The 54,252-nt window shown below is 71.1% G+C and carries 54 protein-coding genes and 1 riboswitch (1 of these 55 only partly in view); of the genes, 33 read left to right on the plus strand and 21 right to left on the minus strand.

Going from position 1 to position 54,252, the window contains the following annotated elements; genetic code table 11:
- The 7 genes from ABZ463_RS10675 to ABZ463_RS10705 all read left to right on the plus strand — a co-directional run.
- Positions 1 to 772, plus strand: partial view of a PspA/IM30 family protein gene (locus tag ABZ463_RS10675; protein ID WP_352008826.1) — the 3' portion only. 56 nt of this gene lie to the left of the window's left edge; the window shows 772 of its 828 coding nt (coding positions 57-828); its start codon lies off the left edge, out of view; it ends in the stop codon at positions 770 to 772.
- Positions 769 to 1,047 carry a hypothetical protein gene (locus ABZ463_RS10680; RefSeq protein WP_352008827.1) on the plus strand — a complete coding sequence of 93 codons (279 nt, stop codon included), beginning with the start codon at positions 769 to 771 and terminating at the stop codon, positions 1,045 to 1,047. The genes ABZ463_RS10675 and ABZ463_RS10680 overlap by 4 nt, the downstream gene beginning before the upstream one ends.
- 9 nt (positions 1,048 to 1,056) lie before the next feature.
- Positions 1,057 to 1,965, plus strand: coding sequence for a zinc metalloprotease HtpX (gene htpX / locus ABZ463_RS10685; protein ID WP_352008828.1), 909 nt, complete (start codon positions 1,057 to 1,059; stop codon positions 1,963 to 1,965).
- Positions 1,966 to 1,969: 4 nt separating this feature from the next.
- Entirely contained in the window at positions 1,970 to 2,548 is a 579-nt protein-coding gene (locus ABZ463_RS10690) for a hypothetical protein (RefSeq protein WP_362775279.1), read from the plus strand.
- A gap of 21 nt (positions 2,549 to 2,569) precedes the next feature.
- Positions 2,570 to 4,033: an alpha/beta fold hydrolase gene (locus tag ABZ463_RS10695; protein ID WP_362775282.1), complete on the plus strand. Its 1,464-nt coding sequence runs from the start codon at positions 2,570 to 2,572 to the stop codon at positions 4,031 to 4,033.
- 82 nt (positions 4,034 to 4,115) lie between these two features.
- Positions 4,116 to 6,371, plus strand: a complete 2,256-nt coding sequence (locus ABZ463_RS10700; protein WP_362775285.1) for a protein kinase — start codon at positions 4,116 to 4,118, stop codon at positions 6,369 to 6,371.
- 88 nt (positions 6,372 to 6,459) lie between these two features.
- A complete protein-coding gene (locus ABZ463_RS10705) occupies positions 6,460 to 7,209 on the plus strand; it encodes an SIMPL domain-containing protein (RefSeq protein WP_352008832.1) in 750 nt (249 codons plus the stop codon).
- A 52-nt stretch (positions 7,210 to 7,261) separates the two neighbouring features.
- Here the strand turns inward: ABZ463_RS10705 and nadA are convergent, their stop codons facing one another.
- Complete coding sequence (nadA, locus tag ABZ463_RS10710) at positions 7,262 to 8,416, minus strand: quinolinate synthase NadA (protein ID WP_352008833.1); 1,155 nt, start codon at positions 8,414 to 8,416, stop codon at positions 7,262 to 7,264.
- Between the two features lie 192 nt (positions 8,417 to 8,608).
- On the opposite strand from nadA, the gene erpA reads away from it, so the two are divergent.
- Complete coding sequence (gene erpA / locus ABZ463_RS10715; RefSeq protein WP_352008834.1) at positions 8,609 to 8,962, plus strand: iron-sulfur cluster insertion protein ErpA; 354 nt, start codon at positions 8,609 to 8,611, stop codon at positions 8,960 to 8,962.
- Positions 8,963 to 9,122: 160 nt separating this feature from the next.
- Entirely contained in the window at positions 9,123 to 10,109 is a 987-nt protein-coding gene (locus ABZ463_RS10720; protein WP_352008835.1) for a carbohydrate kinase family protein, read from the plus strand.
- A 39-nt stretch (positions 10,110 to 10,148) separates the two neighbouring features.
- On the opposite strand, the gene ABZ463_RS10725 is transcribed toward ABZ463_RS10720, so the two are convergent.
- Together ABZ463_RS10725 and ABZ463_RS10730 are read right to left on the minus strand one after the other, a co-directional pair.
- Entirely contained in the window at positions 10,149 to 10,418 is a 270-nt protein-coding gene (locus ABZ463_RS10725; RefSeq protein ID WP_352008836.1) for a sulfurtransferase TusA family protein, read from the minus strand.
- A gap of 25 nt (positions 10,419 to 10,443) precedes the next feature.
- Positions 10,444 to 11,580, minus strand: coding sequence for an aminotransferase class V-fold PLP-dependent enzyme (locus tag ABZ463_RS10730; RefSeq protein WP_362775290.1), 1,137 nt, complete (start codon positions 11,578 to 11,580; stop codon positions 10,444 to 10,446).
- A gap of 306 nt (positions 11,581 to 11,886) precedes the next feature.
- Here ABZ463_RS10730 and coxB point away from each other — a divergent pair, with 306 nt between their 5' ends.
- The 4 genes from coxB (at position 11,887) to ABZ463_RS10750 (ending at position 15,987) form a co-directional block, all read left to right on the plus strand.
- Positions 11,887 to 12,558 (plus strand): cytochrome c oxidase subunit II, encoded by a 672-nt coding sequence (gene coxB, locus ABZ463_RS10735; protein WP_352008838.1) that lies wholly within the window; start codon positions 11,887 to 11,889, stop codon positions 12,556 to 12,558.
- A gap of 68 nt (positions 12,559 to 12,626) precedes the next feature.
- Positions 12,627 to 14,219, plus strand: a complete 1,593-nt coding sequence (gene ctaD, locus ABZ463_RS10740; RefSeq protein WP_352009451.1) for a cytochrome c oxidase subunit I — start codon at positions 12,627 to 12,629, stop codon at positions 14,217 to 14,219.
- Positions 14,216 to 14,611: a cytochrome c oxidase subunit 4 gene (locus tag ABZ463_RS10745; RefSeq protein WP_352008839.1), complete on the plus strand. Its 396-nt coding sequence runs from the start codon at positions 14,216 to 14,218 to the stop codon at positions 14,609 to 14,611. The genes ctaD and ABZ463_RS10745 overlap by 4 nt, the downstream gene beginning before the upstream one ends.
- 179 nt (positions 14,612 to 14,790) lie before the next feature.
- On the plus strand, positions 14,791 to 15,987 hold the full coding sequence (locus tag ABZ463_RS10750; RefSeq protein WP_352008840.1) for an Ig-like domain-containing protein: 1,197 nt from the start codon (positions 14,791 to 14,793) through the stop codon (positions 15,985 to 15,987).
- Positions 15,988 to 16,188: 201 nt separating this feature from the next.
- Here ABZ463_RS10750 and ABZ463_RS10755 read toward each other — a convergent pair whose 3' ends face one another.
- The 4 genes from ABZ463_RS10755 to ABZ463_RS10770 are packed head-to-tail and all read right to left on the minus strand — an operon-like array spanning position 16,189 to position 20,384.
- Positions 16,189 to 17,835, minus strand: a complete 1,647-nt coding sequence (locus ABZ463_RS10755) for a ubiquinol-cytochrome c reductase cytochrome b subunit (RefSeq protein ID WP_362775293.1) — start codon at positions 17,833 to 17,835, stop codon at positions 16,189 to 16,191.
- Positions 17,832 to 18,941: a Rieske 2Fe-2S domain-containing protein gene (locus ABZ463_RS10760; protein ID WP_362775295.1), complete on the minus strand. Its 1,110-nt coding sequence runs from the start codon at positions 18,939 to 18,941 to the stop codon at positions 17,832 to 17,834. The genes ABZ463_RS10755 and ABZ463_RS10760 overlap by 4 nt, the downstream gene beginning before the upstream one ends.
- Positions 18,938 to 19,750: a c-type cytochrome gene (locus ABZ463_RS10765; protein WP_352008843.1), complete on the minus strand. Its 813-nt coding sequence runs from the start codon at positions 19,748 to 19,750 to the stop codon at positions 18,938 to 18,940. The genes ABZ463_RS10760 and ABZ463_RS10765 overlap by 4 nt, the downstream gene beginning before the upstream one ends.
- A 16-nt stretch (positions 19,751 to 19,766) precedes the next feature.
- Positions 19,767 to 20,384, minus strand: a complete 618-nt coding sequence (locus ABZ463_RS10770; RefSeq protein ID WP_352008844.1) for a heme-copper oxidase subunit III — start codon at positions 20,382 to 20,384, stop codon at positions 19,767 to 19,769.
- Positions 20,385 to 20,579: 195 nt separating this feature from the next.
- Here ABZ463_RS10770 and ABZ463_RS10775 point away from each other — a divergent pair, with 195 nt between their 5' ends.
- From ABZ463_RS10775 to ABZ463_RS10785, 3 genes are all read left to right on the plus strand, one after another.
- Positions 20,580 to 20,978, plus strand: a complete 399-nt coding sequence (locus tag ABZ463_RS10775) for a hypothetical protein (protein ID WP_362775341.1) — start codon at positions 20,580 to 20,582, stop codon at positions 20,976 to 20,978.
- A 24-nt stretch (positions 20,979 to 21,002) separates the two neighbouring features.
- Positions 21,003 to 22,049: an anthranilate phosphoribosyltransferase gene (gene trpD, locus ABZ463_RS10780; RefSeq protein WP_352008845.1), complete on the plus strand. Its 1,047-nt coding sequence runs from the start codon at positions 21,003 to 21,005 to the stop codon at positions 22,047 to 22,049.
- An 85-nt stretch (positions 22,050 to 22,134) separates the two neighbouring features.
- Complete coding sequence (locus tag ABZ463_RS10785) at positions 22,135 to 22,962, plus strand: histidine kinase (RefSeq protein WP_352008846.1); 828 nt, start codon at positions 22,135 to 22,137, stop codon at positions 22,960 to 22,962.
- An 8-nt stretch (positions 22,963 to 22,970) separates the two neighbouring features.
- On the opposite strand, the gene ABZ463_RS10790 is transcribed toward ABZ463_RS10785, so the two are convergent.
- The 3 genes from ABZ463_RS10790 to ABZ463_RS10800 all read right to left on the minus strand — a co-directional run bounded on the left by ABZ463_RS10790 (position 22,971) and on the right by ABZ463_RS10800 (position 25,380).
- Positions 22,971 to 23,258, minus strand: a complete 288-nt coding sequence (locus ABZ463_RS10790) for an Lrp/AsnC ligand binding domain-containing protein (protein WP_352007292.1) — start codon at positions 23,256 to 23,258, stop codon at positions 22,971 to 22,973.
- 39 nt (positions 23,259 to 23,297) lie between these two features.
- Positions 23,298 to 25,022: a DEDD exonuclease domain-containing protein gene (locus ABZ463_RS10795; RefSeq protein ID WP_352008847.1), complete on the minus strand. Its 1,725-nt coding sequence runs from the start codon at positions 25,020 to 25,022 to the stop codon at positions 23,298 to 23,300.
- 142 nt (positions 25,023 to 25,164) lie between these two features.
- Complete coding sequence (locus ABZ463_RS10800) at positions 25,165 to 25,380, minus strand: hypothetical protein (RefSeq protein ID WP_352008848.1); 216 nt, start codon at positions 25,378 to 25,380, stop codon at positions 25,165 to 25,167.
- 109 nt (positions 25,381 to 25,489) lie between these two features.
- Between ABZ463_RS10800 and ABZ463_RS10805 the strand changes: the two genes are divergently transcribed.
- The 8 genes from ABZ463_RS10805 (at position 25,490) to ABZ463_RS10840 (ending at position 34,616) form a co-directional block, all read left to right on the plus strand.
- Entirely contained in the window at positions 25,490 to 26,692 is a 1,203-nt protein-coding gene (locus ABZ463_RS10805) for a histidine kinase (protein WP_352008849.1), read from the plus strand.
- A 56-nt stretch (positions 26,693 to 26,748) separates the two neighbouring features.
- Entirely contained in the window at positions 26,749 to 27,426 is a 678-nt protein-coding gene (locus tag ABZ463_RS10810) for a response regulator transcription factor (RefSeq protein ID WP_352008850.1), read from the plus strand.
- 186 nt (positions 27,427 to 27,612) lie between these two features.
- On the plus strand, positions 27,613 to 28,935 hold the full coding sequence (locus ABZ463_RS10815) for an NYN domain-containing protein (protein ID WP_352008851.1): 1,323 nt from the start codon (positions 27,613 to 27,615) through the stop codon (positions 28,933 to 28,935).
- 185 nt (positions 28,936 to 29,120) lie between these two features.
- Entirely contained in the window at positions 29,121 to 30,068 is a 948-nt protein-coding gene (locus ABZ463_RS10820) for an NlpC/P60 family protein (protein WP_352008852.1), read from the plus strand.
- Positions 30,069 to 30,525: 457 nt separating this feature from the next.
- A riboswitch (cyclic di-AMP (ydaO/yuaA leader) is annotated at positions 30,526 to 30,684 on the plus strand.
- 268 nt (positions 30,685 to 30,952) lie between these two features.
- Entirely contained in the window at positions 30,953 to 31,336 is a 384-nt protein-coding gene (locus ABZ463_RS10825) for a C40 family peptidase (protein WP_362775301.1), read from the plus strand.
- A gap of 96 nt (positions 31,337 to 31,432) precedes the next feature.
- Entirely contained in the window at positions 31,433 to 32,215 is a 783-nt protein-coding gene (locus tag ABZ463_RS10830; protein ID WP_362775303.1) for a hypothetical protein, read from the plus strand.
- The gene (locus ABZ463_RS10835) at positions 32,212 to 33,501 is read left to right on the plus strand and encodes a M48 family metallopeptidase (protein WP_352008854.1); all 1,290 of its coding nucleotides are present in this window, start codon (positions 32,212 to 32,214) and stop codon (positions 33,499 to 33,501) included. The genes ABZ463_RS10830 and ABZ463_RS10835 overlap by 4 nt, the downstream gene beginning before the upstream one ends.
- Positions 33,498 to 34,616 (plus strand): glycosyltransferase family 4 protein, encoded by a 1,119-nt coding sequence (locus tag ABZ463_RS10840; protein ID WP_362775305.1) that lies wholly within the window; start codon positions 33,498 to 33,500, stop codon positions 34,614 to 34,616. Before ABZ463_RS10835 ends, ABZ463_RS10840 begins: the two co-directional genes overlap by 4 nt.
- A gap of 9 nt (positions 34,617 to 34,625) precedes the next feature.
- On the opposite strand, the gene ABZ463_RS10845 is transcribed toward ABZ463_RS10840, so the two are convergent.
- The 5 genes from ABZ463_RS10845 to ABZ463_RS10865 all read right to left on the minus strand — a co-directional run bounded on the left by ABZ463_RS10845 (position 34,626) and on the right by ABZ463_RS10865 (position 39,676).
- On the minus strand, positions 34,626 to 35,666 hold the full coding sequence (locus ABZ463_RS10845) for an ABC transporter ATP-binding protein (RefSeq protein ID WP_362775343.1): 1,041 nt from the start codon (positions 35,664 to 35,666) through the stop codon (positions 34,626 to 34,628).
- A 29-nt stretch (positions 35,667 to 35,695) separates the two neighbouring features.
- Positions 35,696 to 36,508: an ABC transporter permease gene (locus tag ABZ463_RS10850; RefSeq protein ID WP_352008856.1), complete on the minus strand. Its 813-nt coding sequence runs from the start codon at positions 36,506 to 36,508 to the stop codon at positions 35,696 to 35,698.
- A gap of 4 nt (positions 36,509 to 36,512) precedes the next feature.
- Positions 36,513 to 37,280 (minus strand): molybdate ABC transporter substrate-binding protein, encoded by a 768-nt coding sequence (modA, locus tag ABZ463_RS10855; protein WP_362775308.1) that lies wholly within the window; start codon positions 37,278 to 37,280, stop codon positions 36,513 to 36,515.
- A gap of 16 nt (positions 37,281 to 37,296) precedes the next feature.
- Positions 37,297 to 37,707 carry a helix-turn-helix transcriptional regulator gene (locus ABZ463_RS10860; RefSeq protein WP_362775310.1) on the minus strand — a complete coding sequence of 137 codons (411 nt, stop codon included), beginning with the start codon at positions 37,705 to 37,707 and terminating at the stop codon, positions 37,297 to 37,299.
- A gap of 160 nt (positions 37,708 to 37,867) precedes the next feature.
- Positions 37,868 to 39,676 carry an AMP-dependent synthetase/ligase gene (locus tag ABZ463_RS10865; protein WP_352008859.1) on the minus strand — a complete coding sequence of 603 codons (1,809 nt, stop codon included), beginning with the start codon at positions 39,674 to 39,676 and terminating at the stop codon, positions 37,868 to 37,870.
- Positions 39,677 to 39,872: 196 nt separating this feature from the next.
- On the opposite strand from ABZ463_RS10865, the gene ABZ463_RS10870 reads away from it, so the two are divergent.
- The 7 genes from ABZ463_RS10870 to ABZ463_RS10900 all read left to right on the plus strand — a co-directional run bounded on the left by ABZ463_RS10870 (position 39,873) and on the right by ABZ463_RS10900 (position 45,692).
- A complete protein-coding gene (locus ABZ463_RS10870; RefSeq protein ID WP_352008860.1) occupies positions 39,873 to 40,640 on the plus strand; it encodes a metallophosphoesterase in 768 nt (255 codons plus the stop codon).
- Between the two features lie 43 nt (positions 40,641 to 40,683).
- A complete protein-coding gene (locus ABZ463_RS10875; RefSeq protein ID WP_352008861.1) occupies positions 40,684 to 41,121 on the plus strand; it encodes an SRPBCC family protein in 438 nt (145 codons plus the stop codon).
- A gap of 16 nt (positions 41,122 to 41,137) precedes the next feature.
- Positions 41,138 to 42,307 carry a TRC40/GET3/ArsA family transport-energizing ATPase gene (locus tag ABZ463_RS10880; protein WP_352008862.1) on the plus strand — a complete coding sequence of 390 codons (1,170 nt, stop codon included), beginning with the start codon at positions 41,138 to 41,140 and terminating at the stop codon, positions 42,305 to 42,307.
- A complete protein-coding gene (locus tag ABZ463_RS10885) occupies positions 42,300 to 42,749 on the plus strand; it encodes a DUF5304 family protein (RefSeq protein ID WP_362775313.1) in 450 nt (149 codons plus the stop codon). The genes ABZ463_RS10880 and ABZ463_RS10885 overlap by 8 nt, the downstream gene beginning before the upstream one ends.
- Before the next feature lie 22 nt (positions 42,750 to 42,771).
- On the plus strand, positions 42,772 to 43,716 hold the full coding sequence (locus ABZ463_RS10890) for an ROK family glucokinase (RefSeq protein WP_352008864.1): 945 nt from the start codon (positions 42,772 to 42,774) through the stop codon (positions 43,714 to 43,716).
- A gap of 50 nt (positions 43,717 to 43,766) precedes the next feature.
- Positions 43,767 to 44,438 carry an endonuclease/exonuclease/phosphatase family protein gene (locus tag ABZ463_RS10895; protein WP_362775315.1) on the plus strand — a complete coding sequence of 224 codons (672 nt, stop codon included), beginning with the start codon at positions 43,767 to 43,769 and terminating at the stop codon, positions 44,436 to 44,438.
- Positions 44,439 to 44,564: 126 nt separating this feature from the next.
- Complete coding sequence (locus tag ABZ463_RS10900) at positions 44,565 to 45,692, plus strand: hypothetical protein (protein WP_352008866.1); 1,128 nt, start codon at positions 44,565 to 44,567, stop codon at positions 45,690 to 45,692.
- Positions 45,693 to 45,748: 56 nt separating this feature from the next.
- Here the strand turns inward: ABZ463_RS10900 and ABZ463_RS10905 are convergent, their stop codons facing one another.
- Together ABZ463_RS10905 and ABZ463_RS10910 are read right to left on the minus strand one after the other, a co-directional pair.
- On the minus strand, positions 45,749 to 46,216 hold the full coding sequence (locus ABZ463_RS10905; RefSeq protein WP_362775318.1) for a hypothetical protein: 468 nt from the start codon (positions 46,214 to 46,216) through the stop codon (positions 45,749 to 45,751).
- A gap of 46 nt (positions 46,217 to 46,262) precedes the next feature.
- The gene (locus tag ABZ463_RS10910) at positions 46,263 to 47,027 is read right to left on the minus strand and encodes an alpha/beta fold hydrolase (protein ID WP_352008868.1); all 765 of its coding nucleotides are present in this window, start codon (positions 47,025 to 47,027) and stop codon (positions 46,263 to 46,265) included.
- 148 nt (positions 47,028 to 47,175) lie between these two features.
- On the opposite strand from ABZ463_RS10910, the gene ABZ463_RS10915 reads away from it, so the two are divergent.
- Positions 47,176 to 47,889: a lysophospholipid acyltransferase family protein gene (locus ABZ463_RS10915; protein ID WP_352008869.1), complete on the plus strand. Its 714-nt coding sequence runs from the start codon at positions 47,176 to 47,178 to the stop codon at positions 47,887 to 47,889.
- 7 nt (positions 47,890 to 47,896) lie between these two features.
- Here ABZ463_RS10915 and mmuM read toward each other — a convergent pair whose 3' ends face one another.
- The 4 genes from mmuM to ABZ463_RS10935 form a co-directional block, all read right to left on the minus strand.
- A complete protein-coding gene (gene mmuM, locus ABZ463_RS10920; RefSeq protein ID WP_362775321.1) occupies positions 47,897 to 48,757 on the minus strand; it encodes a homocysteine S-methyltransferase in 861 nt (286 codons plus the stop codon).
- Positions 48,758 to 48,820: 63 nt separating this feature from the next.
- Entirely contained in the window at positions 48,821 to 50,452 is a 1,632-nt protein-coding gene (locus ABZ463_RS10925) for a DUF885 domain-containing protein (protein WP_352008871.1), read from the minus strand.
- 141 nt (positions 50,453 to 50,593) lie between these two features.
- A complete protein-coding gene (locus ABZ463_RS10930; protein ID WP_362775323.1) occupies positions 50,594 to 52,945 on the minus strand; it encodes a VIT domain-containing protein in 2,352 nt (783 codons plus the stop codon).
- On the minus strand, positions 52,942 to 53,580 hold the full coding sequence (locus tag ABZ463_RS10935) for a MerR family transcriptional regulator (protein WP_362775325.1): 639 nt from the start codon (positions 53,578 to 53,580) through the stop codon (positions 52,942 to 52,944). The genes ABZ463_RS10930 and ABZ463_RS10935 overlap by 4 nt, the downstream gene beginning before the upstream one ends.
- Before the next feature lie 114 nt (positions 53,581 to 53,694).
- On the opposite strand from ABZ463_RS10935, the gene ABZ463_RS10940 reads away from it, so the two are divergent.
- The gene (locus ABZ463_RS10940) at positions 53,695 to 54,162 is read left to right on the plus strand and encodes a DNA starvation/stationary phase protection protein (protein WP_352008874.1); all 468 of its coding nucleotides are present in this window, start codon (positions 53,695 to 53,697) and stop codon (positions 54,160 to 54,162) included.
- Positions 54,163 to 54,252: the final 90 nt, after the last annotated feature.

Raw genomic sequence — 54,252 nt, forward strand, 5'->3', positions numbered from 1 at the left:
GGACAAGATGGAGGATCCGCGCGAGACCCTCGACTACTCCTACCAGCGTCAGTTGGAGTTGTTGCAGAAGGTGCGCCGTGGTGTGGCCGATGTCGCCACCTCGCGCAAGCGGGTGGAACTGCAGATCAACCAGATCGAGGCTCAGGCACGCAAGCTTGAGGAGCAGGGCCGTAAGGCGCTGGGGGTCGGCCGTGAGGACCTGGCCCGTGAGGCGCTGACCCGCCGGTCGAGCCTGCAGACCCAGATCGCCGAGCTCCGGGTGCAGCACGACAACCTCCAGGGCGAGGAGGAGAAGCTCACCACCGCCTCGCACCGCCTGCAGGCCAAGGTCGACTCCTTCCGTACGCGCAAGGAGACGATCAAGGCGACCTACACCGCCGCCGAGGCGCAGACCCGCATCAACGAGGCCTTCTCCGGCATCTCCGAGGAGATGGGCGACGTCGGCCTGGCGATCCAGCGGGCCGAGGACAAGACCGCCTCGATGCAGGCCCGCGCGGGCGCCATCGACGAGCTGCTCGCCAGCGGCGCGCTCGACGACTTCAGCGGCCAGCGCGGCGACGACATCCAGGCCGAGCTCGACCGCATGGGCGGCGGGCACGACGTGGAGCTGGAGATCGCCCGGATGAAGGCCGAGCTCGGCCAGGGCCCCGCGCCGAAGAGCGCGATCGAGCAGGGCCCGTCCCAGCAGGGCTACCAGCAGCAGCCTCACCAGCAGCCGCAGCAGCAGCCCCAGGGCACCCAGCAGTTCCGCCAGCCGGGGGAGGGGCTGTGATCGTACGAATCATGGGCGAGGGGCAGATCGCCATCGACGAGGCCGACCTCGACGTTCTCAACACCCTCGACGGCGAGCTTGAGGCCGCCATCGCCGCCGAGGACGAGGCCGCCTTCCGGAGCAGGCTGCACGACCTGCTCGACAAGGTCCGCCACGTCGGCAAGGCGCTTCCCGACGACAGTCTGGAGCCGTCCGAGCTGATTTTGCCTCCGGCAGACGCTTCCATGGACGAAGTGCGGGAGATGCTCGGTGATGAGGGCCTGATTCCCGGATAGTTTGGGCATATGGCACATACCCGGTTCGCCCCGGACCGGGGCCTGACCAACCGCATGGTCCTGACCATGTTCCTGCTGGGCCTGCTCTACGTCGTGTTCGTCGGCGTACTGGTGGCGCTGGGCGTCCAAGCCGTCGTGGTGCTGCTCATCGCGGGTGCCATGCTCCTGGTGCAGTACTTCATGTCCGACCGCATCGCGTTGTTCGCGATGCACGGGCGTGTCGTCGGCCCCCAGGAGGCGCCGGAGCTGCACGGCGTGATCGACCGGCTCTGCGCCATGGCCGACATGCCCAAGCCGCGGGTGGCGATCGCCGACTCGGACGTCCCGAACGCGTTCGCCACCGGCCGCAACCAGAAGAACGCCGTGGTCTGCGCGACCACGGGCCTGCTGCGGCGCCTGGACCGCGCCGAGCTCGAAGGCGTGCTCGCCCACGAGATGTCCCACGTGGCCCACCGTGACGTCGCGGTGATGACGATCGCCTCGTTCCTGGGCATCGTCGCCGGGCTGATGACCAGGGTCGCGCTCTACAGCGGTCTCGGTGGGCGCAGGGACAACCAGAACGGGCCGCCGATCGGCCTGATCGTGATGCTGGTCTCCGTCCTGGTCTACGCGGTCAGCTTCCTGCTCACCCGCGCCCTGTCGCGCTACCGCGAGCTGGCCGCCGACCGCGCGGGGGCGCTGCTGACCCAGCGGCCGTCGGCCCTGGCCAGCGCGCTGGTCAAGGTCTCCGGTGACATGGCCCGTATCCCGACCAGGGACCTGCGCGAGGCGGAGCCGTTCAACGCGTTCTTCTTCGTCCCCGCGCTCGCGGGTCGCGCGGGAGCCTCCCTGGCCTCGCTGCTGGCCACCCACCCCCCGCTCGACCGGCGTCTTGAGCAGCTGCGGAGGATCTCCGGCCAGCTCGGCCAGGGGGTGTGAGCCGGTGGCCAGATGGTGGGACGCGCTGCTTGGCCGTACCGACCCCGTCAAGCCCGACCTGGACGCGCTGTTCGCGCTGCCGTCGGCCGCGGTGACCCTGCAGGCCGCGACCGGCCTTGAGCCGAACGGGGTGGGGTCCGTCTGCTTCCGCCCCGCGGAGGGCGGGGCGTTCAGCGCCCTGGAACACGACGTCGTGGAACTGCTCGCCACAGGCGAGGGACCGCCGGTCGAGGAGGTCAGGGACTCCTACGGCTACACCTGGCTGGTGGTGCGCCGCGACCCCGGCGCGCTCGGCGGCCTGGTCACCGACCTGCACGCGGTCAACTCCTCCCTGGAGGTGGCGGGCTTCGGCCCGTCCCTGCTCTGCTCGCTGGTCACCTTCACCGGCTCGGCCTCCCCGGGAGGGGGGATCGCGTTGGTCTACCTCTACAAACGGGGCACCTTCTACCCGTTCGCGCCGATGCCCGGCCGGCGCAGGGACAACCCGCTGGAGCTTCAGGTGCGCGGCGCGCTCGCCGGGGAGCTGAAGATCGAGCCCGACCTCGGCCGCTGGTTCCCCCTCTGGGGCGCCCCCGGGCTGTGACCGGTGCGCTCCAGGCGAGGTGTGACGAAGGCCGCCGCCCTGGCGTTCCTCCTGGCGGGCCTGTGCTACACGGCCTGGGCGCCGCTGCAGTTCCTCAACCCGCGGGTGGACCGTTCCCTCTCCTATCTCAGCGAACTGGCCGCCGTGGACCAGCCGTGGTCGTGGCTGGTGCGCTGCGCCGACGTGCTGGCCGGGGCCGCCTGTCTGGCCGGGGTCGCCCTGGCGCCCGACGAGCGTCCCGGTGGGGCGGGCGCGGCCGGCTGGCTCGGCCTGGCGATGTTCGGGACGATGACGGTGCTGGACGCGGGTGTCTTCCCGCTGGACTGCGCGGTGCTGAGCGACCCCTCGTGCGCCGCGGCGGAGGCGGCGGGCCGTCTGTCCGTCTCCCACACCGTCCACGCGGCGGTCAGCTCCCTGGCCCTCGCGGGGGCCGGGCTCAGCCTCGTCGCGCTGCCGGTGAGCGCGCTGCGGCGCCGCCGCCTGCTCCCGCTGGGGTACGGCGGTGCCGTACTGGCCGTTCTGATGGCCGCCGCGACGGCGTGGACACTCATCCTGGTCGCCGAGGCGGAGGAAGGCGTGCCCGGTGTCCCCGTCGGTCTCGCCCAGCGTCTGCAGGTCGGGGTCGTGGCGCTCTGGCTGCTGCTGGCCGGGGCCGCGCTGTGGCGCGACAGGACACGCGTGGTCCCGCAGAGGTCGCACGTCCTGCTCCAGGGGACGGGAACGCCGCCGGTGGTGATCTGCGCGGGAATGGCCGGGGCGTGGTTCCACTGGGACCGGGTCGCCGAGGACCTTCGCTCCGACCACCTGGTGATCCGTTTCGACCGTCCCGGCCTCGGGCTCAGCTCGGGCCACCCGGGGCCGCCGTCCCTGGCCGAGGAGGCGGGACGGATCGCCGCGCTGGCGCGCAGGCCGATCGTGGTCGGTCACTCCGTCGCGGCCTTCCACGCCGAGGCCTTCGCCAGACTCAACCCCGGCGGGGTCGCGGGCCTGGTCCTGGTCGATCCGAGCTGCGAACGGCCGGCCGGGCGCGGGGGCGGGACGCGGGCCGCACGGGGGGCCGTGCGCGGTGCCGTGCAGAGGGCACTGCCCGCGCTGGGCGGGACGTTCGGCGCGACCGCGCTCGCCCGTCTGGTCCTGCCTCCGGCGCACCGCCTCCTCATGGGGCCGCACGAGGAGGCCGGGCTCGTGTACGGCAGGGGCCGGGTGCTGGCCGCGGCACTGGCCGAGTGGCTCGCCTACCCGGAGATGGCCGCGGAACTCGACGAACTACGCCGCGCCCGCCCCCTGCCCCCGGTCCCGGTCGTCGTGCTCAGCGCGGGATCCGGCGACGCCTGCCACCGCGACCTGGCCCGGCTGCTCGGCGCCCGGCTGGTCCCGCTGGCGGACAGCGGGCACGAGGTACAGCTCGACCGGCCGGAGGCGGTCGCCGAGGCGGTCAGGACACTCGACGTCCCGCGCGACACACCTCCCGTGGCCGGGCACTGATGCACTGACCGTGACTATTTGCCGTCACAATGGAGCCTAAAAGGCCCCTAAAGGGAGGGTAGGTATGCCGGACCTTGCGTCCTTGCGGTCTGGAGATCCCGAGCAGGTCCGGGAGTACCGGCTCACCGCGCGGCTCGGCGAGGGCGGGCAGGGAACGGTCTACCTCGGCGTCTCCCCGACGGGTGCCCAGGTCGCGGTCAAACTGCTGCGGGCCGATCTGGCACAGGACGTCGAGGCGATGGAGCGCTTCGTCCGCGAGGTCAGCACGGCCAGACGGGTCGCGCCGTTCTGCACCGCCGCGGTCATCGACACCGGGATGGACCGTAACCGCCCCTACATCGTCAGCGAGTACATCGACGGCCCGACGCTGGCGGAGGTCGTGGCCGCCGAGGGGCCGCGTGAGGGCTCGGCGCTGCACCGCCTGGCGATCGGCACGGTGACCGCGCTCGTCGCGATCCACCAGGCGGGGATCGTGCACCGGGACTTCAAGCCGTCCAACGTGCTGCTGGCCCCCGACGGGCCCCGGGTGATCGACTTCGGCATCGCCAAGGCGCTGGACCGGACCTCGACGCTGACCGCCACGGCGATCGGCACCCCCTCCTACATGACGCCCGAGCAGCTCGCCGGGGAGACGGCGGGGTCGCCCGCGGACATGTTCGCCTGGGGCTGCACGATGGTCTTCGCGGCCACCGGCAGTCCTCCGTTCGGCACGGACAGCCTGCCCGCGATCTTCAACCGCATCATGAACCTTGAGCCCGACCTGCGGGCCATCGCCGACCCGGCGCTGCGCGAACTGGTCGGCCAGTGCCTGGCCAAGGACCCCGCCGTACGGCCGAGCGCGGGGGACGCCCTGCTGCGGCTGCTCGGTCACGCGGGCACCGTACCGGGCGGCATGCCGGGCACCGCGGCGGGAGCCGTCCCAGGCACCGCGGCACCGGCGGCGCCAGGGGGCATCCTCGCCGAGGGGTCGGCCGCCGCCGCCCAGCGGACGGGTCCCGGCGGGTATGGCCAGGCGCCCCCTCAGCAGCCCCGGTTCCCTCAGCAGCACCACCAGCAGCCCGGACCGCCCGTCCAGGAGGCCTACCCGCAGGCTCCGTTCTACGGCCGTCCCGACCAGACGGGGCCCGGCGCGCTGGGAACGGTCCCGGCGGGACGGCCGTCCTACCCGGTTCCCGGGCCCGGTTACCCGCAGTCGCCCGCGCCGGGCTACCCGCCCCACGGGGCGGCGCCGTACGGGAACAAGGGGCGGCGGGGGGTCTGGATCGCGCTCGCGGCGGGCCTCGTCGTCCTGCTGGCCGGGGGCGGCCTCGCGCTGACGCTGGTGAACGGGGAGCCGGAGACGGGCAGCGAGACGGGCGTGATCGACGTCGCGGAGACCGGTGACCCGGTGAAGCCGGACCGGAGCGACGCGCCGCCGACGCAGGACCCCACGGTCGCCGACCCGCCGCAGCAGACGAACAAGATCAAACTGCCGGGCAGTTCGATCACGCTCCACGAGAACCCGGACGACCCGATCAAGCTCACCGCCTACAGCCTCGACTGGGACAAGACCCTCTACACGCGTTCCCGGGCCGGCGCCTTCAGCAAGAACGACAAGTACTTCCAGTACGTGGTCAACACCGAGGGCACCAAGGCACTGGGGGTCGACAGGCAGTACGACTCGGGCAACTACGCCGTCGTCTCCCTCGTCGACCGGAGCGACAACTCCGTGACGCCGCTCAGGATCGCCAAGACGCCGGTCTACGCGACCGTCCCCCAGTGGTCCCCGGACGGCACCCGTGGCCTGGTGACGCTGTACGAGTCGGCGGGCAAGACCAGCAAGGAGTACGGCTACGCGATCATCGACATAGCCAAGAAGAAGGTCAGGACCGTCCGGGTCAAGGAGAAGGACGCCGGGAAGTGGAGCTACTTCTGGCGGGGGGACGGCAAGGCGGTCGGCACCTGGGCGCTCACCGGCAAGACCAAGCGCATCCGCTTCTACGACCTGCAGGGCACGGTCCTGCAGACCCTGCTCGACGTGGGCACCCCGCTCACCGTCGAGGGCGACGACGTCTCCCCCTCGGGCACGTTGATCATGACCTACTGCAAGCAGGACAACAAGAAGGTCTGCGTCTGGTCCACCGTCGCCGACGCGGACGCCCAGCACCGGGTCCCGTTCGAGACCGACCGGCTCATCGGCTGGTACGACGACACGCACATCGCGGGCTGGCGGCGCAAGGGGAGCGGCTACGAGGCCGTGGTGATCGACTTCGAGGGACGCGTCAAGCGGGTCCTGGCCACCACGACCAACGCCGAGGAGTACAAGAAGCAGTACATGCGCTTCACCCGCGCCGACTGACGGTCCGATCCCCAAGTCTCCGCAAGACACGGCGGACGGCGCCGGGCTTCTCCCCGGCGCCACCGCTCCGCCGTGGTGCCATGAGCCTATGATCAAGTTGTCTCACATCACGGCCGCGGGGGCCGCCGTGGCCGCCGCGGTGTTCGTCACCGCGGGGCCGCTCGGCGGGGCCGCGTCCGCAGACACCGCTTTCGGCACCGCTTTCGACACCGGGAGGACGGTCATGGAGGAGAACCGAGACCAGGTGACGGTCGTGGGGGAGGGCAGCGTCTCCTCGGCCCCCGACGTCATGCGCCTGAACACCGGTGTCGAGGTGCGCCACGCGAGCGCGAGCCAGGCCTTCGCCGAGGCCAGGGCCGCCGCGGCCAGGCTGACCACGGCGTTGAGGGGGGCGGGCGTCGCCGCCGAGGACCTGCGCACGAACGAGTTGTCCCTGGGGCCCGAGTACGAGACCTACCCCAAGGTCTCCGCCTACCGGGCGGCCCAGGGCGTCGAGGCCGTGGTGCGTGACCTGGAGAGCGCCGACAGGGTCATCGAGGCCGCGGTGGCCGTGGGTGAGGAGGTGCGCCTGAACGGCCTGTCCTTCGAGGTCTCCGACAGCCGTGGCGCGCTCGGGGCGGCACGCGACCTGGCCTTCGCCGACGCCAGGGCCCGCGCCGAGCAGTACGCGAGGCTGGCGGGCCGCCGGCTGGGCCGGGTCGTGGCGATCGCGGAGGAGAACGTCACCCCGCCCAGGCCGGTGTCCTACGGGGCGGGGTTCGCCGCGGAGAAGGCCTCCGTCAGCCCCGGCCAGCAGACCGTCTCCGTCAGCGTCAGGGTGGTCTACGGGCTCGGCTGAGCCCCGCTGGGGCCCGCCCGGGGCCCCACAGCGGGGCCCCGGCGAAAGAGGGTCAGGGCAGGGCGAGCATGCGGTCCAGGGCGACCTTGGCCCAGCGGGTGGTCTCCGGGTCCACGGTGATCTGGTTGACCGTCTGGCCCGCCGCCAGCGACTCCAGCGCCCACACCAGGTGCGGCAGGTCGATCCGGTTCATCGTCGAGCAGTAGCAGACGGTCTTGTCGAGGAACGTCACGTTCTTGTCGGGGAACATCTGCCCCAGCCGCTTGACCAGGTTCAGCTCGGTGCCGACCGCCCAGGACGACCCGGCGGGGGCCTCCTTCAGCCTGTTGATGATGTACTCGGTCGATCCGACGTAGTCGGCCTTGGTGACGACCTCGTGCCTGCACTCGGGGTGGACCAGCACGTTGACGCCGGGGATGCGCTCACGCACCTCGTCGACGCACTCGGCGGTGAAACGGCCGTGGACCGAGCAGTGCCCCTTCCACAGGATCATCTTGGCGTTCTGGAGCTGCTCGGCGGTCAGGCCGCCGTTGGGCCGGTGCGGGTTGTAGACGACGCAGTCGTCGAGGGACAGGCCCATCTCCAGCACCGCGGTGTTGCGCCCCAGGTGCTGGTCGGGCAGGAACAGCACCTTCTCCCCACGGGAGAAGGCCCATTCGAGGGCGCGCCTGGCGTTGGAGGAGGTGCACACGGCGCCGCCGTTGCGCCCGCAGAAGGCCTTGATGTCGGCGCTTGAGTTCATGTAGGTGACCGGGACGGTCGTCTCGGCGATCCCGGCGTCCTGCAACGCCTCCCAGCACTCCTCGACCTGGTCGAAGGTGGCCATGTCCGCCATCGAGCACCCGGCGGCCATGTCGGGCAGCACGACCTTCTGGTCGTCGTTGGTGAGGATGTCGGCGGACTCGGCCATGAAGTGCACGCCGCAGAAGACGATGTACTCGGCCTGCGGCCTGGCCGCGGCGTCGCGGGCCAGTTTGAAGGAGTCGCCGGTCACGTCGGCGAACTGGATGACCTCGTCACGCTGGTAGTGGTGGCCGAGGACGAAGACCCGCTCCCCGAGCGCCGCCTTGGCCCGCCTGGCACGCTCGACGAGCGCCGGGTCCGAGGCGGTCGGCAGCTCCCCGGGACAGTCGACACCGCGCTCGCTGTGCGGGTCTGTCCCCCTGCCGAGGACGAAAAGCGGAAGGCCGGTCTCGGTGGTCGTCACGACCACACCCCCTTATCGTCGAACTGACGACTAATGATGACACACGCCTCCGGGGGTTTTATTCCGGGGTGGGGAAGGGCCGAAGCCCCAGGAATGTGTAGCGGTCTGCACGTGTTGGTAGCGTCTAAGAAGGACGTCACACACAGACAGCCGACCCGTCCGGGCGGCTGACGCAGACGCGGGAGTCACCACATGTCGGTTGAGAGCAGCGAGACCAAGACGCAGGGCCTGGTCCTCAGTGACGCGGCCGCGGCCAAGGTCAAGAGCCTGCTGGAGCAGCAGGGCGAGGAAGGCCTCAAGCTGCGCGTGGCCGTGCAGCCCGGTGGCTGCTCGGGCCTGCGCTACCAGCTCTTCTTCGACGACCGTTCGATGGACGGCGACGTCGTCTCGGACTTCGACGGTGTCAGCGTTGTCACCGATCGGATGAGCGCGCCGTACCTCGGTGGCGCGACCATCGACTTCGTCGACACGATCGAGAAGCAGGGCTTCACGATCGACAACCCGAACGCCACCGGTTCCTGTGCCTGCGGCGACTCGTTCAACTAACGGACGCACGCGGACAGTCCGCGGCAAGTGACATACGGCGGCCCCGCGGGGTGAGATCTCTCACCTCGCGGGGCCGCCGTGCGTCCATGTGGTCACGTATTCTTGCGGGGCTCCAAACCCCGTCCATCCAGAAGATGCTGACAACGAGGAGAATGACCCCGTGCGCATCGCCGTCACCGGCTCCATCGCGACCGACCACCTGATGACCTTCCCGGGGCGCTTCGGCGACCAGCTCATCGCCGACCAGCTCGACCGGGTCTCCCTGTCGTTCCTCGTGGACGACCTGCAGGTCCGCCGCGGAGGCTGCGCGGCCAACATCGCCTTCGGCATGGGCAGCCTGGGGCTGCGGCCCGTCCTGGTCGGCGCGGTCGGCACGGACTTCGCCGACTACCGCTCCTGGCTCGAACGGCACGGTGTCGACTGCGACTCCGTGCACACCTCCGAGGTCCACCACACGGCCCGGTTCCTGTGCACGACCGATGACGACCACAACCAGATCGCCTCGTTCTACACCGGCGCGATGGCCGAGGCCAGGCTCATCGAGCTGGGCCCCATCGCCGAACGGCTCGGCGGCCTCGATCTCGTCCTGATCAGCCCCAACGACCCCGAGGCGATGCTCAGGCACACCGACGAGGCCCGGGATCGGGGCATCCCGTTCGCCGCCGACCCCTCCCAGCAGCTCGCGCGCATGCCCGGTGAGGACATCAGGAGGCTCGTGGACGGCGCCGCCTACCTGTTCGGCAACGACTACGAGCGCGGCCTGATCGAGCAGAAGACCGGCTGGTCGGACGAGGAGATCCTGGAGCGGGTCGGCGTCCGCGTCACCACGCTCGGCCCCAAGGGCGTGGTGATCGACCGCAAGGGCGAGCCGTCCCTGCACGTCTCGCCCGCCCCGGAGAACGGCAAGGCCGACCCGACCGGCGTCGGCGACGCCTTCCGGGCCGGATTCCTGTCGGCCCTGGCCTGGGGCCTGTCGCTGGAGCGCTGCGGCCAGCTCGGCAACCTCACCGCGACCCACGTCCTTGAGCGTGTCGGCGGCCAGGAGTACGAACTCGGCCAGGAGGAGTTCCTCAAGCGCCTCGCCGCCGCCTACGGCGCCGAGGCCGCCGAGGAGGCGGGCCGTTTCGTACGGTGCCACCACGCCTGAGATCGCGCACCGCCCCTCCCGCGCGCCGGGAGGGGCCGGTCAGTAGTTGCGCCGCACGTGGATGGCCCAGCCTCCGTCGGGAAGCTCGTAGCTCGCCACGTGGTGGTGCGACTTCAGCCTGCACCAGGCCGGGATGTCGGTGAAGGCGGCGGGATCGTCGGCCAGGACCGAGACGATCGCGTTGCGCGGCACGTAGTTGATCTGCTCGGCGAGCATGATGATGGGAATCGGGCATTTCTTGCCCAGCGCGTCGATGGTCAGCGCGGGAGGCTGGCCCGCCTCCGCCTCAGCCGCCTGGATGGACGTCATGGAGCGCTCACTCCCCACATCTTGGTCACGACTTGACTCCCGCGTCCTCACGAATCCTCCTCACCGCGTCCGGCAGGACGGTGAGGAAACGGTCGACATCCGTCGCGGACGCGCCCTGGGGCAGCGATACCCGTACGTTCCCGTGCGTAAGCACGCCCATGGCCTCCAAAACATGCGACGGACGAAGCGTACTGGCCGTGCAGGAGCTGCCAGATGATACGGCGAACCCTGCCTTGTCCAATTCTGTCAGTAACGCTTCACCTTCGACGTAAAGACAGGAAAAGGTGATGATATGCGGTGCCCGGGAGACCGGGTCGCCGATCACCTCGACGTCCGGGACGAGCCGGGGGACCTCGGCCCTGATCCGGTCGACCAGCGCGGACAGGCGGGCCGACTCCCTGGCGGATTCGGCGGCCACGGCGCGCAGCGCGGCGGCGGCGGCCACGATCGCGGGCACGTTCTCGAACCCGGGGACCCTGCGCCGCTCACGCTCGTCCTCGGGCAGTGGGCTGCGCCAGCGGGTGCCCTTGCGGACCGCCAGCACACCGACCCCCGCGGGGCCGCCCCACTTGTGCGCGCTGGCCGTCAGCACCGACCAGCCGCCGGGCGGCGGCATCCGGCCCGCGGTCTGCGCGGCGTCAACCAGCAGCGGCACGCCCGCCTCCCCGCACGCCGCCGCCGCCTCGGCGACCGGCTGGAGCGTCCCGACCTCGTGATTGGCGCTCTGCAGGCAGGCCAGCGCCGTGCCCGGCGCCAGTACGGCCTCGCGGAAGGCGGCCGGGTCGACCGCGCCGGTGAGGCCGACGCCGACCGTCTCGACGCTGCCCCCGTCGCGTTCGTGGACCTCGGCGGCGTGCAGCACACTGGAGTGCTCGACGGCGGAGGTCACCAGGCGGCGCCCGGTCCTGCGCCGCCCGTGCAGGGCGCCCAGCACGCCGAGGTGCACGGCCTGGGTCCCGGAGGAGGTGAAGGAGATCTCGTCGGGGCGGGTTCCCAGGGCCTCGGCGACCTCTGTACGCGCCTGTTCCAGTAACATCCTTGCCCGGCGGGCGGGGCCGTACAGCCTCGCCGGGTCGGCCCAGCCGGCGTCGAGCGCCGCGATGAGAGCCTCGCGTGCCTGAGGGTGCAGCGGCTCTGTCGAGGCCGCGTCGAAGTACGCCACGTCCCAATCGTCGCATCACACGCGGCGCAATCGGGGGCTGCGCGGGGGGGCGAGGGTGGTCCGCGCTAATGTGTCCCCCAGCGTAAAGCTGTGAACTACAAGTTGTGAACATGAACAAACGACCGCCCAGGAGCGATTTCTGGGCTTCATCTGTGGGGTAGGCGATCCGTGAGTCCGACCCGCCGTTCCGCACGGCGTCCGTTGGCCCGCCGCCGGGTGCCACGCGCTGCCGCTCTGGCGCTGCTGCTGGTTTCCGTGTCGGCGTGCAGTGCTGAGAACATCGCCGGGGAGTGGTCTCGTGGCGGTATGACCGAGGGCATCACCAAGCAGGCCGATACCGTCCAGAGCCTGTGGAACGGCTCCTGGATCGCGGCACTCGCCACCGGTTTGGTCGTGTGGGGCCTGATCCTGTGGTCCGTGGCCTTCCACCGTAAGAGGAAGAACTCCAAGGAGAGCCTGCCTCCGCAGGTGCGCTACAACCTCCCGATCGAGATCCTCTACACGGTTGTGCCGATCATCATGGTCGGCGTCTTCTTCTACTTCACCGCGCGGGACCAGAACTACATCAACGCCGTCTCCGGCAAGGCCGACGTCAAGGTCAAGGTCGAGGGCTTCCAGTGGAGCTGGCGCTTCACCACCGACTACAACGGCAAGAAGGCCGAAGTGGTCGGCATGCCCGTCAGCGACTACCGCCAGGGCCCGCGGCTGGTGCTTCCCGCGGGCAAGAAGGTGGAGTTCGACCTCGTCTCGCCCGACGTCATCCACTCCTTCTGGGTTCCCGCCTTCCACTTCAAGCGGGACGTCATCCCCGGAGTGGAGAACAAGTTCGAGGTCGAGACCCTGAACAAGTCCGGTGTGTTCGCGGGCCGCTGCGCCGAGCTGTGCGGTACCGACCACAGCCGGATGCTCTTCTACGTGGAACTCGTCAGCCCAGCCGAGTTCGACAAGTACATCGCTAGTCAGGCGGGTGCCCAGTGACCGCACTTCAAGAGCCCATCGCTCTGACCCCGGTGACGACCCGCAAGGGCTCGGTCGTCGCGAAGTGGATGTCGTCCACCGATCACAAGATCATCGGACACCTCTACCTCATCACCTCGTTCGTGTTCTTCCTGATCGGCGGCGTGATGGCGCTGATCATGCGGGCCGAGCTGGCGCAGCCGGGGCTGCAGCTCACCAGCAACGAGCAGTTCAACCAGCTGTTCACCATGCACGGCACGGTCATGCTGCTGATGTTCGCGACGCCGCTGTTCGCGGGCTTCGCCAACGAGCTGATGCCGCTGCAGATCGGCGCCCCGGACGTGGCCTTCCCGCGTCTGAACATGGTCAGCTACTGGCTGTTCCTGTTCGGCAGCACCATCGCCCTGTCGGGCTTCCTCACCCCGGGCGGCGCGGCCAGCTTCGGCTGGTTCGCCTACGCCCCGCTGTCGGACGCGATCCACTCGCCCGGTATCGGTGGCGACCTGTGGATCGTCGGTCTGACCATCAGCGGTCTGGGCACGATCCTCGGCTCGGTGAACTTCATCACCACGATCGTGTGCATGCGCGCTCCGGGCATGACGATGTTCCGCATGCCGATGTTCACCTGGAACATCCTGCTCACCTCGATCCTGGTGCTGATGGCCTTCCCGGTGCTGGCCGCCGCGCTGCTGGCGCTCGAGGCCGACCGCAAGCTCGGCACGCACATCTTCGACTCGGCCACCGGTGGTGCCATGCTCTGGCAGCACCTGTTCTGGTTCTTCGGCCATCCCGAGGTGTACATCATCGCGCTGCCGTTCTTCGGCATCGTGACGGAGATCCTGCCGGTCTTCAGCCGCAAGCCGCTGTTCGGCTACATCGGCCTGGTCGGCGCGACCATCGCCATCGCCGGTCTGTCGATCACCGTGTGGGCGCACCACATGTTCCCGACCGGCCAGGTGCTGCTGCCGTTCTTCTCCTTCATGACGTTCCTCATCGCGGTCCCGACCGGAGTGAAGTTCTTCAACTGGATCGGCACGATGTGGCGGGGACACCTGTCGTTCGAGTCGCCCATGCTGTTCTCGATCGGCTTCCTGGTGACCTTCCTCTTCGGTGGTCTGACCGGCGTCATCCTGGCCTCGCCGCCGCTGGACTTCCAGGTGTCGGACTCCTACTTCGTGGTGGCCCACTTCCACTACGTCGTCTTCGGCACCGTGGTCTTCGCGATGTTCGCGGGCTTCTACTTCTGGTGGCCCAAGTTCACCGGCAAGATGCTCAACGACACACTGGGCAAGGTCCACTTCTGGACGCTGTTCATCGGCTTCCACACCACGTTCCTGGTGCAGCACTGGCTCGGCGCGGCCGGCTTCCCGCGCCGCTACGCCGACTACAGCCCGGCCGACGGCTTCACCAACCTGAACATGGTCTCCTCGGTCGGCGCGTTCCTGCTGGGCGCATCGACGCTGCCGTTCCTGTACAACGTGTGGCGGACCCACAAGTCCGCCCCCAAGGTCACGGTGGACGACCCGTGGGGCTACGGCAACTCGCTGGAGTGGGCGACCTCCTGCCCGCCGCCGCGGCACAACTTCACCTCGCTGCCGCGCATCAGGTCCGAGCGCCCCGCGTTCGACCTCAAGTACCCGCACATCACCTCGGCCTCGCGTGAGCTGGAGGACAACCGATGAAGGTCCAGGGCTGGCTGTTCATCCTCTGCGGCATCTTCTTCGCCGCGGTGGACGTCGTCTACTGGTTCTGGTCAAGGGAACCGGTCGGCACGACGGCGATGGCGATCTCGGTCGGCTTCGCCTTCATGATCGGCTACTACCTCATGTACACCGCCCGCCGCATCGGCGAGCAGCCTGAGGACGACAAGCAGGGCGAGATCAGCGACGGCGCGGGGGAGCTCGGCTTCTTCAGCCCGCACAGCTGGTGGCCGCTGTTCGTCTGCCTGGCCGTCTCGCTCACCGCGGTCGGCCTGGTCATCGGCTGGTGGCTGTTCCTGATCGGTGTGTTCGCGGTCATCATGAGCATGATCGGGTTCGTCTTCGAGTACTACCGGGGTCACTTCTCGCACTGAGCGCGTCGCCACCCCAGGCTTCCGGAAACGGGCCACGGAGATTCCGTGGCCCGTTTTTTGGTGTTTATTGGGGACCCACACCCATCGCCATATGTGGCGCTCCGCTTACTACGGGTAATAACAGGATCACCGGACCGGTCCTGAACAGGGGAGTACACGTGGGGCACGTGGGACAGACGATGCGTGGTTCGATTCCGGGGGCCGGGCTACTGGCCCTGCTACTGGTGGCCTCATGCTCGGACGGTTCCACCACCGCCGCGCGCGGGCCGGCGGGACCCGTGTCGCACGCGGACGCGGCGGTCAGTGTGGTCCCCCTCGACAGGGCGGGCAACGTGCCCACCCACGCGACCGTCCTGGTGGCGGCCAGCGGGGGGACACTCAGGAACGTCACCGTGAAGGGCCCCAGGAACTCCCTGACGGGTGTGCTGAGCGCCGACGGGACCCAGTGGCACAGTCAGGACACCGCGTTGCCGGGGACGACCTACGAGGTCACCGCGGTCGCGGTGAACCCGGGAGGAAAGGTCAGCGAGACCCACACCTCCTTCTCCACGGTCAAGGCGGAGAAGACCTTCGAGATCAAGGAGTTCCTCCCCGACAAGGAGCTGACGGGCCTGACGGTCGGGGTCGGCATGCCGGTCATGATCACCTTCGACCAGCCCATCACCGACCGCGTCGAGGTCGAGCGCAACCTGGCGATCCGCTCCTCGAAGCCGGTCCTCGGGGCCTGGCACTGGTTCGACGACAAGACCGTGCACTTCCGCCCCAAGACGTTCTGGCCCGCCAACACCACCGTTCGCGTCGACGCCAACCTTGAGGGCGTCAGGGGCGGCAGGGGCGTGTACGGCAAGCAGAACCAGAGCATCCGCTTCAGGGTCGGCCGCTCCCAGATCACCCGGGGCAGCACCCAGACCCACCACCTGACCGTCAGGCGCAACGGCAAGGTCGTCAGGCAGATCCCGATGAGCGCGGGCCAGGGCGGCGCCTGGAAGTACTACACGACCAGCGGCGTGCACCTGGCCATGTCCAGGGAGCCGGTGACCATCATGACCTCGCCCGGCATCGGCCCCGGCTCTCCCGGCTACTACCAGATGACCGTCTACAACACCGTCCGCATCTCCAACAGCGGCGAGTACGTGCACAGCGCCCCGTGGTCGGTCGGCTCCCAGGGGTACTCCAACGTCAGTCACGGCTGCGTCAACGTCAGCCCGGACAACGCCGTCTGGTTCATCAACAACACCCTCATCGGTGACCCGATCATCATCACGGGCACCCCTCGCCCGCTTGAGCCGACCAACGGCTGGGGCCACTGGCAGGAGGACTGGAAGCAGTGGCTGAAGTGGAGCAGCGTCAAGTACTTCACCACCGACTCCCTGTGACGCCTGAAGGCCGCTGAGAGGCCTTTTGCGGCTCTCGGGTCAGAGGAATGCGGCCAGGCCGTTTCCGGGGCTCCGTGAGCCGTACAGGGGCGTCCCGGGGCGGGCGGGGCTCGTCGCCGGCTCCGGGCGGAGACAGACAACGGGGCCCGGACACCTGATCGGTGTCCGGGCCCCGTCGTGTGGCGAAGCTTGTGACGGCCTCTAGTGGGTCAGGGACCTGTCGTCCCCGCCCGAGCCGACCTGCGCGTGCTCGCCGTGCTCGACGCCGTGACCGTGGCCGTCGTCCAGCGGGATCTTCTCGCCGCCGTAGGCCTTGCTCATCTTGGCGCGGAGCCTGCCGAGCGGGCCGCGCATCCCCTTGGGCGGGATGCCGTCCTTGTCGGTGTCGGTCCCGGCGATGGTCGGAACCGGGGCCTTGCCCCGCAGGTGCGCCTCGATGGAGGCCTCCGGCGGAACGTGGACCTCGATGTACTCACCGTGGGGCAGGCGCTTGATGACACCCGACTCCACGCCGTGCCCGATGATCGCCGCGTCGCTGCGCTGCAGGCCGAGGCAGATCCGGTAGGTGACGATGTAGGCCACCAGCGGGCCGAGGAAGACCAGGACCCGGCCGATGTAGGTCGTCCAGTTGAGCGAGACGTGGAAGACCGAGGAGATCTCGTCGTTCGCGCCCAGCAGCCACAGCACACCGTAGAACGTGATGGCCGAGATGCCGATCGAGGTGCGGTGCGGGTTGTTGCGGGGACGGTCGGCGACGTGGTGCTCGCTGCGGTCCCCGGTGACCCACTGCTCCAGGAAGGGATACAGGGCCAGGCCGGTCATGATGATGCCCATCGGGACCAGCGCCGGGATCAGCACGCTCATCGGCAGCGTGAAGCCCAGGACGTTGATCTCCCAGGAGGGCATCAGACGGAGCGAGCCCTCAAGGAAGCCCATGTAGAAGTCGGGCTGGGAACCCGCCGAGATGTCGGCGGGCGTGTAGGGACCGAACAGCCAGATCGGGTTGATCTGGGCGAAGGTGCCCAGCAGCGCGATCACGCCGAACGTGAACATGAAGTACGCGCCCGCCTTGGCCATGAAGGCCGGGTAGAACGGCGCGCCGACCACGTTCTCGTTGGTGCGTCCCTTGCCCGGCATCTGGGTGTGCTTCTGCACCCACATGAGGACCATGTGGGCGGAGATGAGCGCGAGCAGGATGCCGGGGATGAGCAGGATGTGCAGCGAGTAGAACCGGGAGATCACGTCCTCGCCGGGATACTCGCCGCCGAAGAGGAAGAAGGTGATCCAGGTGCCGACCAGCGGCAGCGAGATCGCCACACCCTCGGTGATGCGCAGACCCGCGCCGGAGAGCAGGTCGTCGGGCAGGGAGTAGCCGGTCAGGCCCTCGGCCAGCGCCAGCGTCAGCAGCAGCACGCCGATGAGCCAGTTCAGCTCGCGCGGCTTGCGGTACGCACCGGTGAAGAACACACGGAGCGCGTGCACCATCATGCCGGCGACGAACAGCAGGGCCGCCCAGTGGTGCATCTGCCGCATCAGCAGACCACCGCGCACGTCGAAGCTGATCTGCAGAGCCGAGGCGTACGCCTCGGACATCGTGACGTCCTTGAGCGGTTCGTAGGAGCCCTCGTAGACGACGTGCGCCATGGAGGGCTTGAAGAAGAACGTCAGGAAGGTGCCGGTCAGCAGCAGGATGATGAACGAGTAGAGCGCGATCTCACCCAGCAGGAACGACCAGTGGTCGGGGAACACCTTGCGCAGGTTGCGCTTGAGGAAGTTTCCCGCGCCGAGCCGGTCGTCGAGGAAACCGCTCGCGCCCGCGATGGGCTTCGGAACCGTTCCGGTGCTCATGCGTGGCCTCCCTTCTCACGGACCTCGGCCTCGGCGTCGCCGCGCTCCCAGAAGCTGGGCCCCGGCGGGACGGCGAAGTCGGCCGTGGCGACCAGGTAGCCCTCGCTGTCGACGGCGATGGGCAGCTGGGGCAGCGGCCTGGCGGCCGGACCGAAGATCACCTTGGCGCCGTCCGCGGCGTCGAAGGTGGACTGGTGGCACGGGCACAGGATGTGGTGGGTGGTCTGCTCGTACAGGGCCGCGGGGCAGCCGACGTGCGTGCAGATCTTGGAGTACGCCACGATCCCGTCGTGCGTCCAGTTCTTGTTCGTCCCGGACTTGATCTCCTCCGGGCGGAACTTGATCAGGATCAGCGTGGCCTTGGCCAGGGCGTCGAGGTCGTGCTCGTAACCTTCGGGCACGACCGACAGGATGCCGCCGGGGGAGTTGAAGTCGGCCGCGCGGATCGGCGCGCCGGTTCCCTCGACGACGAGCCTGCGGTCCTTGCCGTCCTTGGTCTTCTCGCCCCAGACGGTGTGCCGCAGCTTCTCGGGGAAGTTCTTGTAGCGCGGGCCGAGATCGCGCAGCAGCACTATCGGCAGCACGCCCAGCGGGGCGGCGGCCAGCAGGAGCGTACGGCGCAGCAGCGGCCGCTTGGTGATGCCGCTCTCGGCGGCGCCCTGCAGGAAGGTCTCGCCGACCTGCTCCCTGACCTCGGAGGAGGAGGCCATCGTGTGGCGCTCCTGGACCAGGCTGTACTTCGGCATGACCATGCGGACCCAGAACACGATGCCCGCCGCGAGCGACAGCAGCGCCAGGGTCAGCGAGCCGCCCAGCGCCAGGGTCGAGGTCTTGGTCGTCTCGACGTCGCCCACCTGGAAGATCACGTAGGAGGCGACGAAGGCGACCGCGGCCAGGAAGGTGATGAGGAAGCACAGGGCCGCGGCCCGCTCACCCTTCCTGGCGGTCTGCTCGTCCTGCAGGTTCACACCCGGGACGTCGGCTGCGGCTTCGGTGCGCTCCTCCTCGCCCAGCAGGGAGGTGGCCGTCGCGGGCGCCGGGGTGCCGATGACGCGGTGTGGCACGCGCCCCTCGGGCTGTTCGATGTCGTGGTTGTTGTCTGTCATTGGTGGGCCTGTCGCTTCTTGGCGGTGATCCAGATAGCGGCCAGGGCGAGCAGGCTGATGCCCGCGATCCAGGCCACGAGACCCTCGGTCACCGGACCGATGCGGCCGAGGCCGGCGCCGCCCGGGTTGGGCTCGTCACGCACGCCCACGATGTAGGCGATCATGTCCCGCTTCTGGTCGGGGGTGATGATGCTGTCGTTGAACACCGGCATCGCCTGCGGGCCGGTGACCATGGCCTCGTAGATCTGCTTCGGGGTGGCCTCGTTCAGCGGCGGGGCGTACTTGCCCTGGGTCAGGGCACCCCCGGCGCCGACGAAGTTGTGGCACTGGATGCAGTTCGCGCGGAACAGCTCGCCACCCTTCGACTTGTCACCCTTGGCCGGGTCGACCTGCTCGTCGGCGGGGACGGTGGGACCGCCGCCCAGCGACTGGATGTAGGCGGAGAGCTGCCGGACGGTGTCCTCGTTGACCCAGGGCGCCGTCGGCTTGCGCGGGGCCTGGGCGCCGGGGTTGGCCAGGGGCATACGGCCACTGCTGACCTGGAAGTCCACGGCGGCGGCGCCGACGCCGACGAGCGTCGGGCCGTTCTTGGTGCCCTCGGCGCTGAGGCCGTGGCAGCTGGAGCAGCTCTGCTCGAAGAGTTTCTTACCCTCGGCGACGTCGTCGGCCCTGCCGGACGCGATGGCCGCGTCAGCCCGCTCGCTCGTCGGAGCCGCGAGGGTGTAGAACCCCCCGAGCAGCCCAAGGGCAAGAAGCAGGACGGCGTATCTCGCGAGGGGATGCCGCCGCCCAGCGGTGATCCTATTCACAGAGATCCCCGATTCCTTAATGAATGCCGTAGATGGTCACGAAAAGGCCGATCCAGACCACGTCGACGAAGTGCCAGTAGTAGGACACGACGATGGCGCTGGTCGCCTGCTCACGGGTGAAGCGCTTCGCGGCGTACGTGCGTCCCAGCATGAACAGGAACGCGATCAGTCCACCGGTCACGTGAAGGCCGTGGAAGCCCGTGGTCAGGTAGAACACCGAGTCGTACGCGGAGTGCGACAGGGTGTGCCCCTCCTCGACCAGCTGGCTGTACTCGTACAGCTGGCCGGCGACGAACACGGCACCCATCAGGAAGCTGACGATGTACCAGAAGCGCAGCTTGGCGACCTGGCCCTTCTCAGCCGCCCACACGCCCAGCTGACAGGTCACGCTCGACAGGACCAGAATGATCGTGTTGACCAGCGAGAACTGGACGTTCAAGTGAGCCTCCGGCCAGGGGAGACCCTGGCCGAGACTGACCGACCGGATGGTGAAGTACATCGCGAACAGCGCCGCGAAGAACATGAGCTCAGAGGACAGCCAGACGATCGTCCCGACGCTGACCAGGTCTGGCCTGCGGGACGAATGCGCTGTCGTCGTCGTTGATATTGCGGATGCTGTCGCCACGGGCAGCATTATTGCGGTTCTCCTGGTCGGGTCGCCGCACGACCCCCCACTAGGGGGTCCCCGCGCTCCCTAAAACCGGGCTTATGGCGCATTTATCTCATGGATGCGTCCGGTCTGGGTCTCCGGGCGAGCCGCCCGGTACCATCCCAGGTGACCATACATCGACAAGGGATAGTGAGCGCCACCGTGAGCACCGACGACAAGATGAGGGTCCTCGTCTACAGCGACGACGCGAGCACTCGCGAGAAGGTGCGGCAGGCGATCGGCAGGCGTCCCGCCGCCGACGTGCCCCTCGTGGAGATCGTGGAGTGCGCCACCCACGCGAAGGTCGTCCAGCACTTCGACTCGGGTGAGATCGACGTCGCCGTGCTCGACGCCGAGACCCAGCCCGCGGGCGGCATGGGGGTCGCCAGGCAGGCCAAGGACGAGGTGTACGACTGCCCGCCGATCTGCCTGCTGATCGCCCGCCGCGACGACCGGTGGCTGGCCGAGTGGTCCCGCGCCGAGGCCGTCGTGCCGCAGCCGATCGACCCGGTCGTGCTGGCCGACACCGTCGCCGACCTGATGCGCCGCCGCCTGTCGAACCGCCTGACCGCCCGGTAGACCGAACCCCTCTGGAGACCCCACATGGACGCGCGCACCACCTGGCCCGCGTTGTTGTCCGCCCTGCTCGCGGGTGAGCACCTCACCGCGGACGAGAGCTCCTGGGCGATGAACGAGATCATGTCCGGTTCGGCGACCTCCGTGCAGATCGCGGGCTTCGCCGTGGCGCTGCGGGCCAAGGGGGTGACGGTCGCCGAGCTGACCGGGCTGACGCGCACCATGCTGGAACGGGCGACCCCGCTGACGGTCGAGGGGCCCGTCGTCGACGTCGTCGGCACCGGTGGCGACCGTGCCCACACCGTCAACGTCTCCACGATGGCCGCCATCGTGGCCGCCGCGGCCGGCGCCCGGGTCGTCAAGCACGGCAACAGGGCCGCCTCCTCCCTCTGCGGGGCCGCCGACGTGCTGGAGCACCTGGGAGTCGTGCTCGACCTGACGCCGGAGAACACCGCCAGGGTCGCCGTCGAGGCGGGCATCTCCTTCTGCTTCGCGCCCGTCTACCACCCGGCGCTGCGCTTCGTCGGGCCGGCGCGCAAGGAACTCGGCATCCCGACCGTCTTCAACTTCCTCGGGCCGCTGACCAACCCCGCCAGGCCGCAGGCCCAGGCCATCGGCATCTTCGACCCGATCATGCTCCCCGTGGTCGCCGGCGTGTTCGCCGAGCGCGGCGTCTCCGCCCTGGTCTTCAGGGGCGACGACGGTCTCGACGAGCTCACCACCGCGACGACCTCGACCGTCTGGATCGTGCGTGACGGCACCGCGAGGAAGACCGTCTTCGACCCGGCCGTGCTCGGCATCCCCAGGTCCGACCAGGACGCGCTGCGCGGCGGGGACGTGGCCTTCAACGCGCAGGCCGTACGCGACCTGCTGGGCGGCAAGACCGGGCCGGTCCGCGACGCGGTGCTGCTCAACGCCGCCGCGGCCCTGGTCGCCTACGACGCCGCGGGCGACGACCTGGACGCCGCGATGGCGGGCGCCTACGCCAGGGCGGGACAGGCCGTCGACTCCGGCGAGGCCGGGGCGCTCCTCGACCGCTGGGTCGAGGTCAGCCAGGCTCTGAAAACGCCCTGATCCGCGAGTCCTCCCCTCCCGGGCGGACGCAAGATCCTCCCGTGAGGGGATGTCGCGCTGGTCGTGGCCGCCCTAGATTGCGCCCATGTGGCGTGTTGACCTTCCTGCCTGGCGAGTGGCGCTCGGCCTGCTTGTCCTCGCGGTCGTCTGCCTCTCGCTGGCCGCGGCGAGGCTGGCGCGTGAGCGACGCCTGCTGCTGCTGAGCCTGGCCGCCGAGCGCACCAGGCTGGCCGGGCAGCGGGAGGCGCTGAGCCGTGCCGCGGCGATGCGGGAGCGCGCCCGCATCGCCGGGGAACTGCACGACGTGGTCGCCCACGGGGTCAGCATGATGACGCTCGGCGTCGGCGCGGGCCGGATGATCATGGAGAAGGACCCCGCGAGGGCTCGCGAGACACTGCGCGTCGCCGAGGAGTCGGGCCGTCAGGCGCTCGTCGAGTTACAGCGGATCCTGAGCCTGCTGAGCGTCGAGGGCGCCCCCGCGGCGACCAGGCACCCCCAGCCAAGGCTGTCCGACCTGTCCGACCTGCTGACCCAGGTCCGTACGGCGGGCCTGCGGGTCGAGGTGGTCGAGGACGGGTCCCCGGCGGAGGTCGGCCTGACCCTGGAACTGGCGGCCTACCGGATCGTCCAGGAGGCGCTGGGCAACACGCTCAAGCACGCGGGAGCCAGTACGGCCCATGTCACGCTGCGCTGGCGTCCCGGCTTCCTCGACGTGCTCGTCCGCGACGACGGCCAGGTGGTTCCTCCGCCCGCCGGGGCCGGCGCCGGGACGGGGCTGCTCGGCATGCGTGAGCGCGCCACGATGTTCGGCGGGAGCCTGGAGGCCAGGCCGATGCCCGAAGGGGGGTTCGAGGTGCGGGCCCGCCTGCCGACAACGGGCGAACTACGCCCGGGGGCCCGCCTGCCCACCTGAGGGGCCGGTCAGTCCGACTCGCCCAGGCCGATCGAGAAGGCGGCCTCGAGGTCGTGCCGGGAGTAGGTGCGGAAGGCGATGTGCGTCTCGGTGCGCAGCACCCCGGCCACCTTGTTCAGCCTGCCGGGGATGACCTCGGCGACCTGCTCGTAGGCGGGGACGCGGACGATGGCCAGCAGGTCGTACTCCCCGGTTATGGAGTAGACCTCGCTCACCCCGTCGAGCTCGGCGATCGTCTGGGCCACCTCGGGGATCCGGTCCACCTCGGCGTTGATGTGCACGATCGCGGTGACCACTGGCTCTCCTCCTGGTTGGGAACTGCTCCCACGACGCTATCAGCGCCCCCTGCGGCCCTCGCCGTCCCCGTACTGCTCACGGGAGCGGTAGGCCAGGTCGATGCGGGACCTGAACCGTCCGGCGCCGCCGATCGGCAGGCTCCAGCCGCCCTCGACCTGCACCAGCCGCACCCCGGGCGCCTCCAGCCAGCGCAGCACGCACTCGGTCTCCTCGGCCCCGGCGGCCGGGACCGGGCCGGGACCGGGCACGACGGTCTCCGCCGTCGCCACCAGCGCGTCCACGAACGGGGTCGGGTGGGCGCCTCTGGGCATCACCCCGGCCGAGACCAGCCTGCCGTGCCTGACGACGTGGATCTCCCAGTCGCCGCCCGTCAGCGGGGCCGCGGCGACCAGCTGCGGCAGCGAGGTCAGCCCGCGCAGCCGCTGCATGCGCGCCGAGACGCGCACGTAGGAGGCCAGCCGGTCGCGGTCCGCCGCGGCCTCCTCGTAGCGCTCCTCACGGGACAGGCGCTCCATCCTGGCCTCGATCGCGGAGAAGACCTCCGAGGCGTCCAGCTCCATCGCCCTGCGGGCGGCCGCGGCGTGCAGGCCGTACTCCTCGACGCTCTGACGGCCCTCGCAGGGGGCGCCGCACCGGCCGATCCCGGCCAGTGCGCACGCGGGCCGGCCCGTGCGGAGGGTGATCCGCTCCGTGCACCGGCGCAGGGGGATCGCCTCGTGCAGCGCGGAGCGGGCGTCCTCGGCGGCGCGGACGCTGCCGAACGGGCCGAGGTATCCGGCCCCGTCGTCCTTGACCTCGCGCACGACGGACAGGCGGGGGAAGGGCTCCTCGGTGAGTTTGAGCCAGACCATCCGCTCGGGGAAACGCGACCTGCGGTTGTAGCGCGGTTTGGCCGAGCCGATCAGCCTGAGCTCTCTGACCTCGGCCTCAAGGGGGGTGGCGCAGACGATGGTCCTGATCCGCTCGGCGACGGCGACCATCTCGCGGATCCTCGGCCGGGTCTCGGCGGCGGTGAAGTAGCTGCGGACACGGTTGCGCAGGTTGGTGCTCTTGCCGACGTAGAGGGGCTCGCCCCGATCGTCCTCGAACACGTAGACCCCCGGCTCGCCGGGCACCCCGTTGGCCAGGTGGCGTTTGCGGCGTTGCTCGGGCGTCGGCGCCCGCACGAAGCCCTTCAGCTCCTCCAGCGTGTGCACCCCGAACGAGCCCGCCCGCTCGATCAGGGCGTGCAGCACGTCCACGGTCGCCCTGGCGTCGGCGAGCGCGCGGTGGCACGGCTCGGTCCTGCTGAAGACCCTGGCCAGGGTGGAGAGCTTGTAGTTGGGGACCTCGTCGCGGGTCAGCAGCCTGCGGGCCAGCACGACGGTGTCGACCACGGGATTGCCGGGCGGGGGGTAGCCCAGGGCCGCGCAGGCCGCCCTGACGAACGACAGGTCGAAGCCCGCGTTGTGGGCGACGAACGTGGCGCCCCTGGCGAACTCCAGGAAGGAGGGCAGCACCGAGTCGATCCTCGGCGCGGCGGTCACCATGGCGTCGGTGATGCCGGTGAGCACCGAGATGAAAGGCGGGATCGGTGAACCCGGATCGACCAGCGTGCCGAACTCGCCGAGCACCTCACCGCCGCGAACCTTGACCGCGCCTATCTCCGTGATGGCGTGCTCGTCGGCGGAGACCCCCGTGGTCTCCAGGTCGAACACGACGAACGTGATCTGCTCAAGCGGCGTGCCCAGTTCGTCAAGCGTCCCCTGCACGGCGTACTCCACGGCTCACGACCATAGGAGCATCGACCGACATTTACCGCTCCGGGGTCCGCCTGGCGTCGTTCCCCCTTGGTGTTCCGGCAACCCTCACGTAACCCTCATCTCACCGCGCGGGCACCATGGGGCACGAGAGGCTCAGATGGGCTCACTCGTCCCGTACGGCCGCGCCCGCCGCCCACAGCGCCAGCCCGAGCACCCCGAGCACGATGCAGGCGAAGACCTCGTAGCCCTCCAGCAGGCCCACGCGGTGCACCAGGAACCACTCGCGGCCGAGGCTCCCCGGCCCCCCGAACTCGCCGATCACGCCGCCGGCGGCCTGGACGACGCAGACGCTCCCGAGGATCCGCAGGGTCGCTCTCATGCCCTCGATGGTGACGCGGGGACCGGATGGGCCGCGTCGGCCGAAAGTCGGCGGAACGTCGACTTTGGTCGGTACCGGACGTTCCGGATGGGTCCTACCCTCGGACAACGTGACGGAGTATCGGTGGCTGCTGCCCGCGGTCCTGCACGGTGACCTGGCGGGCGAGCGGTCCCCGACGCGGCGTTCGGCCCGCGACTGGGGTGTCGACATCGTCGTCTTCGTCGTGGCCGCGCTGCTGGGGCTCGCCACCGCGCTGGCCATGCGACCCGGAGGTTCGACCCCGTACGCCGTCGTCCTCACCGACCAGATCGTCGGGGCCGCCGCGTGCGCGCTGCTGTGGCTGCGGCGCCGCTGGCCGGTCGGTCTGGCCCTCGTCATGGTGCCCGCCGCGCTCGCCTCGGGCATCGCCTCCGGAGCCGTCGCCGTGGCGCTTTTCACGGTCGCGGTGCACCGCCCCTTCAAGACGGTCGCCGCGATCACCGGGTTGCACGTCCTCGCACTCGTCCCCCAGCTGTGGTGGCGGCCCGACCCGGAGGTCTCCTACTGGGGGGCGATGGCGTTCTCGGTGCTGTCCTACCTGCTGCTGATCATGTGGGGCATGTTCGTCAGGGCGAGGCGCCAGCTGGTGCTCTCGCTGCGCGACCGCGCAGAACGGGCGGAGGTCGAGGCCGAGCTGCGGGTCGAGCGGGCCAGGCACATGGAGCGCGAGCGCATCGCCAGGGAGATGCACGACGCCCTCGCGCACCGCCTGTCGCTGCTCAGCGTGCACGCCGGGGCCCTGGAGTACCGCCCCGACATCCCCCGCGACGACCTGGTCAGGACGGCGGGGGTGCTCAGGACGGGGGCGCACCAGGCGCTCCAGGACCTGCGGGAGGTCATCGGCGTGCTGCGGCTCGGCGGCGAGGAGACCGCCCCTGACCGGCCCCAACCGACCCTCGCCGACCTGGAGGGCCTCGTCGAGGAGTCCAGGCTCGCGGGCATGGAGGTGACGCTCGACATGCGGGTGGCCGAGCCGGGCAGGGCGCCCGCAGGGCTCGGCAGGAACGTCTACCGGATCACCCAGGAGGGACTGACCAACGCGCGCAAGCACGCGACCGCGGCCCCGGTCGACGTCACCGTCAGGGGAGGGCCGGGAGACGGGCTCACCGTCGAGATCGGCAACCCCACGACCTCCGGGCGGGCCATCCCGGGCAGCGGGACGGGGCTGATCGGGCTCACCGAGCGGGCCGGGCTCGTGGGCGGGCGCCTCGCCTACGGTGTGGGTGAGGACGGCAGGTTCCGGCTCAGCGCGTGGCTGCCGTGGGCCACGTGAGGCGTACGGCGGGGCGATGACGGCCGAGGTGACGGGGTGTGGTTAACGTGGCGGACATGAGTTCCCCGCCCGCGGGTCAGGCGATCCGCGTGCTGATCGTGGACGACGACGCCCTCGTCAGGGCCGGGCTGTCGATGATCCTCGGCGGCGCCCCCGACCTGCTCGTCGTCGGCGAGGCGGGGGACGGGCTTGAGGTACCGGAGCTGGTTGCCGCGCACCGGCCGGACGTGGTGCTGATGGACATCCGCATGCCCAGGGTCGACGGACTGACCGCGACCGAGCGGCTGCGCGCCGCCCCCGCCCCTCCCGAGGTGGTCGTGCTGACCACCTTCCACGCCGACGCCCAGGTGCTCCGGGCCCTGCGGGCCGGGGCGGCGGGGTTCCTGCTGAAGGACACCCCTCCGGCCGACCTGGTCGCCGCGATCCGCAGGGTCGGCGCGGGCGAGCCGATCCTGTCGCCCGCCGTCACCAGGCAGCTCATCGCGCACGTCTCCGACGTCGGCGCGGGCACCCGCAGGGAGCAGGCGCGGGCGTCGCTCGCGGTGCTCAGCGAGCGTGAGCGCGACGTCGCGCTCGCCGTCGGCAGGGGAAGGTCGAACGCGGAGATCGCCGCCGAGCTCTACATGAGCGTGGCGACGGTCAAGGCGCATGTCTCCCGGGTGCTGACGAAGCTGGAACTGAACAACCGGGTCCAGATCGCGCTGACCGTTCACGACGCGGGTCATTTGATCTGACCTGTTCTGATCTGAATTGGCCAGGTATGGACACGACCGTGCCGGGCATGGCCGGGGCACCTGGCCGGACACCCGCCGCCGATGTCACGTTCGCCTGGGAAGGGGGGCGGCGGACGTCGGCCAGGTCGGTGCCCGGGTGAGGTAGCCGTACCCTTGACGTGAAGACCGATCCGAGTAGGGGCCGTGATGAGTTCAGCCGGAGAGGGCCTGTCTCGTCCACTGCCCGAGCAGGTCCGCTTACACGTCGTGGAGCTGGCGTCCCAGGTTCTGGGGTCGATGCCGCAGGCAGTGATGCCCGCGCCGCTACGGGGGATCGCCAAGTTCGACCCGAGGAAACGGGCCAGGCTGGGCGGCGCGCCGATCGCCGCCCAGCTGGAGACCGACAAGAAGTTCCGCGAGCTGGTCGCGGAGACACTGGCCGCGAGCTGGCCCGAGCTGGTCGAGAGCCTCGCCGAGGGTGTCGTGCCGCCCGCGGCCGAGCCGGTGCTGGTGGCGGCTGCGGCCTATCTGACCAGGCCACCCGGCTGGGTGGAGATGGTCGAGACCGCCCGCGCCGACCTTGAGCGCTCCGCCGCCGTCGCCGAGGGGTCGGCGCAGGAGCAGACGCTCACCCGGCTGCGCGAGCAGCTGGCCGCGCAGAAGGCCTCGGCCAAGGAGGAGGCCGACCGGCTGCGCGAGCAGCTCAAGGGGTCCAGGTCCGAGATCTCCGACCTGCGCCGCAGGCTGCACGACGCCAGGGAGCGCACCAGGGCCGCCGAGGCGCGGGCCGCCGAGATGGAGGAGGCCGCGCAGGAGGCCAAGGCCGCCGCGACCGCCGCGGGGAGCGCGGGGGAGAGCGAGCTGCGGCGCCTGAGGGAACGGGTGGCCGACGCCGAACGGCAGCTTGAGGCCACGCGAAGGGCCGCCCGTGAGGGCCGCAGCGTGGAGGACACCAAGGTCCGCATGCTGCTCGACGCACTGCAGGACGCCGCGGCCGGGCTGCGCAGGGAGCTGGCGCTGCCGTCGAGCATCCACCGGCCCGCCGACTCCGTCTCCTCTGTCGCGCCGGGCAGGCACGGGGTCCAGGCGGTGCCCGCGCGGGCCCTGGCCGACGACGACCCCGCCCTGCTCGACCAGCTGCTCGCGCTGCCGCAGATCCATCTGATCGTGGACGGCTACAACGTGACCAAGACCGGGTACGGCGCGCTGACCCTGGCCGACCAGCGCAACCGGCTGCTGACCGGGCTCGGCGCGCTGTACGCCCAGACCCGCACCGAGCTGACCTGTGTCTTCGACGGCGCCGAGCTGAACGGCCCGGTGCCGGTCTCCGCGCCGCGCGGCGTCCGGGTGATGTTCAGCTCCCCCGGGCAGATCGCCGACGACCTGATCCGCCAGCTCGTGCGGGCCGAGCCCGTCGGACGGGCCGTCGCGGTCGTCTCCTCCGACCGCGAGGTGGCCGAGTCGGTCCGCCGGATGGGCGCCAGGCCCGTTCCCGCGGTGCTGCTCCTGCGCAGGCTCGGGCGCGCCTGATCCGTCCTTCCCGGCTCGGGCCGCCTCCTGGCTGACATCTACAGGTAAAGAACAAAACCGCCAAAAAGGTGAGCTGACCCTTACCGGTTCTGTACTATTTCGCCCCAGGTCTTTACGTGGTCTTTGCGTGGGGAGGCGGCGTCGTGGCCGTGGCGGGTGTGCCGGTTGGGTTCGTGCGTGTGCCGATGGCTGCGGGACTGGCCTTGGCCCTGCTCGTGACTCCGATCGGGAGTGCGGCGGCCAAGCCGAAGCCGACGGTCGCGCAGACCAAGCAGAAGCTGGCCAAGCTCAACGAGCAGGCCGACCAGCTCGTCGAGAAGTACAACCAGGCGGGCGAGAAGTGGAAGAGGGCCCGCAAGAAGTACGCGGACCTGAACGCCGACCTGTCGAAGCAGTCCGCGAAGGTCGCCGGGCTCCGCGACGACCTCGTCACCATGGCCGTCACCACCTACCAGGGCGGCGCCATCGGCTGGCCGAACCTCGTCGGTGAGGTCAACCCCAACCTGGTGCTGAGCGGCCTGGCCACGGCCGACCAGATCTCCGCCTCCCGTGCCGAGAGCCTGCACGCCTTCGACGAGGCCAACAAGACGCTGCGTGACAACCGCGACAAGGCCAAGCAGGCCTTGGCCGACGCGGACCAGACGCGCGACGAGCTGGCCGAGGAGAAGGAGAAGGTCGAGAAGATGATCAAAATCCAGACGAAGGTGCTGCGCGACCTCGGCACCTTCAGGCCGGGTGACCCCAACAGCACCGGCATGCAGTACAACGGCTCCGCCTCGGGCAACGCCAGGGCCGCGCTGACCTTCGCCTTCGCCCAGCTCGGCAAGCCCTACCGGTACGGCGGCACCGGCCCGGACAGCTGGGACTGCTCGGGGTTCGTGCAGGCCTCCTGGCGCAGCGGAGGCGTGAGCCTGCCCCGCACCACCTGGGAGCAGTGGAGCTGGGGCGCCAAGCGCAAGGTCTCGCTGAGCGACCTCCAGCCGGGGGACATCCTCTTCAGCCAGGGCCTGGGGCACGTCGGGCTCTACGCGGGCAACGGCAAGATCATCCACGCTCCCCAGACCGGGGACGTCGTCAAGGTCGTCCCCCTCTCCTCCTACGGCGGCCGTCTGCTCGGGGCCGTCCGTCCCTGACCCCCCTTGGCCCCGTCCATGTCCACGGGGCCTCTGGGGGCCGTCTGAACGCCTTCGCGACCGCGGGCCGTCCGTTCCACGGGCGGCCCGTTTGGCATGCCCGGGATCGCCGGAGTGGTCCTGTTCGACGCCCTTGTAGGTGAAGGGGCGCTTTGGGAAGTCACTGATAAATGTGATTTATGTGACACTTGTTGTGCTTCTCTGGAAGATCATTTCGAATGTGACGAGGGTCATATTTATAAGATCGTGATGCCGCACTATCAGGCCTTTCGTAAACATGAAAACCTTTTTGTGGATCTTCGTATTTGATGGGGTCTTTGCCGGGGCTTGGTGATCGGGGTACCTTCTGGCGGTCGCAGTGAGCAAGCCATGCCACCGCGTCGAATGCCGGTCCTGCGGGCCGGTGTCCGTATAGATATCCAGTCGGCCGCCGTTCCCCGAAGGGATCGGTTCCCATCACGGCGGCCCGCCGAGTTCGTGCAGCCAGGAGGCACGGAGCCGGGGAACCATCGGCCCTTGACATGTGGCCAGGGGTGAATCGACGCGTTTGCCGTCGTAGGGCGTCTTCCCAGCCCGAACCCGTCAGCTAACCCGGTAGGCATCAGTGGAAGTCCCAAGGAGAAATCCTGTCTACCACCCTGCAAAACCCCCGTTTGTCGCGCTTTTTCCGCCTTTACCTGGGTGGATTCGTCCTCACGCTGACCGCCTCAACCGGAGCGGTGGCACTGGGGCCGGCAACAGCACAGGCGACGACGGATACCGCGGTCGCGGTTCAGGCCAGGAGTACGGCGAAGGACACGTCGAAGAGCGCATCGAAGGGCACGTCGGAGGGCACTGCCGCGAACACGGCGAAGGCCCGTGTCAAGCGCACGGCGAAGGCCGCGATGAACCGGGCCGCACGGCAGCGGTCCAGGGCCAGGACGGCCGTGGCGACGGCCAGGAAACAGATCGGCGATCCGTACCGGTGGGGTGCCTCCGGTCCCGGAGCGTTCGACTGCTCGGGCCTGGTCCAGTACGCGTGGCGCAAGGCGGGCGTCTCCCTCCCCCGGGTGACGGGCAGCCAGTACCGCGCGGTCAGGAAGAAGGTCTCGTGGAGCAAGTTGCACCTCGGTGACCTGCTGTTCTTCTACGGCAAGGGCCACGTCGGCATGTACGTCGGCCACGGCAAGATGATCCACTCGCCGAGCAGCGGCAAGTCGGTCAGGATCGTGACGTTGAAGGGGTACTACAGGTCCGCCTTCGCAGGAGCGGTCCGTCCCGGCACCTGACAGCGGCGGACGGCCCCGCCCATCCTCCCGCGGATGGGCGGGGCCGCCGCCTGCCGGGGAACGTTCCGGCCGGGGCGTCGGCTAGCATCGGCTGCCATGTCCGTCCCGAAGGGGCGCCGCGCCGTGCTCGCCGGGATGCTCGCGCTGGCGGGCGCCGGGCTCGGCGGGGCGAGGCCCACGCCGCAGACGGCCCGCGACCTGTGGCCCGGCGCCGCCGAGGTGGTCCGGGGCGAGCGCTCCCTTGCCGTCGGCCACCGTGTCCCGCCCGCCGAACTGCGTGATCTCGCGGCCAGGGCCGACCGCGCCTGCCGTACGATCGCGCGGGTCTGGGGGCCGGTCAGGGCGGTGGTCGTGGTCCCCGCGACCGACGACGAGGCCGCGGAGCTCGCGGGGACGGCGCAGACCGGCGGGCTGGCCGCGCTGGCGACCGCGGACCGGGTGATCGTGGTGCCGACGGGATACGCCAGGCTCAGCGAGACCGGCAGGGACGTGGTGATCACCCACGAGCTGACCCATCTGGCGACCGGCGCCACCAGGGGCGGGCGGGTCCCGATGTGGCTGTCGGAGGGGTTCGCCGACTACGTGGGCTACCGGGACGCGGGGATCGCCGTCAGGACCGTTGCGGCCGAGCTCGCGGCCGAGGTGCGCGCGGGCGTCCTGCCCACGGAGCTTCCCGGCGGGGACGGCTTCTCCCCCGGCGCCCCCAGACTCGCGCAGGCCTACGAGGAGGCCTGGCTCGCGTGCCGGTACGTCGCGGAGCGCTTCGGTGAGAAGGCGCTGGTGAGGCTTTACGGTAGCGATGTCGGCAGCACGCTGGGCCTGTCGCGCGCGGAGTTCACCGCCGCGTGGCGCGACCATCTCCGGAGGGAACTCTCATGACGCGGAGCGTGGAGGAGACACCGGCGCGGGAGCGGGGCGGGGCCAGGGGAGCGGGGATCGCGCTCGCCGTCCTGGGGGCGATCACGCTGGCGGTCGTGGCGTTCACCACGCCGTGGCGGGCGCTGCCCGAGGCGGCGCCGTACGTCGCGCCGGACCCGGCCCGTGACTTCACCCCGGCGCAGATCGCCAGGGCGGAGGCGTTCGACGCCGCGGTGAGCCTGCCGTCCTACCTGTCCCTGGGCCTGACGCTGGTCGTGGCCGGGGTGCTGGTCGCCACCCCGCTCGGCGCGCGGCTGCTGGGCCGCCTGCGGGGGCCGTGGTGGCTGCGGGCGTTGCTCGGCGTGCTGGTGATCTCCGTGGCCGTCGCGGTGCTGCGCTGGCCGTTCGGCATGTGGGCGGAGACCTATCTGCGCGAGTACGGCCTGTCCACCCAGACCTGGGCGTCGTGGTCGGCCGACCGGATCAAGAACACCGCGGTCGGCGCCGTGCTGACGGCGATCATGGTGGTCGCCGTGGTCGGGCTGGCCCGCCGCTACCGGCGGTGGTGGCTGCCCGCGGCGATCGGGGCCTTCGCGCTGACCATGCTCGCCTCCTTCGCCTACCCGGTGGTCGTCGAGCCCCTGTTCAACGACTTCAAGCCCATGGCCGCGGGGGAGCTGCGCTCCGGCCTGCTCGACATGGCGGCCAAGGACGGCGTCCCGGTCGAGGACGTGCTCGTGGCCGACGCCTCCCGGCGCACGACCGCGCTCAACGCCTACGTCTCGGGGTTCGGCGCGACCCGCAGGATCGTGGTCTACGACACGCTGCTGCGGGCCCCGGCCGACGAGGTCGAGCTGGTGGTGGCGCACGAGCTCGGCCACGCCAAGGCGGGCGACGTGCTGTACGGCACGCTCGTCGGCGCGCTCGGCGCCGCCTGCGGGGCCTGTCTGCTCTACCTGATCACCTCGGCCGGTCCGGTACGGCGCCGCACCGGCGTCCCCTCGGCCGCCGACCCCAGGGCGGTCGGGCTCCTGATGGGGCTGCTGAGTCTGGCGACCGTGCTGTCGGGCCCGGCGCAGAACGTGATCAGCAGGCACATCGAGGCCCGCGCCGACGCGCACGCGCTCGACCTGACACGGCGGCCCGAGACGTTCACGGCCATGCAGAAACGGCTCGCGATCACCAACATTTCTGATTTGTCGCCAGATGTCATTGAATATCTGCTCTATGTGTCTCATCCCACGACACCGCAGCGCATCGCCATGGCCCGCTCCTGGGCCCTGCTGAACGGCGCCGGGGAACCGTGACCCGCACACTGATCGTCACCAACGACTTCCCGCCCAGGGCCGGGGGCATCCAGTCGTTCGTGCACGGCCTGGCCGCGGGCCGCCCGCCGGAGACGGTGGTGGTCTACGCCCCGCGCTGGCCGGGGGCCACGGCCTTCGACGCGCGGCAGCCGTACCCGGTCGTGCGTCACCCCACCTCCCTGATGCTGCCCACCCGGCAGGTCGCCCGCAGGGCCGCCCGGCTGGTGGCCGAGTTCAAGTGCGAGACGGTGGTCTTCGGGGCGGCGGCGCCGCTCGGCCTGCTCGCGCCCAGGATGCGCGCGGCCGGGGCGCGGCGGATCGTCATGCTCACCCACGGCCACGAGGCCGCCTGGGCCGCGGTCCCGGCCGTCGGAAGACTGCTGGCCAGGATCGGCGCGCACGCGGACACGGTGACCTACCTGGGGGAGTACACCCGGCGGCGCCTGGCCAGGGTGATCCCCCAGGACCGCCTGGTACGGCTCGCCCCCGGCGTCGACACCGGCCTGTTCCGCCCCGGCGCCGGGGGTGAGGCGGTCCGCGCCGCACTCGGCCTGCGGGGGCGTCCCGTCGTGGTCTGCCTGTCCAGGCTCGTGCCGCGCAAGGGCCAGGACGTCCTGCTGCGGGCCTGGCCCCGGGTGCTCGGCGCGGTTCCCGAGGCGGTCCTGCTGATCGTCGGCGGCGGCCCCTACCGGGGCGCGCTGGAACGCCTGGCCCGGCCCCTGGGCGGCTCGGTCATGATGACCGGCCCGGTCCCGTGGGCGTCGCTGCCCGGCTACCTCGACGCGGGAGACGTCTTCGCCATGCCGTGCCGTACGAGGCTGGGGGGTCTCGACGTGGAGGGGCTCGGCATCGTCTACCTGGAGGCCTCGGCGACCGGGCTGCCCGTGGTCGCGGGCTCCTCAGGCGGCGCCCCGGACGCGGTGCTGGACGGCGAGACGGGCCTGGTCGTCGACGGCTCCCGCCCGGAGGAGGTCGCCGGGGCACTGGTCCGCCTGCTCGGCGACCCGGCGCGGGCCAGGGAGATGGGGGAGCGCGGGCGCGCCTGGACCGAGCGGGAGTGGGACTGGAGCCACGTCACCGGCCGCTTCGCCCATCTGCTCGACGCCGGGCACTGAGCGGCCGGGTCAGGCCGGATAGGCGTGGGTCTCGGTCGCCTTGACCGAGGCCCAGATCGACTGCCCGGGGGCCAGGCCCAGCTCGGCGACCGCGGCGGTGGTGACGTCGGCTGCGACGGGCAGCGGCCCCTCCAGGTGCACGCGGACGCTGTCGCCGTGGCGTTCCACGCCCTCGATCACGGCCCGCCACAGGTTGCGCGGACTCCCGTCGGGGCGGGTCCGGTACAGGGCGACCGCGGAGGGGGCGAACGCGACGAACGCCGGGCCCTCGACGGGTTCGGCCACTCTGAAGCGCACCCCGTCACCGGTGCCGACCGTGACGTGCGAGCCTGTCGCGACGCCGCGGTGGAGGTTGAGGCCGACCAGGCGGGCGACGTAGTCGGTGCGCGGGCGGCGGGCCACCTCGGCCGGGGTGCCCTCCTGCACGACCGTGCCGTCCTCGACGACGACCAGCAGGTCGGCCAGGACCATGGCGTCCAGCGGGTCGTGGGTGACCAGGACGGTCGCGCCGTCGAAGTCGGCCAGGTGGCGGCGCAGCCGGGAGCGGATCTCCAGCCGGGTGTGGGCGTCCAGCGCGGCCAGCGGCTCGTCCAGCAGCAGCAGGCGCGGCTCGGCGGCAAGGGCGCGGGCCAGGGCGACCCGCTGGGCCTGCCCGCCCGACAGGCGCCCCGGCCTGGTCGCCGCGTACTCCTCAAGGCCGATCCGCCTCAGCCATTCGGCGGCCGTACGGCGTGCCCGCGCCCGGCCTGCTCCCTGGCAGCGCGGTCCGAAGGCGACGTTCTCCAGGGCGGAGAGGTGGGGGAAGAGCAGATAGTCCTGGAAGACCATGCCGACCGGGCGGTGTTCGGCCGGCAGCGTGTGCAGGGGACGCCCGTCCAGGGTGATGTGGCCGTCGTCCATGGGGGTGAGCCCGGCCAGGGCGCGCAGCGCGGTCGTCTTGCCCGCGCCGTTCGGGCCGAGCAGCGCGACGACCTGGCCGGGGGCGACGGTCAGGCCGATGTCGAGGCGGAAGGAGGGCCTGGTGACGACGACGCGGGCCCGCAGGGTCATGGGGCCCTGCGGCCACCGCTCGCGCGGGCTCACGGCGTGCCCGTCCAGCGGTCACGCAGGCAGGCCAGGATGACCACGGAGACGGCCAGCAGGACGAGGCTGAGCACGACGGCCGCCTCGGGCTCGGTCTCCAGCGCCAGATAGACCGCCAACGGCATGGTCTGGGTCCTGCCGGGGAAGTTCCCGGCGAAGGTGATGGTCGCGCCGAACTCGCCGAGCGCGCGGGCCCAGCACAGTACGGCCCCGGCCAGCACGCCGGGGGCGACCAGCGGCAGGGTCACCCGGCGGAAGACGGTCAGCCGGGAGGCGCCCAGCGTGGCCGCGGCCTCCTCAAGACGCGTGTCGGCGGCGCGCAGCGCCCCCTCGACGCTGATGACCAGGAACGGCATGGCGACGAAGGCCTCGGCGACCACGACCCCGGCGGTGGTGAAGGGCAGGCTGACGCCGAGGGTCTCGTCGAGCCACCGGCCGACCAGGCCGCGCCGTCCCAGCACCAGCAGCAGCGCGACCCCGCCGACCACCGGGGGCAGCACCAGGGGGACGGTGATCAGGGCGCGCAGCAGGCGCCGCCCGGGGAAGGAGACCCGGGCCAGCAGCCAGGCCAGCGGCACGCCGAGCAGCAGGCAGGCGAGCGTGGCCAGGGTCGCGGTCACCAGCGACAGACGCAGCGCCTGCAGTACCTGGGGCTCGGCCAGCCGCGCGGCCATGGTCGGCCAGGGCGCGCGCAGCAGCAGCCCGGCCGGCGGCAGGACCAGGAAGACGACACCCAGGAGGGCGGGCAGCAGCAGAAGCCAGGGCGGGCGGCCCCGGCTCCCGTATGTTCTGCTCCGGGAGCGTGTCACGGGATCAGGGGGCCTCGAAGCCCGCCCTGGTCAGCACGTCCCTGCCCCGGGGCGACAGCACCAGGTCGACGAACCTCCTGGCGAGGCCGGGGGCGGGTGCCTTGGTCAGCGTCGCGACGGGGTAGTCGTTGATCGCCTTGCCCGCCTCGGGGAAGCCGATGCCCCTGACCCCGCCCCCGGAGGCGATCACGTCGGTCCTGTAGACCAGGGCGGCGTCCACCTCGCCGAGCTCGACCTTGGTCAGGGTCGCCTTGACGTCCTGCTCCAGGGTGACCGGGGTGACCTTGAGGCCCGCGGCGTCGAGTGCCTTGGCGGCCGCGGCGCCGCACGGCACCTGAACGGCGCACAGGGCGACCTTGACCCCGGGGCCGGTGAGGTCCTTCAGGCCGTCGACCTTGGCGGGGTTGTCCACGGGCACGGCGATCTGCAGCGTGTTGCGCACGAACGTGACCGGGGCCGCGGCCAGGGAGGCGTCGGTGACGGTCCTCATCGTGGCGGGACTGGCGGCGGCGAAGACGTCGGCGGGGGCGCCCTGGACGATCTGCTGGGCCAGCGTGGCGCTTGAGCCGAAGTTGAACCGCACCGTGGTGCCCGGGTTCTCGGCCTCGAAGACCCTGCCCAGCTCGGTGAACGTTCCGGTCAGCGACGCCGCGGCGAACACGGTCAGCGTCGTCGCCCCGCCGGAGGAGGCGTCCCGGGAGCCGCAGCCGGACAGGGCCGTCGTGAGCACGAGGGCGAGGGCGAGGACGGGGCGGAACGTGGTCGGCCGCATGGGCAACGAGGTCTCCTTACTGACCCACCGTGCGAGCGGGATCGGCGATCTCCACGACGACGTTGGTGGACTTGATCACGGCGACCGCCACCACTCCCGCCTCCAGGCCGAGTTCGTCGGCGGCCTGGCGGCTCATCAGCGAAACCACCCGGTACGGCCCGGCGGCGATCTCCACCTGGGCCATCACCGAGTCCTTGATCACCTCGGTCACGATCCCGCGCAGGCGGTTGCGCGCCGAGGAGCGCCCGGAGCCGCCGCCCGTCTCGATCTGCGAGCGGGCGAAGGCGGCCAGGTCGGCCCCCTCGACCGTCCGGTGGCCGTTGCCGTCCCGGCGGGCGGCGAGCCTGCTGGCGTCGATCCACCTGCGGACGGTGTCGGGGCTGACCCCGAGCAGCGTGGCGGCTTCGCTGATCCGAAACGTCGTCACGAACAATCACCATACCTTCGCATATTCCAGGCGCAAGAGCCGGGCTCCCTCGCAGGCGCGTGATCAGAGGGTGTCCTGGTGCCGCATCCGCGACGCTCGGGGTGCGGGAATGTGAAAGCCGCGGTGACCTGGCCGGTCACCGCGGCGGAGAGAGGAGAGGTCAGGGGGTGTGCACGGCGCCGCCGTACAGGGCGTCGATCCGGTCGGCGAAGTCACGGGCGACCACGGCGCGCTTGATCTTCATCGAGGGGGTGACGTGCCCGCTCTCCTCGGTGAGGTCGATGTCGAGCACGGTGAACTTCTTGATCTGCTCGGCCTTCGAGACCGCCCTGTTGGCCTCGTCGACGGCCTTCTGCACCTCGGCGTGGATCGCCGGGTCGTGGCTGAGGTCGGCGACGCTCGCCCCCGCCCTGCCGTTGGCCGTCTTCCACCGGTCGAGCGCCTCCGGGTCGAGCGTCACCAGCGCCGCGACGAACGGCCTGCCGTCGCCGACCACCATCGCCTGGCTGACCAGGGGGTGGGCGCGGATGCGGTCCTCCATCGGCCCGGGGGAGACGTTCTTGCCCGCGGCGGTGACGATGATCTCCTTCTTGCGCCCGGTGATGCGCAGGTAGCCGTCCCGGTCGAGCTCGCCGACATCGCCGGTGTGGAACCAGCCGTCGGTGTCGACGACCTCGGCGGTCGCCTTCTCGTCGTTCCAGTAGCCGTTGAAGACGTGGCGGCCCTTGACCAGCACCTCACCGTCGTCGGCGATGCCGATCGTGACGCCGGGGAACGGCTTGCCGACGGTTCCGATCTTGTTGGCGCCCGGCTGGTTGACGGCGGAGGGCGCCGAGGTCTCGGTCAGGCCCCAGCCCTCGTAGACCTCGATGCCGACGCCCCTGAAGAAGTGCGAGAGCCGCTCACCCAGCGCCGAACCGCCGGAGACGGCCGCGGAGAGCCTGCCGCCGGTGGCCGCGCGGAGCTTGCCGTACACCAGCCTGTCGAACAGGGCGCGTCTGAGGTTGAGCCCGAACCCGGCGCCGCCCGCCGACTCGGCGCGGCTCCAGGCGATGGCCGTCGTGGCGGCGGCGTGGAAGATCTTCCCCTTGCCCTCCACGGTGGCCTTCAGCTCGGCGGCGTTGTAGACCTTCTCGAACACCCTGGGCACGCCCAGCAGGAACGTCGGCCTGAAGCCCCGCAGGTCGGGGGCGACGTTCTTCATGTTGGGGGAGTGGGCCAGGACCGTGCCCGTCTCCAGCAGCACGAGCTGGATCATGCGGGCGAAGACGTGCGCGAGCGGCAGGAAGAGCAACGCCGCGCTGTCGGCGCTGAACAGCGGTTCGAGCGGGCCCGCCGCGACGTTCCTCGCGGTGAACAGCAGGTTGTCGTGGGTCAGCGCGCAGCCCTTCGGGCGGCCCGTCGTGCCCGAGGTGTAGACGATGGTCGCCAGGTCGTTCCCGCCGCGCCCGCTCCTGCGCTCCTCGACCGTCCGCTCGTCCACCCCGGCGCCGTCCTCGGCCAGTTTGGCCAGGGCCCCGCCCTCGATGTTCCACACGTGGCCGAGCCCGGGAAGGTCGGCCGTGGCCTCGCGCACCGTCTCCTCGTGCGCGTCCAGCTCGACGAAGACCGCCCGCGCGCCGCTGTCGGAGAGGATCCACCTGACCTGGTCGGCCGAGGAGCTCTCGTAGATCGGCACGCCGACGGCCCCCGCCGTCCAGATCGCGTAGTCGATCACGGTCCACTCGTAGCGGGTCCGCGACATCAGGGCCACCCGGTCACCTGCCTCGACCCCGGCCGCCACCAGCCCCCTGGCCACCGCGAGGACCTGATCGCGGAACTCGCCCGCGGTCACGGCGACCCAGTCGTCGCCGGACTTGCGGCGCAGCGAGACCCTGCCGGGCTCCCGTTCGCCGCGCAGGAAGACCGTGTCGGTCAGGCTGGAGGAGAGGGGGACATCCACGAGCACGGGGACGCTGTACTCACGCACGGGTGACTCCAGAGGACGCGCGGTCGGCGGACGCCTGGAGGTCGTCACGGCGGATTCCTCACCAGGCGTTCCCGGGGGCGGTCTCACGGTATCAGCCCCGCCGGGCGTGACCTCCTGATCGATGTCCGGCCGTCCGTGTCGCGGCGCCCGAGACGGCATCCGGGACGGCGGGGCGCGGGCGACCTAGGATGGCGGAATGCGGGTCCACGTCGTCAGCGATGTACACGGAAGAGCGGACGCCCTGGCCCGCGCGGCGGACGGCGCCGACGCGCTGGTCTGCCTGGGAGACCTGATCCTGTTCGTCGACTACGCCGACCACTCCCAGGGCATCTTCCCCGAGCTGTTCGGTGCCGAGGCGGCGACGAGGCTCGTCGGGCTGCGGACGGCCCGCCGCTTCGACGAGGCCAGGCGGATGACGGCCGAGCTGTGGGCCTCGCTCGACGGTGATCCCGCCGACCACATCGAGCGCCTGGTGCGCGGGCAGTACGCCGAGATCTTCGCCGCGATGCCGACGCCCGCCTACATCACCCACGGCAACGTGGACGTGCCGCGTTACTGGCCGGACTACGTCCGGCACGGGCACCACGTGCTCGACGGGCAGAGTGTCGAGATCGGCGGCCTGCGCTTCGGCTTCGTCGGCGGTGGGCTGCGCACGCGGTACCGGACGCCGAACGAGATCGACGACGAGGAGTTCGCGCGCAAGGTCGAGGCGGTCGGCGAGGTGGACGTGCTGTGCTGCCACATCCCCCCGGCCATCCCCGAACTGCTCTACGACGTGGTCGCCCGGCGCTTCGAGCGGGGCAGCGAGGCCACCCTTGAGGCGATCAGGCGCACCCAGCCGCGCTACGCGCTCTTCGGCCACGTCCACCAGCCGCTGGCCGCCCGCACCCGCGTCGGCAGGACCGAGTGCCTCAACGTCGGGCACTTCCGTGGCAGGGGAGTGCCCTTCGCGCTTGAGTGGTGAGCCGGAGATCGTCGCGGAACGGTCGAAAGAGTACGGTGAACCCATGGCTGACCGCACCACCTCGAACATCGTCATCGCCGCAGACCGGCCCACTGTCATGAAGGTGATCGCCGACTTCCCGGCGTATCCCGAGTGGGCGGGACAGGTGAGGACGGCGCGCGTCCTGTCCACCGGGTCCGACGGCCTGCCGGAGACCGTCAGGTTCTCCCTGGACGCCGGGGTGATCAGCGACGAGTACACCCTCGGTTACGTCTGGCACGGGGACGAATCCGTCGATTGGAGTGTCACCGAGACGGGCAGGATGATCTCTGGGCTCACCGGGAGTTACCGCCTGACCGAGACGCGTGGCGGTACCGAGGTGACCTACGAGCTGGCGGTCGATCTCAAGGTTCCGATGATCGGCATGGTCAGGCGTAAGGCGGAGAAGGTCATCATCGACACCGCCCTGAGAGGGTTGAAGAAGCGCGTCGAGGGTTCCTGACCCAGGGGGAGGGTTCGTGACCAGGATCCTGCTGTTCACCGGCAAGGGTGGTGTCGGCAAGACGACCGCGGCGGCGGCGACCGCCGTACGGGCGGCAGGGGAGGGTCTGAAGACGATCGTGGTCTCGACCGACACCGCCCACTCGCTCGCCGACGCGCTCGGCGTCGACGCCAAGGGTGAGCCGGCCGAGGTCGTCCCCGGGCTCTACCTGCACCAGGTGGACACCCAGCGGGCGCTCGAACGCCAGTGGGGCGAGCTGCGCGACTACGCCAGGGGACTGTTCGCCGAACTCGGCCTCGACGAGATCACCGCCGAGGAGATCACGGTGCTGCCCGGCGCCGAGGAGGTCCTCGCCCTGCTGCAGCTGCGTGAGCACGCCCGCGCCGGGGCGTGGGACGTGGTCGTCGTCGACTGCGCGCCGACCGCCGAGACGCTCAGGCTGCTGGCCCTGCCCGAGGCCCTCGACTGGCACGTCAACCGGCTGCTGCCCGCGGGCAGGCGGCTGCTGCGCGCGGTCGCGCCGCTGGTGCGCAGGGTGGCCCAGGTCAGCGTCCCCGACGACCAGGTGATCGGAGCGGGGGAACGGTTCCACCGCGGCCTGCTGGAGGTCCGCGAGCTGCTCACCGGCCCCTCGGCCAGCGTCCGGCTCGTGCTCACCCCCGAGGCGGTTGTGCTCGCCGAGGCCCGCCGTACGCTCACCTCCCTCAGTCTGTACGGCTACCGCGTGGACGCGGTGATCGCCAACCGGGTCTTCCCGGGTGAGGGCGCCGACCCGTGGCGCAGCGGGTGGGTGCGGGCCCAGGCGGCGCGGCTGGCCGAGGTCGCAGAGTCCTTCGCCCCGCTGCCCGTGCACACGGTCCCCTACCTTGAGGCCGAGCCCGTCGGCCCCGCGGCCCTGGCCCGGGTCGCCGAGGCCATGTACGGCCAGGCCGATCCGTTCGCCCCGCCGCAGGGCGATCCGCCGCTGCGGATCACCCCGGAGGGAGAGCTCGTCCTGGCGCTGCCGCTGGCCGACAGGAGCCAGGTGAACGTGGCGCGTAAGGGCGACGAACTGATCGTCGACGCGGGCTTCCACCGCAGGGTTCTGGCGCTGCCCGCGGCCCTGGCACGCAGAGCCGTACGGGAGGCGGTGCTCCGCGACGGCCTTCTCCGGGTACGGTTCGAGACGGGAGGGCCTGATGACTGAGAAGACCGAGAACACGACGACGGGAACCGGCGCCACGGGCGACGGCAGGGACCCGCTGGGCAACGCGGCCGAGGAGGCGTTCAAACTCTTCGAGACGATCCAGCAGAAGGCGGCCAAAGAGTTGCGGAAGGGCCTGGTCAAGGGCACGATCGGCGGGCTCGGCGGCGCCTTCACCGGTGGTTTCACCGGTGGCGGGAGAAGCCGGGACGTGTGGGAGGAGGCGGTCTCCGAGCACGACGAGTACATCTGCCGGGCCTGCCCCGTCTGCCGGGCGATGGCCGCGCAGCGCGAGGCGGGCGGCGCGGTCGTCGATCACCTGACGCAGGCGGGCAGTGAGCTCTTCGCCGCGTTCAGGTCGGCCGTCGACGGGCTTAACCGGCCCTCGCCGGGGCAGCGGGCGCGTGAGCGGGAGACCCCTGTGGAGCACATCGACCTGGGATGAGTCCGGGGAGAGAGGACGGGTAATGGCGCTGACCATCGGCGTTGACATCGGCGGCACCAAGATCGCGGCGGGCGTCGTGGACGAGGACGGCCGCATCGTCGAGCATCTCCTGCGGCCGACCCCGGCCACCGACCCCGAACGGGTCGCGGAGAGCATCGCCGAGGTGGTCGGGGAGCTGGCCGAGGGCCGGGAGGTCGAGGCCGTCGGGCTCGGCGCCGCGGGTTTCGTCGACGAGACGCGCTCCCTGGTGCGTTTCGCGCCCAACCTGGCCTGGCGCGAGGAGCCGCTGCAGAAGAAGGTCTCCGCCCTGGTCGGCCTGCCCGTCGTGGTGGAGAACGACGCCAACGCCATGGCGTGGGGCGAGGCGAGGTTCGGCGCGGGACGCGGCGAGAGCCATCTGGTGTGCGTCACGGTCGGCACCGGCATCGGCGGCGGCATCGTCTTCGACGGCGCGCTCTTCCGCGGCCGCTGGGGCATGGGAGCCGAACTGGGCCACATGCAGGTCGTCCCCGAGGGCCGTCTGTGCGGCTGCGGCAACCTCGGCTGCTGGGAGCAGTACGCCAGCGGCAACGCCCTGGTCGCCGAGGCCAGGCTGATCGCCGGCGCCGATCCCGGCCGCGCCGCCACGCTGCTCGAACTCGCGGGCGGGACGCCGGAGCTGATCGAGGGCAGGTTCGTGACCGAGGCGGCCAGGAGGGGCGACGACGCCGCGCTCGCCGCCTTCTCCTCGATGGCCGACTGGCTGGCCCAGGGATTGTGCGACCTGACCGCGATCCTCGACCCCGGCTGCTTCGTCCTGGGCGGGGGCGTCTCGACCGCCGCCGACCTGTGGATCGACCGGGTCAGGGAGGCGTTCGCCGCCAACGTGACCGGCCGGGGGCACCGCCCGATCGCCGAGATCCGCCTGGCGGAGCTCGGCGCCTCCGCCGGACTGGTCGGAGCCGCGGACCTGGCCAGGATCCGCTGAGGGAGCCGCCGACGGCGCCGCTCAGGATCGCCACCTACAACGTCCGTTCGATGAAGGACGACCAGGCCGCGCTCGGGCGGGTGATCACCGCCCTGCGCGCCGACGTGCTGTGCGTGCAGGAGGCGCCGAGGTTCTGGCGCTGGCGCCGCAGACGTGGGCGGCTGGCCGCCTCGGGAGGCATGTCCGTGGTCGCGGGCCGCCGCCTGGGCGGGGTGGCGGTGCTGACGGGCCCCGCCGTACGGCCGCTGCACGGGCGGGGGCGGCTGCTGCGGTTCTTTCCCGGCCTCGAACAGCGCGCGATCGCGATGGCCGTCGTGGAGTACGGCGGGCACCGGGTCGCGGTCGGCTCGGTCCACCTCGACCTCGACCCGGCCGCGAGGGCCCACCACGCGGGCCAGGCGCTCTCCATGCTCGGGGAGGTCGCCGAGCGCTTCGGCGCGCTGCCCGTGCTGGCCGGGGACGTCAACGAGGAGGCGGGGGAGCCGGCCTGGCGGCTCATCACGGAACGGCTGACCGACTGTTACCCGCTCGCGCCGCGCGGCGACGGCCTCACCTTCCCCTCGCGGGCGCCGCGCGTGCGCATCGACGCGGTCTTCGCGGCGCCCGGGGCGCGGGTGATCTCCTGCGGTGTGGCCGGGGCCGATCCCGGTGACCTGCGGCTGGCGACCGACCACCTGCCGGTGCTCGCGGAGCTGTCGTTCTCCGGCGAGAGGCTCGGCTGAGGGGCGCGACGGGGGCGCCGAGATCGGGAAAGGACGGGGCCGGGGCCTCTCCCCGAGATCCCCGTCGGGAGGGCAACTACAGCGGGCACGCACACGGGCCGTGCCGGGCGCCGTACCATTTGGGGCATGACCCGTCGCCTTCCGCGGCGTGCGCTGGCGCTGTGCGCGGGAGGACTGCTCCTGACGGCCTCTCTGTCGCCGCCCGCCCACGCCGACCCCCGTCCCGCCTCCGTCGCGGAGGCGTGGCAGGCGCCGACGAGCGCGCGGCTGAGCAGCGACGGATCGCTGTCCGACGTCGCGGGCGTCTCGGCCTCCGACATCTGGGCGGTCGGCCAGGAGAGCGTGTGGGACATCTGGCAGAGCCGCGGCGCGCTCACCCACTGGAACGGCAGCACCTGGACCGAGGTCGGCATCCGCAACGATCCGACGGGCGCGGGACTGTTGCGTTCGGTGGCCGCCGCGCCCGGCCAGGTGTGGGCGGTCGGTGAGGGCCACGACGGCCTGCCGTACCTCGCCTCGGGCAGCGGGACCACCTTCGACCGGGTGGTCGTCGACAAGCTGCACGTCGGCGACTGGCTCGCCGGGGTCGCCGCGCTCCCCGGACGGATGGCCGCGGTCGGCCGCCGGGGCGAGCAGCCGCTGGTCCTCACCCAGACCGGCACGAAGTGGAAGCTCACCCAGATCAAGGGCAGGGGCACCCTGTACGGCGTCGCGCTGTCCGGCAAGGGCGACGGGCTGGCGGTCGGCGACACCGGCACGGGGCCGCTGGTCGTCCGGCTGTCGGGGAACCGCTGGAGGCAGGTCTCCGTCCCGGCGGTGCCCGGCGGCTACCTGCGGGATGTCTACTTCGACTCGCCGAAGCGGGCGCTGGCCGTCGGCGGCGTCTACCTGAGGTCGGGCGGGGTCGGCCCGCTGATCCTGTCGTGGAACGGCAAACGCTGGTCGAGGGTGAAGGCCCCCGGCGACGACGTGCGCCTGTACGGCGTGACCGGCGACAGGAAGGGCCGTTTCTGGATCTCCGGTGTGGACATGGAGCGCCCGGGAGAGGCGTTCCTGCTCACCTACGACGGTCACAGGGTCAAGACGGTGCGCGGCGCGGACGGCGCGGCCCCCAGGACGATCAGGCTGCAGTCGGTGACCTACCTGACGGCCACCGGGACGGTGTGGACCGTCGGCCACGTGGTCGACGCCTCGGGCCGCTACACAGACGTGGTCGAGCGGTTCGGCGCGGCCGGGCGGCCGGTCGAGCCCTGAGGCCCGCTCCGGCTCCCGGGCGCGCGGGATCGGAGCCGGGCCGTTGCGGCCCGCCCTCAGACGACGGCGCCGTCGTCCCAGCCGTCGGTCGGCGGGCCGTCGCCCATCCGCACGACCAGCGCCACGAAGCCGCCGATGAAGGCCGCCACGGCGGTGAACAGCATCCACCCCTGCAGCCGCCAGCTCAGCGCCGCGCTCAGCAGCAGGTAGGCGGGGCCGCCGAACAGGGCCAGCCACGCGAGCTTGGTCGCGGTGTCGGTCTTGGGCAGCGGAGGCGGTGGCGGAGGGACGTAGTGCCCCTCGTCGTCCTCGGTCTCCGCCTCGCCGCCCCGGCCGAGGCCCGCGAACTCCTCGGGCAGCGGCTGGCGCGCCTCCTCCGGCGGTTTGACGACCCTCCTGGGAGGGCCGGCGGGGAGGTTCTCGCTGTCCGGCCACGGCTGATCGGCCGAGTCCAGCTCGGAGGTGTCGTTGAAGGAGGCGACGATCTGACGCCAGACCTCGTCCTCATCGCTCTGGGGTGTCACTTAGCTGGCCCGTCCCTCCCGGAGACCACGCATGCCCCGCCTGCCTTCACTCTCCCTGCAAGGGTACAGAGGCGTTCGCGTTGATGAACTCCAGGCTCCCCGCAAAGATCCGGTCCGCGTCGTTGTCGAGGGTGGCGACGTGGTAACTGTCGTTGAGTTCCACAACATCAAGGTTCCCCCCGGTTAGCTTTTCACGCAAAATGCGCAAACTAGTTGGTTTCACCACATGGTCCTGCGGGCTGTGAAAAGCCAGTACCGGTTGGGTGACCTTGTGCAGTTCCGACTGGGTCAGCGCCCACAGCCGGGGGAGGGTGGCGGCGGCCTTGACCGGGGTACGGCTGTAGCCCAGTTCCCTCGCCCCCTCCTTCTTGATGTCCCCGGCCACGCCCCGCACCGAGGAGACGAACAGCCCGAGCAGCGGCGCCAGGGCGAGCATGGGGACGTCGTTGGCGATCGACGGGTTGACGACCACGACCCCCCTGATGCCCGTGCCGTGCACCTCGGCCAGCCGCAGCGCCATGCAGCCGCCCAGGGAGAGCCCGGCGGTGAAGACCTCGTCACAGTGGCCGCGCAGGCCCGCCAGCGCCCTGTCCAGCTCGGCGTACCAGTCTTCCCAGCGGGTGTGGCTCATCTCCTGCCAGGTGGTGCCGTGGCCGGGCAGCCGGGGAAGCTCGACGCTCAGGCCCGCGGCGGCCAGGTGCTCCGCCCAGGGACGCAGCGACTGCGGCGACCCGGTGAATCCGTGACAGAGCAGAACCCCGACCCGTCCCCCTCTGTGGTGGTACGGCTCCGCGCCGGGCATGACTGGCATCGCAGCTCCTTGTAAGGTTCGCCCGATCGTCGCACGACTGGGGCGTGTTTTGCGAGAGGTCGATATGTGTGGTTTGGCGATGTAGGTGGTCCGTCCGGGAGGTGGGAGGATTGCTCCAGGTCCCACATGCCGACCGAAGGAGCCTCGCGTGTTCTACTGGGTGGTGAAGGCCATCCTCTGGCCCTTCCTCCATTTCATCTTCCGCCCGTGGGCGGAGGGGGTGGACAACGTGCCGAGAGAGGGCCCGGTGATCCTGGCCGGCAACCACCTGTCGTTCGCCGACCACTTCTTCGGGGCGCTGTTCCTGCCCAGAAAGGTCATCTCCCTCGGCAAGTCCGACTACTTCACCGGACGTGGGATCAAGGGCGTGCTCAGCCGGGCCTTCTTCAGCGGCGTCGGCACCGTCCCGATCGACCGCTCCGGCGGGAAGGCCAGTGAGGCGGCGCTGCGCACCGGCAAGCGCATCCTGACCGAGGGGCAGGTCCTGGCCATCTACCCCGAGGGGACCCGCTCGCACGACGGGCGCCTCTACAAGGGCAAGACCGGCGTGGCCAGGCTGGCGCTTGAGTCGCGTGTCCCGGTCATCCCGTGGGCGATGGTCAACACCTTCGAGATGATGCCGCCGGGGCGTCCCCTGCCCAGGCTCGGCATCCGCCCCGGCGTGAAGTTCGGCAAGCCGCTCGACTTCTCCCGTTACTACGGGATGGAGGAGGACCGCCTGGTCCTGCGCGCCGTCACCGACGAGATCATGTACGCCCTGATGGAGCTGTCCGGCCAGGAGTACGTCGACAAGTACGCCGCGAGCGCCAAGGTCGAGGCCGCCCGTGCCGCCAGGGAGGCGGCCAAGGGAGGCCGGGGCTGAGCGCCGCTCAGTCAGGCAGACGCTCACGGATCCGGCGGATGTGCTCGGGCGTCGTACGGCAGCAGCCCCCCACGAAGGAGGCACCGGCCGCGTGCCACTCCGCGGCGGCGGCGCCGTACTCGGCGGGGTCGGCCAGGCCCTCCCAGCGGTGCTCCGCGGCGTTCCAGGTCTCACCGGAGTTGGGGTAGACCACCACGGGCACGTCCGTGACCTCCTTGATGAGGGAGGGGACGTGGCTCGGCGCGACACAGTTGACGCCGACCGCGACCACCCCCGGGTGACCGGCGAACAGCGCGGCGGCCTGGCGCAGCGGGGTGCCGTCACTGATGTGACCGCCGTCGCGGCAGGAGAAGCTCACCCACACCCGGGTCTGCGGCGTCTCGTCGAGCAGCCGCCGCAGCGCCCGTGCCTCGGCCAGGGACGGGATGGTCTCGCAGGCCAGCAGGTCCGCCCCGGAGCCCGCCAGGATGTGCCAGCGGTCCCGGTGCCAGGCGAACAGGCCGTCCTCGTCGAGGTCGTAGTCGCCGGTGTACTCGGCGCCGTTGGCCAGGGCCGCGCCGTAGGGGCCGACGCTGGCGGCGACCGCGCCCCGGCCGGTCGCGTCCCTGGCCTCGGTCGCGAGCCGTACCGAGAGCAGGATCAGCCGCTCGGCCTGGACGGCGCTCAGCCCGCGCCGGACGAAGGCGGGGACGCTCGCCTGGTAACTGGCGGTGGTGGCGACGTCGGCCCCGGCGGCGAAGTAGTCGAGGTGCGCCTGACGGATCACCGAGGGGTTCTCGATCAGGAGCTTCGCCGACCAGAGCTCGTCGCGCAGGTCCGCGCCGAGCGCTTCGAGATGTGTGGCCAGCCCACCGTCGAGAACCGTCATTCCATCACTTTATGGGTGTAACGGGTGGCCGGGGAGGACGCCCCCTCCCCGGCCACCCGGCGCTCAGCCGATCCGGCGCAGGGCCTCGGCCAGGCTGGACAGGCCGACCGGGCCGAGTTCAAGGGCGGAGGTGTGCCAGCGGCGCAGGTCGAAGGCGGCGCCCAGGCGCGTCCTGGCCTCCTGCCTGGCGGCCAGCCAGGCCCGCTCCCCGAGCTTGTAGGAGATCGCCTGGCCGGGCCAGCCGAAGTAGCGGACGATCTCGGCGTGGATGCGGTGCGGTTCACACCTGCCCCGCTCGCCCAGCACCTCGCAGGCCTTGGCGAAGGTCCACCGCGACCCGTCGGGCAGCGGCAGGTCCAGGTGGACGCCGATGTCCACGACGACCCTGGCCGCCCGGAGCGCCGACCCGGCGAGCATGCCGAGGCGGGTGCCCGGCTCGGTGAACCAGCCCAGCTCGTCGGCCAGCCGTTCGGCGTACAGCGCCCAGCCCTCCCCGTGCCCGCTCACCCAGGAGTTCCTGCCGAAGCGGGACAGGCTCTCCCCGGCCACCTTGGTCGCGCCGAACTGCAGATGGTGCCCGGGAACGCCCTCGTGGAAGACCGTGGTCAGCTCCGGCCAGGTCTCGAACCGGTTCCTGTCCTCACTGACCGGCCACCACGTACGGCCCGGCCGCGACAGGTCCTCACTCGGCGAGGTGTAGTAGGGCGCCCCGGAGGAGGAGCCGACGGCCAGCGTGACGTCCACCCGGCGCAGCGGCTCGGCGATGTCGAAGTGGGTGCCGTGCAGCCTCTCGACCGCCCTGTCGTGACGTTCCTGAAGCCAGTCACGGTAGGCGTCGCGGCCCACGACGTACTGGGTGTCGTTGAGGATCTCCGTCGCCTCCTCGACCGAGGCGCCCGCCTTGACCCGGTCGGCCTCGACGGCGAGCTCGGTCTCGATGCGTTCGAGCTCGGCCCAGCCCCACTCGTAGGCGTCCACCAGGTCGATGTCGGCGCCCAGGCTGATCCTCGCGGCCGCCGCGTAGCGCTCGGCGCCCACCGCGTCGGCCTCCTCGGCCATGGGCGCGTAGTCGTCACGCAGGTAGCGGGCGATCCGGGCGTAGGCGGCGTGGGCGGCGGCGACCCCCCTGGCCAGATCCTGCCGCACCGGCCCGTCGCCGTACCGGGCGAGCAACGGATTGTGGGTGCCGCCGTCGGCCAGCAGCCGGGCCTGGGTCGCCGACTCCAGCGCCTGGCGGCGGGCCGCCCGCAGTCCCCTGGACAGGCCGGTCTCCAGGCTCGTCCGCCAGCCGTCCAGCATCTCGGGCATCGCCGCCAGCCTGGCCGCCACGTCACGCCACTCGTCGTCGGTGCCGTTCGGCAGGAGGTCCACGCTGTCACGCAGGTCGTTGACGAGCCCGAAAGGCGCCTGCACCGCGCGCAGCGGCTCGCCGAGTTCGTGCCAGGCGCGTTCGGCCTCAAGACGTTCCCGCAGATGGGCGGCCGCCCGCACATCCGCCTCACCCTGGGGGCGCAGGGTGGCGAGCCTGGTCAATGTCTCGCTGATCAGGGCGGCCCGCGCGGCGTGGCCGTCCGGGCCGTAGTCCGACGCGGCGGCGAACTCGACGGCGATGCCCGCCGCTCCGGCGGCGACCGGGTCGAGCGCCGCCGAACGCGAAACATATTCATCACAAAGAGAGAAAATGGGACTGGTCACGCGGGAACTTTAACCAACCTGACCTGCGGCTAATCGCCTGTCGCATAACGTCCTGACCCTTATAAGAGGAAGCTATCCCCTGTGGTGGCGGCGCGTTATACCCTCCATATGAAATAGGTTATATCTCCTAAGAAATGGCCGTTATCGCCTCCAGAAAGAGCGGCGTTTTCCGGTACGGCCCAGCTCCTCCAGCCCTTCGAGGGTCTCGCGCCACAGGTCCTCCACGTCCCCGCCCGCCCGGAGCCGTGCGACCAGGGCCTCAAGCCCGGCGTGACCGCCCAGGGAGACCGCCAGGGCGGCGAGCCTGCCCGCCAGGTCCTCCAGATGACGCAGCCGGTCGGCGGCGGGCAGGGACGCCGCCTCCCGCAGCCCGCGCAGCTCCCCGGCGAGCAGCTCACCGAGCGGCGCGGGCGCGGGAGGAGCCACCGGGGCGGGGCCGGCGAGCCGGGGGCGGGGGCCGGGTGCGGCGACACGTGGAGCAACGGAGCGCGGAGCGGCGGCGCCCGGCGCGGGAGGCGGGACGGGGGCGCCCCCGAAGCTCGCCGCCGCGAACCCGGGCGCGGCGCTCATGGGGGCGGCCATCCCGGTCAGCGACATCGGCGCCGCCGCCGGGGGAAGCGGCCGCTCCCACCCGCTGGGCGGCTCGACCGGCTGGATCACCCGGTGCCCGGGGCCGCCCTCGGCCACCACCCGGCTGTCGACCGCGACGAACGCGGTGAACCGGCAGAGCACGCCGTACCTCAGGGAGACCGCGACGATCTCCTCCTCCAGGGAGTGGTCCCCGGCGGCGTAGCGGTCCTCAAGCGCCCGCAGGCGCTCCCGCGCCCAGATCGCCCGGGTCGCCCCGGTGGCCGGGCCGTCCGCCACGCTCCCCGCGACCCGACGCCGCCAGGCGTTCCCGGCGGCGTCGGTCCCCCGTACGGCCAGCGAGCCCTCGGCGGCGCCCCGGTAACGTCCCCTGACGACGAGCGGGACCCCCGGGTAGAGCGAGTCGAGACGGCTGACGCCGTCCGGGAGCAGGCCGAGCCCGTCGGCCTCCAGGGACAGGCCGGTGACCACAGGAGAGCCGATCCTGCGGTGGATGTGCTCCATGGCCTCGTCGAGCCTGTCCTCCGACTCGACCAGCTCGCACCGGCCCGCGCCGATCCCGGCCAGCCTGCTGAGGAACCCGGCGTTGACCGCTCTGTCGATGCCGACCGTGTGCACCCGCGTCCCGGCCAGGCGGGGGGCGAGCCGTTCCAGGATCTGGTCCTCGTTGCCGACCTGGCCGTCGGTGACGAGCACCAGGACACGGTCTCTCCCGCCTCTCCCGCCGGAGGCGAGCAGACCGGCCGCCCGTTCGAGAGGGGCCAGCATCTCGGTGCCGCCCCGCGCCTCAAGACGCGCCAGGTGCTCGACCGCGCGGTAGCGGTTGCGGTCGCTCGCCTCGGACAATCCCTCGCCGAGTCCCTCGGGACCCTCGACGACGGTGTCGAAGGACAGCACCGCGAACCGGTCACCGGTGGTGAGCGTGTCGACGATGCGGGCCGCCGCGCGCCGGGCCGCGACCATCTTCCAGCCGGTCATGCTGCCCGAGCGGTCCAGCACCAGCACGACGTCCTTCGCCCTGTCCGTGACCTGGGCCGGGCCCGGCACGACGGTCAGGGTGAACGTGCCCTCTCCGGAACCGTCCTCGGGGTCTTTCCCGGGGTCGGGGACCAGGGCCAGCGAGGTCGAGGCGTCGAAGGCCAGGCGCAGGACGAAGTCGCGGTCGAGACGCTCGCCGGGGCGCAGCCGTACGGTGTTCCCCTCCTCCTGGACCACGTGCAGGCTGGAGCGGATCTCGCGCAGGTCGAGACCGGCGGGGTCGATGGAGACGGCCAGCGACAGGCGGACCGGGTCGGGGAATCCGGGCAGCAGCACCGGGGGTGTGATCCGGGAGGCGTCGGGCACCGCGTCGGTGTCGCACGCCCAGCCGTCACCCGCCCGTTCACCGTCCAGCGGGGCGCCGGGGACGTAACGGGGAGCGACGACCAGCGGGAAGCGGAAGGTCGCCGCGCCGTCCTCGTAGGGGAGCGGCTGGTCGAGCCCGAGGCGTACGGTGACCCGCTCGCCGGGCACGATGTTGCCGACCCTGATGGTGAAGACGTCGGGCCGGTCCTCCTCGGCGATCGCGGCCCGCCTGCCCTCGGCGACGGCCTGGTCGTAGTCGGCCCTGGCCTGGCCGCGCTCCTTCAGGACGCCCTCGACGACCCGGCCGTCGGCCTCCATCGTGAAGGAGGTGACGGCGGCGCGGTCGGGCAGCGGGAAGACGTAGGTCGCCTCAAGCGCCACCTCGTGCGGGTTGCGGAAGGTCTGGACGACCTCGACCCCCGCGGCGAGGCCGCAGACGCCCGCGGTCACCTCGACGCTCTCCAGCGGCAGATTGCCCCGGTCGGTGACGAGGGCCCCGAGACCGGCGCCGGGGACCGGCTCGCACTCCTCGGGGCGTAGCGCCGTGATCTCGGTGATCATGGTTGGTTCCCTCCGTGATCGGGGTTGTCGGGTTTGCCGGGGACGCCGGGGACGCCGGGGACGCCGGGGACAAGGCCGTGCTCGCGCAGCACCGCCAGGAGCGTCTCCGCGGCGGCGCCGATGTCGGCGAGCACGCCGGGGGAGAGGGGATGTCCGCCGTCGAGCAGCAGCGTCACCCCGGCGGCCAGCCGTACGCCGTTGACCTGGGCGGGGACGGGCCGCGCCCGCGGCCGGGGGGCGGATGTCCTGGGTGGTTCGGCCCAGAACCTCGGGCGCGCGCCTCCGCCGCCCGCAGGGCCCGCAGGAGGGCCCGGAGAGCTCGGAGAGGCCGGCGAGGGGAGGTCGGCGACGGCCTCAAGGGTCTGGTCGCTCGCCCCGGCCAGCTCGGCCTGGATCTCGGCGATGGTCAGCCCCTCGGCCTGGCGGCGTTTGACGGCGACGAGCTGGAGCAGGTGACGCCTGCCGTACAGGGCCACGCGGCCCCGACGGGACGCGGGCGGGTCGAGCAGGCCGATCGTGGCGTACCACCGGATGAGGCGTTCGTTGGGCACGTCCCTGACCCGCCCGTTGAGCTGGGCGGTCGGGGACAACGCGGCGGAGGCCCGCTCCGCCAGCTCACCGATGGTCCATTCCATATGACGATAGTGACACTGTCACAATGACAGTGTCAACATAAGGGCCATATTGATGGGTAGGGACGTTTCCGTACAAAACGGAAACCGATCCTGCAAGCAGGGGGAGGACACCACATGTCCGCGATCACCAGTTCGCTCAAGGGCGAGGACAAGAAGGTCGTCATCACCGCGCTCCAGGGCGCGCTCGTGGATCTTCTGGAGCTGTCGCTGCTGGGCAAGCAGGCCCACTGGAACGTGATCGGCCACCATTTCCGCTCGCTGCACCTGCAGCTCGACGAGATCGTCGCCTCGGCCAGGGAGTACGCCGACACCGTCGCCGAACGGGCGGTCGCTCTCGGGGGCAACCCCGACGGGCGCGCCTCGACGCTCGCCAAGACCAGCGAGCTGCCGGAACTGGAGGCCGGTTACATCAACGACGGCAAGGTCGTCGCCGCGATGACGGACATCCTCGGATCGATCATCCGCAGGATGCGTGAGCGCGTCGAGGCGACCGAGAAGGCCGATCCGGTGACCCAGGACATCTTCATCGAGATCACCCAGAAACTGGAGGAACAGCACTGGATGATCGAGGCCCAGCGCTAGGAGCTGTTTAGAGTTCGGATCATGTGGTTGAAGTGAGGAGCTTCAACCACATGACCGAGCCTCGGAGATAGAGCCCGGCTTCATAGCTTT

Source organism: Streptosporangium sp. NPDC020145 (genome assembly GCF_040631275.1).
Taxonomy (GTDB): domain Bacteria; phylum Actinomycetota; class Actinomycetes; order Streptosporangiales; family Streptosporangiaceae; genus Streptosporangium.

What these genes read in the sequence shown, in the direction of transcription:
- htpX (WP_352008828.1), top strand. Translation starts at nt 1,057, where the DNA reads ATGGCACATACCCGGTTCGCCCCGGACCGGGGCCTGACCAACCGCATG.
- ABZ463_RS10705 (WP_352008832.1), top strand. Translation starts at nt 6,460, where the DNA reads ATGATCAAGTTGTCTCACATCACGGCCGCGGGGGCCGCCGTGGCCGCC.
- erpA (WP_352008834.1), top strand. Translation starts at nt 8,609, where the DNA reads ATGTCGGTTGAGAGCAGCGAGACCAAGACGCAGGGCCTGGTCCTCAGT.
- ABZ463_RS10725 (WP_352008836.1), bottom strand. Translation starts at nt 10,418, where the DNA reads ATGACGTCCATCCAGGCGGCTGAGGCGGAGGCGGGCCAGCCTCCCGCG.
- coxB (WP_352008838.1), top strand. Translation starts at nt 11,887, where the DNA reads ATGACCGAGGGCATCACCAAGCAGGCCGATACCGTCCAGAGCCTGTGG.
- ctaD (WP_352009451.1), top strand. Translation starts at nt 12,627, where the DNA reads ATGTCGTCCACCGATCACAAGATCATCGGACACCTCTACCTCATCACC.
- ABZ463_RS10745 (WP_352008839.1), top strand. Translation starts at nt 14,216, where the DNA reads ATGAAGGTCCAGGGCTGGCTGTTCATCCTCTGCGGCATCTTCTTCGCC.
- ABZ463_RS10750 (WP_352008840.1), top strand. Translation starts at nt 14,791, where the DNA reads ATGCGTGGTTCGATTCCGGGGGCCGGGCTACTGGCCCTGCTACTGGTG.
- ABZ463_RS10755 (WP_362775293.1), bottom strand. Translation starts at nt 17,835, where the DNA reads ATGAGCACCGGAACGGTTCCGAAGCCCATCGCGGGCGCGAGCGGTTTC.
- ABZ463_RS10760 (WP_362775295.1), bottom strand. Translation starts at nt 18,941, where the DNA reads ATGACAGACAACAACCACGACATCGAACAGCCCGAGGGGCGCGTGCCA.
- ABZ463_RS10770 (WP_352008844.1), bottom strand. Translation starts at nt 20,384, where the DNA reads ATGCTGCCCGTGGCGACAGCATCCGCAATATCAACGACGACGACAGCG.
- ABZ463_RS10775 (WP_362775341.1), top strand. Translation starts at nt 20,580, where the DNA reads ATGAGGGTCCTCGTCTACAGCGACGACGCGAGCACTCGCGAGAAGGTG.
- trpD (WP_352008845.1), top strand. Translation starts at nt 21,003, where the DNA reads ATGGACGCGCGCACCACCTGGCCCGCGTTGTTGTCCGCCCTGCTCGCG.
- ABZ463_RS10785 (WP_352008846.1), top strand. Translation starts at nt 22,135, where the DNA reads ATGTGGCGTGTTGACCTTCCTGCCTGGCGAGTGGCGCTCGGCCTGCTT.
- ABZ463_RS10800 (WP_352008848.1), bottom strand. Translation starts at nt 25,380, where the DNA reads ATGAGAGCGACCCTGCGGATCCTCGGGAGCGTCTGCGTCGTCCAGGCC.
- ABZ463_RS10810 (WP_352008850.1), top strand. Translation starts at nt 26,749, where the DNA reads ATGAGTTCCCCGCCCGCGGGTCAGGCGATCCGCGTGCTGATCGTGGAC.
- ABZ463_RS10815 (WP_352008851.1), top strand. Translation starts at nt 27,613, where the DNA reads ATGAGTTCAGCCGGAGAGGGCCTGTCTCGTCCACTGCCCGAGCAGGTC.
- ABZ463_RS10820 (WP_352008852.1), top strand. Translation starts at nt 29,121, where the DNA reads ATGGCTGCGGGACTGGCCTTGGCCCTGCTCGTGACTCCGATCGGGAGT.
- ABZ463_RS10825 (WP_362775301.1), top strand. Translation starts at nt 30,953, where the DNA reads ATGAACCGGGCCGCACGGCAGCGGTCCAGGGCCAGGACGGCCGTGGCG.
- ABZ463_RS10830 (WP_362775303.1), top strand. Translation starts at nt 31,433, where the DNA reads ATGTCCGTCCCGAAGGGGCGCCGCGCCGTGCTCGCCGGGATGCTCGCG.
- ABZ463_RS10835 (WP_352008854.1), top strand. Translation starts at nt 32,212, where the DNA reads ATGACGCGGAGCGTGGAGGAGACACCGGCGCGGGAGCGGGGCGGGGCC.
- ABZ463_RS10845 (WP_362775343.1), bottom strand. Translation starts at nt 35,666, where the DNA reads ATGACCCTGCGGGCCCGCGTCGTCGTCACCAGGCCCTCCTTCCGCCTC.
- modA (WP_362775308.1), bottom strand. Translation starts at nt 37,280, where the DNA reads ATGCGGCCGACCACGTTCCGCCCCGTCCTCGCCCTCGCCCTCGTGCTC.
- ABZ463_RS10870 (WP_352008860.1), top strand. Translation starts at nt 39,873, where the DNA reads ATGCGGGTCCACGTCGTCAGCGATGTACACGGAAGAGCGGACGCCCTG.
- ABZ463_RS10875 (WP_352008861.1), top strand. Translation starts at nt 40,684, where the DNA reads ATGGCTGACCGCACCACCTCGAACATCGTCATCGCCGCAGACCGGCCC.
- ABZ463_RS10885 (WP_362775313.1), top strand. Translation starts at nt 42,300, where the DNA reads ATGACTGAGAAGACCGAGAACACGACGACGGGAACCGGCGCCACGGGC.
- ABZ463_RS10890 (WP_352008864.1), top strand. Translation starts at nt 42,772, where the DNA reads ATGGCGCTGACCATCGGCGTTGACATCGGCGGCACCAAGATCGCGGCG.
- ABZ463_RS10895 (WP_362775315.1), top strand. Translation starts at nt 43,767, where the DNA reads ATGAAGGACGACCAGGCCGCGCTCGGGCGGGTGATCACCGCCCTGCGC.
- ABZ463_RS10900 (WP_352008866.1), top strand. Translation starts at nt 44,565, where the DNA reads ATGACCCGTCGCCTTCCGCGGCGTGCGCTGGCGCTGTGCGCGGGAGGA.
- ABZ463_RS10910 (WP_352008868.1), bottom strand. Translation starts at nt 47,027, where the DNA reads ATGCCAGTCATGCCCGGCGCGGAGCCGTACCACCACAGAGGGGGACGG.
- mmuM (WP_362775321.1), bottom strand. Translation starts at nt 48,757, where the DNA reads ATGACGGTTCTCGACGGTGGGCTGGCCACACATCTCGAAGCGCTCGGC.
- ABZ463_RS10930 (WP_362775323.1), bottom strand. Translation starts at nt 52,945, where the DNA reads ATGATCACCGAGATCACGGCGCTACGCCCCGAGGAGTGCGAGCCGGTC.
- ABZ463_RS10935 (WP_362775325.1), bottom strand. Translation starts at nt 53,580, where the DNA reads ATGGAATGGACCATCGGTGAGCTGGCGGAGCGGGCCTCCGCCGCGTTG.
- ABZ463_RS10940 (WP_352008874.1), top strand. Translation starts at nt 53,695, where the DNA reads ATGTCCGCGATCACCAGTTCGCTCAAGGGCGAGGACAAGAAGGTCGTC.